Origin of the sequence: Serratia sp. JSRIV006, from assembly GCF_019968685.1 — a bacterium.
Taxonomy (GTDB): Bacteria; Pseudomonadota; Gammaproteobacteria; order Enterobacterales; family Enterobacteriaceae; genus Chania; species Chania fonticola_B.
In genome coordinates this window covers 3,677,307-3,734,399 of record NZ_CP074137.1, presented here as the reverse complement: position 1 = coordinate 3,734,399, position 57,093 = coordinate 3,677,307, and the positions used below count along the sequence as shown (strand labels likewise).

The window sequence follows — 57,093 nt, the reverse complement described above, 5'->3', positions numbered from 1 at the left end:
TGGCATTGTGCAGGTTATAGTTGACGCGGATATAGCCTTTATCAAGCTGTTGCCAGCCTGCTTCATCGCTGGTTAGCAGCAACGTATAGTCGTCGGCCTGCTGCGGGTTATCGGTCAGTAAAACATCATATTCCCGGCTGTTTTGGTGCTCCTCGGCCACGATGCAGTTGGCCCCATATCCCGCCAGTAGCTGAGTCACGATCTGGCGGATCTCGTCGGAGGTGATATCCAGCAGCGCCGTTACTCCATCGAGTAACTTCTCCGTCGCCTGTTCCTCTGTTTTCTCCTGCTCCATAGTGACGCGAATGGTATAGCGGGTACCGATATCGATTTTGCTGCGGATATCCAACTGGCCATTGAGTTTTTTGCACAGCTGATTACACAGGAAAAACGTCAGCCCAGAGCCGTGATCGAAGCGATCGACCAGCGTTTGGCTGAGGAACGGGTAGGTCAGATTGCTGATTTCCTCATTGGAAATGCCGGTGCCGGTGTCGTTGATATGAAATACCAGGTGTTCAGGGCGATCGACTTCCTGTTCCACCACCAGGGTGATCTTGCCGTAGGCGGTAGTGATGATGGCGTAGCGCAGCAGCAATGAAAGGATTTTGCGCAGTGCGCCAGCATCGCCAATGTACTGTTGGTTGACGTCCAGATTAACGTGATTGAACAGCGCCAGCCCTTTCTGGTTGATGGCTGGCAGCACGTCCAGCAGCAGTTCATCCAGCAGTACAGTGGGGTTGAAAGGTTGACGAACCGGCTGCCAATCCTGTGTCTCCAGCCGGGTGAGCAGGGTGATATTGTCGATCAGATCCAATACCGATGCCGAAGCCAGGTTGAGTTGTTTAAGCAATGTCTGTTGCTGTTCGGCGTCTGATGGTTGGCACAGGCTTGCGGCCAGTTCGTGCATTTGCCGCACCGGCTGATTCAGCTCGATCCCCAGGTTGTGTAGCATCAACTTACGGGCCTGAACGTTTTTATCGTATTCGCGGCGGGCCTGTTGCAGCCGTTTGTTCACCATCACCTCTTTATCCTGATCGTTGAGCAGGAACAGATAGGTTTCCGCCGTGCGTTGGCTGCGGAAGATGCGGATCTCATAGACTTCGTTGTTGACCGTCGCCTGGATCACGCCATGATGCTGCTCCGCCATATGGGCAATTTTGGACAGGCTGAGGTGTGGCATCAGGTGCTCAGCGATCTTGTTGCTGGTGATCACGCTGTTATCGGCAAAGTCATAGACCAGCAGCCCGCAAGGCAGACTGGCAACAATTTCCTGGTTGAGCGAGCGTTGGAGATCCAGCTCGGCGGCGATATTTTCGCTGGGGCGGATGTATTGCTGGCGGAGGAAATAAATGCCCACCATCGATAGCGTCAGCAACAGCAGATTGACCGCCAGTAGCCAGATGTTATTGCGCAGCAGGTCAATCGCCAGATTGAAAGCTGAAACGCGGTAAATCAGCTGCAGCGGCGAGTTGGGTAATGAAACACTGAACTCAACCCAACTGCCTTTCAGGGCGGCCTGGGCGTTGATTGCCGTTTCGGTTGGCACCATGCTGTCGTCGATCTCTGCATTATCGGGCAGCAGCAGGAAGTTGGAGCGGGCCATATTAAGCGGGATGATATCGTTAATCGGCAGGTCGAAGGCGATCACCGTGGCCAAATGCCCCGGCTGGTTAAAGGTGGTGCGGATAGAAAACGAGTAGGCGTTCTGGAAGCGCTGTTTACGCAGGCCGGAAAAACTCTCGCGTTCGTCCAGCATATTGGCCTGTTGCAGCATTTCGGTGCGGCGGTCTGACACCGACGTAGTCAGGTAGTTTTCTTTCAATCGCGAAGTCAGGTCTTTCAGCGATTGGGTCGTCACCAGGCTCAGGCTGTTATCTTGCCCGTTGAGAAAATACATCGCATAGTTTTCGGTCTCGGTTCCCCAGCGGTTATCCAGGAAGTCAGAGATATTGGCAACCGTAGCCAGCGTGGCGTTGTCATGGTTGCCAAAAATGACCGCATCGGTTTTGCTGCGTCGCTTCTCAACATAATATACATCCGGACGCAGTCGGGTTTCCTGCAGGTTGGTCTCAACAGCAAGCGACGCGGTATTACCAAATTTGTCGTAGATTTGCTCGGTCAGAGAGCGGTAGCTGTCGATACGTTTTTGCAGCATGTTGGCGATGGTGTTGACGGCATGTTTTTTCTCCGTCAGATAGGCGTTGGTATAATTATAGCTGTACAACCCAATGGCCATGGCCAGCAGCACGACAAACAGCCAGAAGCTGCGGGTGATGTAGCGGGAGTTGATGGTCAGTTGTCTATCTTGCAACATGGCTACGCATTCCTGAAATTAGCGAGTGACCGCTTTGGCGCTGGCAGTGACGATTAGCAGCAACGCAGCGACACAGGCCAGGGCAAACGTCAGGCTGGAGACCTGGGCGATTAGCCCGATCACTGCCGGGCCGGCCAGAATACCGGCATAGCCCACCGTGGTGACCGAAGCGATGGCCAGGTTGGCAGGCATGACGCGTTGGTTCCCCGCTGCGCTAAACAGAATAGGGACCACATTGGATGCCCCGACGCCAACCAGCATAAAACCAATCAAAGAGGCTATGGCGCTGTCTATCGTAATCGCCAACGCCAGGCCGATGGCCGCACACAAGCTACCCAGCAACAGTACCTGATATCTGCCCATGGCATTCACTACGCGATCGCCATTCAGCCTGCCGATCGTCATGGCAATGGAGAACAAAGCGTAACCCAAGCCAGCCTGGTTATGATCCATCCCGCGCATGGTGGTCAGGTACAGCGCGCTCCAGTCGAGCATTGAGCCTTCCGCCAGGAACATGATGAAGCACAGTAGGCCAATGAACATCACCCAGCCTCGTGGCAGAACGAACATCGGGCCTTCTTTATCTCCGCCGCTTTCACGCAGCAGGTTTTTACTGGCAATCAGCAGCAGAGCCAGAATGGCGACGACGGCGATCAGAGTGGCTTGTAGCGGACCGAGCCCCAACCATAATAGGGCGCTGACTCCACCCGCACCGGCTATCCCGCCAATGCTGAAGAAACCGTGAAAGCCGGACATCATGGCTCGATTGCTGGCGCGTTCGACCACCACGGCCTGAATGTTCATGGCCACGTCAATCATACCAATCGCTGCACCGAACAGCAGTAAGGCTAATGCCATCCCCAAGGTGGAGTCCATCAGCACCAGCAGCGGCAAATCGATGCATAGGGCGATACCCGCCAGCAGGATCACGCGGCGACAGCCAAATTTGCCGGTCAAAAGCCCAGTCAACGGCATTGCCATGATCGAGCCAACTCCGATGCATAGCAGCAGCAGGCCTAATGAGCCGTCATCTATATTGATACGCGTTTTGGCAAAAGGCACCAGCGGTGCCCAGGTGGCCATTGCCAGTCCGGCGATAAAAAAGGCCAGGCGGGTGGCATTCTGCTCGGGCACACCGGGCTTAATTTGTTCGTTGCAAGTGACTGTCATGTCGGTATCGGGATCGGCTCTGGATAGTGGCTTAAATGAACCCCTGTTTTTATCACAATCTGTGATCGGGGTCGAAAGGATTCGCGTTAACCGTGTAACCCATCAGGGGGGCAGGAGCGGTGTAAGATCACTCGTGGATGAGGGAGAAATAGTTTCTCAAGGTAACAAATCTATTATCTAGGGAATTGAAGCAGGATTCATTGCTATTTTGTATGTGATTGTTGTCTATTTAAACGATGAGCGGCGACAAATTATTCGTTGGTTAATTAATTGGCGGTCTTTTAGGGGTGTTTTAGCTATTAGTGCGGTAATTGATCATGTTTATGATATCTCTCTGTGATTAAATTTGTGCATAAAATGCTTTATTGGCACGATTTTATCGCTGATTTTTGGGTATAAAAAAACCGGCCAGAGGCCGGTTGTAACTACAAAAATTATCATACGGATAATGAAGGTAATAATGAAAATAATGATGATAGCGGGATGATTATAGCGTCAGGCATGGCAACGATTTTTGGCACAACGTGCTTATTGCTGGATACTTTTGTACTGTTATCTTTATTTTTATAAAGTTTTGTATATGTAATTGATTTATATGCGTTATTTTATTTTTTATCTTTCAGTGCTTTATTTGTCTTGTCGGTAATGTTTTGTGAAAGTTCGCCAGTATTTACATTTTGAAACCTTTAAATATAGGTATGAAACACCATCGGATACTTGGTATCATTTTCTTTCTGGATTAATATAGCCCTTGTTACCAGAATGGTGATTCACAGTCGCGCTAATAATGCTCAGAAGAGCAGTGGCCGTAGCTCGACATAATTAAGAGGATAATAACGATGAAACTTCGAGTACTCTCCCTGGTCGTCCCAGCTCTGTTGATGGCAGGCACAGCAGGTGCAGCAGAAATCTACAACAAAGACGGCAATAAACTGGATTTGTTCGGTAAAATCGATGGTCTTCACTATTTTTCCGACAACGATAAAACCGACGGCGATCAGTCTTACATGCGTTTTGGCCTGCGTGGCGAAACTCAGATCAACGATCAACTGACCGGTTATGGTGAGTGGGAATATCAGGTTCAGTTGAACAAAACTGAAGACGAAAATGACTCCTTCACCCGTGTGGGCTTCGCTGGTCTGAAATTCGGCGATTACGGCTCATTGGATTACGGCCGTAACTACGGTGTGATGTATGACATCGGCGCATGGACCGACGTGTTGCCTGAGTTTGGTGGCGATACCTATGGCGCGGACAACTTCCTGTTCCAACGCACCAGCGGTGTTGTGACTTATCGTAACAACAACTTCTTCGGCCTGGTTGATGGCCTGAACTTTGCTCTGCAGTATCAGGGTAAAAACGGCAACGGTGAAGAAAGCAACAATGGCCGTGATGTCCTGAACCAGAACGGTGACGGCTACGGTATGTCCGTATCCTACGATCTGGGCTATGGCATCAGTGCTGCCGGTGCGTTCTTCAACTCTGATCGTACCAACGATCAGAACGGTGGCCCTAACGGCACCTCTTCCATTCTGGGTCGTGGTGACAAAGCCGAAGGCTATAGCGGCGGTCTGAAATACGACGCCAACAACGTCTATCTGGCAGCGATGTATACCCAGTCTTACAATGCTACCCGTTTCGGCAACAGCAATAGCTCTCTGTACGGTTACGCGAACAAGGCACAGAACTTTGAAGTGGTTGCACAGTACCAGTTCGACTTCGGCCTGCGTCCTTCCGTGGCGTACCTGCAGTCTAAAGGCAAGGACATTGGCGGCGGTTACGGCGACCAGGATCTGCTGAAATATGTTGATGTGGGTGCGACCTACTACTTCAACAAAAACATGTCCACCTACGTTGACTACAAAATCAACCTGCTGGACGACAACACATTTACCGACAAAGCCGGTATCAATACCGACAACGTGGTTGCTGTAGGCCTGGTTTACCAGTTCTAAGCAATACTGTGAATGTGACCACGCGGCCTTCGGGCCGCGTTTTTTTTGCCCATTAGCCAGCCGCACAGATTGATCTTCACGCGGCACTGATTGCTATTCTGTTGAGTCTGTAACTGCCTACCCTGTTTGTAAATTGATAAATCAGGAGGTTGGTATGGAACTTAAGATTGAGCGTGTGATTGAGACGGTGCTGTATGTTAACGATATCGAACGTGCCGCAGCCTTCTATCAGCAGGTGTTGCAACTGCCAGCGATGGTCGCGAATGATCGTTTCCGGGCCTATAACATCTCCGATCAAAGCGTGTTGCTGCTGTTTGTTGCCGGAGATTCGCTGAACGGTGCTCAGTATCCGGGAGGCTATATTCCCCCTCATGACGGCAGCGGCCCACAACATCTTGGTTTGGCCGTGAGCAAGGCCCAGTTACCCCTGTGGGAGCAGCAGTTGGCCGAACACGGTGTTGAGATAGAAGGGCGTATGCGTTGGGAGCAGGGCGCGGAGAGCATTTATTTCCGCGATCCGGATGGCCACCTGTTGGAACTGGTGACGCCGGGTATCTGGGCCAACTATTAACAGCGGCAACGCATTATTGGCATAAAAGCCTTTTAGCTTCTACACTTACATAACAATAAGCATGCTAAGGAGATAAGCTATGACAATGAAACTGGTTTTGGCCGGATGTACTGCGGCGCTATTTACCGTACTGACTGGGTGTACCACTTACGACAGGGCCGCGAGCTATGTGAACGAGCCTGTGGTAAGCGATGTAAAAGTCGGGATGACTAAACAGCAAGTGCGCGCAATTGCCGGGCCACCATCAACCTCAGCCAGCCTGATCCATGCGCAGGGTACCTGTGATACTTATGCCGTGGCACCACGGGACGGCAAAGCACAGACCTATTTTGTCAGCTTCAACGACACGGGCCACGTGATGAACAAGGGGTATCAGAGTTGTTCAGAGTACGATACCCAACCTAAATAACTGCCTGCTTATTGTCCGAAAAGAGCCTCGCTGATGCGGGGCTCTGGTTTTTTTAAGCGCAATTGGTCTGAAATTTAAGCTAACGAGCGTTTTGACGCATTTTTTTACGTCAAAACGATAGACATTTCATAACGGTACCGTTAATATCTGCGCCCATTGGAAGGATGGCCGAGTGGTTTAAGGCAACGGTCTTGAAAACCGTCGAGTGTAACAGCTCCCAGAGTTCGAATCTCTGTCCTTCCGCCAAATACAGACCCCAAGCTCGTAAGAGCTTGGGGTTTTTCGTTTTCAGATGGCCTTCAGGTCTTTACTTTCCAGGCGCTTGCACCACTTCGCCAGGTGATTTTCCGCGTGTTCACATTGCCATCAGGATCTCGGTAAAATCGTTAGTGATAGACGATGTCATGGGCTCGTCACGTTTAATAATATAAAAGCATGCGCTGATATTGATATCTTCAGCAGATTTTTTCTTGAGGTTCAGCTGTGGGCTGTAATGCTCCACAACACGATCGCTTAATAGCGCGAGATAACCCTGTTGTTTCACTAGACACCAGGTGGCGAGGAAAGAGTCAGTTTCCACGACATTACCCTGCTGCGTGCACGGGAAAGAGGAGTCTTGCATTGCTAAACGGCCTGCAGTACAGGAATGTGGAACTACCCACTTTGTTTCTTCCAGCGGCAGCTCATCAGAGGAGTGATTGTTCCCTTGATAAAGCGAAAACGTCTCACATTTGAAGTCCTGCGTTACCAGATCGACACTGTTAATCCCCTCGCTGAGGTTGCAGACCACCAGATCCAATTCGTTATTTCTCAACTTGGCAATCAACTCTTCGGAGCAATCCTCAATCACGATAATGCGGGTGTGTGGATAACGCTGATTAAAGATCTCAAGTGCCTCGGGGAGATAGCATAGCAGTGGGTAGGTGCTCATGCCTAAGCGCAAGAATTTCTCTCCGGTTTCTTTCAGTCCACGGAATTCATAAATGGTATTTCTTAACTCATTGGTGATAGCGTCAATGCGTTGAAAAAATGCTTCACCTACCGGAGTGAGCCGGACACCGCGGTTGCTGCGTTCCAAAAGACGCGAGCCAATATTTTCTTCAAGTTCTTTAATAATACGGCTGAGTGTCGGTTGTGAAATAGCCAGCTTTTTTGATGTTTCATGTAAGCTACCGCAGTAAATAATTTCTTTAAAAGTAGTCAGATGAGATAATTTCGGCATACTTTTCATAATCAGTCTCTTCATTCATATTTGAATTGGCGGTGTATAAGGGGGCTGTATGACGTTTTTAACCAGAGCCACAAATTCTGCTGTAATAGGCCTGCTTCATCATGCTATCGCCAAGTAAAGTATTGACGGTTTTATCAAGTACCGTAGTAGTGACAGAGGCGGGCATGAGAGTTGCGGTGATTTCTACGTCATCATCGCCAAAAGGCTCAATATCCAGGTGCGAGATAAAGCAGTTTTCGGCTTGCATCACCTGTTTGAATTTGGCTAACGCTTCGCGTTGCTCGTGTTCAAATGCAATCACGCAGATCTGGTAGGTGGATTCACCGTTAACATCGCTGAAGGGTTGTTTGTTGACCATATTGACGATCGGGCGCAGCAGTGTATTGGCAGCCAGTACGTATAACGTAGCGGCCAGAGCATCTCCATATAATGCACAACCCGCGCAGGTACCGACGGCTGCCGATCCCCACAGCGTAGCCGCTGTGTTCAGACCGCGGATATTCATTCCTTCTTTCATGATTGCCCCGGCTCCGAGAAAACCGACGCCAGAAACCACATAAGAAATCACTCTTACCGCCCCCCCACTGCCATCAATGGTCATGGCCAGATGGACAAAGATAGCTGCGCTGGTGGCAACAAGTGTATTGGTGCGTAACCCGGCAGTGCGTTGCCGGAACTGTCTTTCATAGCCAATAATTGCGCCAAGTAAAGATGCTGTTGATAGCGTTATTAATGTTTGAATAAAATGCATGATAAAAACCAACATGTTATCTGCTTATCATGAAACACCGATAAAAAGGTAGTCCTTGATAAACAGGTAGTTAAAATGGCAGACTTTTCATCTGCCAGTCAGCGATTAAAAATTGATATTCTGCCTGGCAGACGCGGAGCAGTGGCGTTTATACAGGCCGGGCTTTAATAGACCGAAGTAGCAATTTGCTGGCTTAGCTCAGCGCTGATTTCTTCGATCAGGCTTTGCATTGAGCGTTTGTTCCGCTCCTCACGCCGTAGGGTGATTTCATAATTTCCAGTAACGGTACCGGGGTCTGAACCTAGCAAAATAATCCGATCTGACATCATTACGGCTTCTGTTATGCTGTGGGTTACTAAAATCATGGAGCGAGTTTTTATTTGCCGCGTCGACCAGATCTGCATTAGGTCGTTACGTAGATTTTCTCCGGTATAAATATCCAGGGAAGAGAAAGGTTCATCCAGTAACAGCAACGCAGGTTCGACGACGAGCGCACGGGCAAACCCCACCCGTTGGCGCATACCACCGGAAAGTTCTCGTGGGAAAGCATTGCGGTATTTTTCCAGACCAATCAGGTTCAGCATTTTTATCACCTGTTTGTCGATGGTGTCTTGGGAATAATGCTGTGCCTGCAATCCAAAGGCGATATTTTGATAAACGGTTAACCAAGGGAAAATAGCAAAGTTCTGGAAAACCATGTTGATTTGTGGGTTAGGGCCTGTGACTTTGTCCTCACCGAGCATGACATCCCCAAAATCAGGAGATATCAAACCTGAGATGATCCGCAGTAGGGTGGATTTGCCCGAGCCGGATTTCCCTAATACGCTGATCACTTCATTGTCATAGACGTTGAGGTCGATATCACTAAGGACCAAATGTGATTTTTGGGTCGTAGGTTGGAAGCTCTTACTCACGTTGCTGACAGTAAGTAATATTTTTTTCTTGGCCATCATATTTCCTTGGTTATCTTTTAAAAAATAAATAGGTGAATAGGATATGCCGCTGAGTTTTGCACAGAAACATCCAGACGTGAAAATATACACTAGAGAATGCCAGCGGTCTTATTGGTCTGATTAATAAGTTGAATTCTGGTTATTGAGAGATGCTGTCAGCTTAGGATCGCCTAGTATAAGGCGCTGAAGGAGGTGAGAATAAAGTGCAGCTGTAACGTGATGACGTCACATACGAATACTTTTCAGGACGCAGTAAAATGACTATTGCGCCTAAGCCTCCAGCAGGCTCAACAAACCAATGAATAACGAACCGTCGGTGTCCATAATTTTATCCTGTATCAAATCGGAGTCTCATAGTACCCACAAGGGTCAGGAAGCTCAATAACTGAGTGATGTTTTATAACTGCAAAATGTAATTTAATATTAATGGATATCGCAAGGGATGTTTAAACTAAACACAGCATCAACGAGATTGGAGTTTAAATGAGTGGTTGACTATAAATCCCGGAGCATTGGAAGTGAAACTAAAACGTTAAATGAAGGTAATGCAGTCAACGTGGTGATTGTTATCTTTGGCGTCGCTATGAAAAATACCCTAATTTCAGAGGGAAATGCCTATTGGCAATGTGGAATGGGGAAAGAAACGGCTAATATGATTGTATTCACTGTTTTTAACTTTCATTCATATGTCTTGCTTGCTAGCTTTACCCATTCAAAAATGCTAAAAAGCCCAATGAGGTCAAACCTCATCAGGCTGGGTTTCAGCGCTTAACTTCTCAGAACTGGTACATAATCCCTGTTTCAACGACATCATCAGAACCTAAACCGGCTGCATTGTGTTTATCCAGCAGGTTCAGTTTGTACTCTACATAGGCTGACATATTGGCATTGAAGCTATAACCCAGCGCCATATCTATATACTTGACCAGATCGGTATCACCGATGCCAGGCAGGTCACGCCCACGTGACTGCAAATAGGCAAGAGAAGGGGTGATGCCAGAATCAAAGTGATACTGCGCCACGGCTTCGACGGCATCTGCCTTTGGTGCAAAGCCGGTGTAGTTGCCACCCTCTACGTAGGTCATGTTCTGAGTGCGGGTATAGTTTGCTGCCAGATAGAGGTTATCCCGATCGTACTTCAGGCCCAGAGTCCAGGCTCTGGCACGATCGCCATTGGCCAGACCAAAACTACGCTGTGCCTGTGTACGATCCGAATTGGCGTAGGCACCGCCAGCGCTCAGTCCCCAACCCATGTCGTAGGTCGTGGAGAAGGAATATCCGTCGCCGTTTTGTGTCTGCAGGTCTTGCGTGTGATGGGCATCGTCGCCCCGATTCTTTCCCTGATATTGCATGCCAATATTCAGGCCATCAATAATCCCCCCCAAACCCTGATTATGATAGGTCAACATACCGTTGCCCCGACTGGTCATAAAGTTATCGGCAGCTTCATAACTGTCATTACCAAACTCGGGTAATACATCGGTCCAGCTTCCCACGTCATAGAGTAAACCGTAGTTGCGCCCATAGCTGATGCTGCCAAACGGGCCGAATTTCACCCCGGCAAAACCCAACCGCGTGTAGTTACCACTTTGCTCGCCGCTTTCCGCTCCGTTCAGCCCAATCTGATATTCCCATTGGCCGTATCCAATGATGTCATCATTAATTTGTGTTTCGCCTTTAAAGCCAAAGCGAGTGTAGGATTGATCGCCGCTGCTGCCAGCATTATTACTGAAATAATGAACACCATTAATCTGCCCATATAAATCCAATTTATTTCCGTCTTTATTTGCGATTTCTGCAGCTAACGTGGTGCTGGCTACTGGCAATAGTAACCCCAATACAGCCAAGTGCATTATTTTTTTTCATTTCAATAACCTGATGTTAATAAATACGTTGAAAGCTATGATGCTTTTTGTGATATCGCAATTCTCTTATACAAACGATCGCTGGTTTCATCAATAATGGCTGCCATATTCTGTCTGCCTCGTGATTCTCTTGGCCTGTCGATAACGATCTCATCGGTGATTTGCCGTTTATTGGCATCCATAATGACGACTCGGTCGGACATCATGACCGCTTCCTCTATGTCATGGCTCACCATGATGATGGCGCTGATATTATTTTTTTTGTTCGTCCAGATATTCATTAAATCCATCCGCAGTTTCTGTGCGGTAAAGATATCAAGAGAAGAAAAGGGCTCATCCAACAGCAAAACTTTGGGCTCCACGGCTAATGCTCGGGCAAAACCTACGCGCTGGCGCATACCACCGGAAAGTTGACGGGGCCAGGCTTTCTCATACCCATTCAGGCCAACCAGCGTGAGTAATGCTTTCAGCTTTTTGTCGATCAATTGCGGTGGCAAGTCTTGTGCGATCAGGCCAAAGGCGATGTTGTCATACACCGTGAGCCACGGATAAAGAGCATAAGACTGGAATACCATACTGATATCGGCATTGGGTCCTTCGATAGGTTTTCCTGCCAGCGATACCGTGCCGGTATCAGGGAAAATCAGGCCGGCAAATATGCGCATCAACGTTGATTTGCCAGAACCTGACTGCCCAAGGATCGTAACGAACTCCCCCTTGTGAACATTCAGATCCACGTCGCGCAGTACTTCCTTGGGGAGCTTGTTTTCTCCAATGAAGGCTTTGTTTACCTGCTTGGCGCTGAGTACCACTTCTTGAATAGTCATTTAATTTCCCTGCATTAATCATATTTGAATTTGGTTTCTGCAACGCGATACAGTGGCTGCCAGATAAAGATTACGCATAACGCCACCAGTGAGCACATGGCAGCACAGCCCAGCGCGGATTCCGGATTTTTACCGGCATCGGTCACGACTGAAATAAAAGCGCCCAGCCCGGTAGTACTGATCGTGGTAGTTCCCCATTGAATGACTTCTGCTGCAATGGCGCTATTCCAGGCACCGCCTGCTGCAGAAATAATGCCGGTAACGATGTAGGGGAAAATCGCGGGCAGCATATAGTAACGCCACCATTTGAAACTCCGTAAACCGAAGGTTTCGCTGACTTCGGTGATATGTGATGGGATTGCCGTGACGCCGGCAATGACGTTAAACAACACATACCACTGCGTGCCGAGCATGATCATTGGAATCGCCCACCAGCCAAGATCCTGATGATAAACAGCGATAAAAGCGGCGATCAGAGGATAGAAAATATTGGGTGGGATAGCAGCCAGGATTTGAATGATCGGCTGGAAGAATTTCACCAGGCGTGGATTCATCCCTATCCAGACGCCGAGTGGGGTGAAAATCACGATACTGAGCACCATTGCAGCCACTACACGCGCAGTAGTCAGCAGCATCCATTCAGGCATCATGGCGAAGTATTGCTTTGGGAAATACTCCCACAGTTGATAACCAAACCAGGCACAGGCCATGACCACCGCGAGATACCAAGTGCTACGCCACAGCCAGTTGGCTTTTGCGGTGATGCGAAACAGCTTGTGCAAACCAAGGCCGTACCAGATCTGCGGCAGCTTAAATAGCCATACATCAGCCAGCATGCGTAGGGCCGCTGACAACATTGATCCTAGATGGGAATAGCTCAGGCAGTTATAAAACCATGAGCTGCCTTCAGTTTTATTGGCGCTAACATCTTCGTATTTGAAACGGGAGGTATAGCGAACCAACGGGCGGAAAACCAATTGGTCAAGCACGATAATATTGGCCGCTAATGTGATCACGGCAAACAGAATAGCGTGCAGGTTTTGCTGCGCCAGCGCTTCGGCAATATAGGAACCTACACCAGGCAACGCCACCGATTTATCGTTGACCGGGATCGCCTCCGACGCCACCAGAGCGAACCATGCTGCCGATTGTGACACCATGGCATTCCACAATAATCCGGGTACGGAATAGATAAACTCTAACCGCCAGAAACGTTGCCATGGATTGTAGTTGAAACTGCGTGCGGCTTCATCCAGTTCACTTGGAACGATGCGCAGCGTCTGGTACAACGTTAGCATCATGTTCCATGCCTGGCCGGTAAATACCGCAAAGATAGCGGTACACTCCAGCCCCATCACACTGTGTGGGTACAGGCCAAGAAAATACACCGTGGTGAAGGTTAAAAAGCCCACCAAGGGTACTGACTCCATAAAGTTGACGAAAGGTAATATCACCCTGCGTAACGGCACGTAGCGTGCCGCTAAGACGGCAAAGACAATGGAGAATAACAATGACCAAATCATGCCGATGGCAAACCGCATTGTCGTTCTTAGTGAGTAATAGAAAAGATTCCAGGTATCCAGACTAATGGCACCCACGTTGTGTTCATCGAACGAACCGTGCATGTCCCCCCAGGCACGGATAAGAAAGACGATGACCAATGATGCTATTACAAAAACAATAAGGTCATTTAGATAGTACTTTCTAGAAATAGATGTACTTCTGCTTTTTTGCATAATGCCAATCCCATAAATTTCTCAAAAAACCGGCGGGAACGTCAACTTGATAAAGCCGAGCGCCTCCGTTTTAAACGAACATATATAGCTTGAGATAAATTAATTTGCTGATTGTTACGCTGATGGTGAACGATGAATACTACAGGAACAGGCATGACAAGCCGGTATTATCAGATGCCAAGGCACATAGGCAGTGCCAGGACGTTGCTGATAAGCCGTTGATTGATTGTCTACATTCTGTTTATTTCAGAATGTAGCATGAACTACATTACTGAAATTTATCCAGTAGTACTAAGCTAAAACTAAAACTTCCATCGTCCATAAGGCCCCCGTGGTGAGAATAAAGCGGTGAGATAGTAATGCTTGAACATAATGAATAGCAAGTAGATGTGATGGTTTTCATTATTGTATGTGTAACAGGATGAAAATAGATTTTTTAAAAGATATATCCATAAATTAAAATGATGAGGGAGATATTGTTAGATAGACAAGGACATCAAAAAATTGAAGCCTATATAGCTAGGATGAATGTTTCTTAACGTGGCAAAATATAACTTTTTTACTTGAGTTACGCGTATTATTGATGATCCCGAGCTTCCAGGAAGTTCGGGGGAGGAGGGAGAACACCAACTCACCTTGTCATCCCCACATACCTTCCAAGATCTCAATGGTTCTTGGTTCCAACGGAACACGGTGCTTGTTGCGCGCAGTGCTCTACTTGTGTGGCGACGAGGTAAAATGCAAAGCACTGAAAATGAATCTGCAAGCGGGATCGCAATAAGGAAAACTTTTCTCTCTAGCCAGTGACAGTGCTGGGGGATTTGTTAAAATAGACCCACTTAATCAAGATAAGATTATTATTATCATGCAGTTAACTAAGATTTTTCGTCTTGTCCCTGTGTTGCTTTTGCTGGTAACGGCGGGTTGTCAGCAACCCCGTTCTTCTCTGCAAAAGGAGCCTGTTGCCCTTAATGAACAGGTAGAACAGCTGGCTTCAGTGATTGCCAGTACCAAGTATTTGAAATATAAGTGTAATCGTAGTGATTTACCCAGCGATGCGGTCATTGACAAGGTTGCCTACAAAGTCGCCAAACAACGAGGCTGGAATAGCGCTGGCTACGGGGCTTTGCCGCAGCATAGCGAGGAAATTTATCAAAGCCTGATGAGAGACAACACGCCGGAACAAACCAAGTGCAGCAGCTTTAACAGCCTGTTGGCACCTTTTACCGACGAACTGCGTGCAGAAAAAAGCAGTTAGTGACACCAACTTGGTGTCCTGTGCCCAGTGTACGGGCTAGTGGTAAGCTTTATTCTGACTCTTCAGCGGTGCTTTCGCTATCCACCTTGCCGCCCGGCCAATCCTCTAATGCGTCAAGTGTGAATACCTCGCCATTGAAGTTAAAGATGGTCACGTCCTGTTGTATTTGCTCAATCGTAAGGTTGGGGGCAGGGCTGTCTCCTTCCTGATAACGCTGACCGTTCAGCGTGATGCTGCGTTTGTCATCTTCCGATGCGTAAACGTGCGCGCTGTATCTTAAAGGGGCTAATTCATCACTGGCTAAGGAGGGGGGGACTTTATTATCTGATCCCACTTGTTGCGCTGGTTTATTTTCATCATGCGCAGTTTCTCTATCAGCGTTGGTGACCGTATGCCTGGGCATCTCCATTTTTACCACGGCAGAGGGGGCAACTTGAGTCAACGCGGGGGCGGCGAAAGCTTCGTTGTTACGCCAGTGCTGTCCGGAAAACCAGCCTATCGCTATTAACAGCAATGCATACACTGGCAGCAGATAGCGGGGAATAAACAGCCCCTTGGCGGGGTGAACGCTGGCTTCTAGCTCTACTTTCGATTTATTGTCCACATCCCTGAACCTTTAATAAACGCTGATTTCTACAGCCAGAGGTTGTTTATTGGCGTGTCGCCAACGCTTGAGCAAAGCCAAAGTATCAAGGGTATATCCTGCCCGAAAACTCGGGTCAATAGCATTGTACTTTTATTCGGGAGTGATGTGACTCAGTGGGTGTAACCTCTCGTTTCGGGCCACCTGATGGTGACCCGAAACGGACCGTTTTATTTACTGCTTACAGGCAAACCTGCGCCCTGGGCAGAGACTTGTTGTTTGACCAACAAGGCTACCGACCAGGCGGGAACTGTAACGCTGCCCTCTGCGGTAATATTGACACCGGAGGCGAGTGAGCGGTCTCCCAGGTTTTGTTGGATTGCGCTCAGGGTGAGATTTTCACCGGTAAAGTCATTAAGCGTTCTGGCTTCCGGCGCTGCGTTGATGATAACGACTAACGCATCGGCTTGGGGATCAAGATCGTTTCCGGCCTGAACTCCGTCATCAATGGTCATTACCAGTAAGCCCAGTTGCTGTTCTGCGCCCGTGTTACGGAAATCGACACGTTTCATCACTTCGTGGCCGCTACCCAAGGCAATCAGAGGCGAGGATTGGCGCAGTTGCGTGAGTTCCTGATAGAACGAGTTCATCTGCGCGATCTCTGTTTGGCCAGGTGTGGCAACAGCATCTTTTACGCTGGCGATCAGCGAATAGTTGTCACCGTCATCGCTGATGCGTGGCATACCAACGTTGAAGTTGTTGTCTTGATAGCTGTAATCCACACGGTTGAACCAGTCCCCGGCATCATATGAGTCACGGGTAAATGACTTGGAACGCAACAGTTCAGAGCCTTGTTGATCGAATGCCAGCCCTTGGCCCAACAACGTAGTGGCCAGTGACACCGCCTGCATGCGTACGCGAGTGGTGAGATCGGCTTCACGTGCGGCTTTGTAGCTGATCATATCCCATAAGGTTTGGTTGTCGTGTTTGGAAACATAGTTGACCACTTCGGTCGGATCGTTGGCATAACCCCCAATCGCCCCGTTATAGTCAATTTCGCTGCCTTTTTTGACAGAGCCGTCTTTATCGATCAACAGGAATTCAGCCAGGTTGCCGGCCATGCCCAGACGGGTCAGATCGGCCAGATGGCGCACGGTATCCTCGTTTTGCTGGGTTAACTCGTTAACCAATACTCCGGCACCGTTACCCACCCCCTGGTTTTGACGCAAGGCATCACCAGAGTCAAACGGGCCGCCTCCACGAACAGCATCACGCAGACGATCGGAGAAGGTGCCAATGCCGGTGCCTTTTAACGTGATCTGCGAAGCGATTTCGAAGCGATCGTCCTGACCTGAATTCCAACCTTCACCAAAGAAATAAACGTTGGGGTTCACCGATTTTACTTTCTCCCGGGCCGCCAGGATTTGTGCTTTCGGATGATAGCCCATCAGGTCAAAGCGGAATCCGTCAATCTTGTAGTCTCGGCTCCAGACCACCAGAGAGTCTTCAATCAGTTTGGCAAACATCCGGTGTTCGGGGGCCGAGTCGGAACAGCAGGTGGCCGACTCTACACTGCCCGTAGTTTCATTCAAACGTTGATAATACCAGGGCACGATTTTATCCAGCACCGAGGTGCGATCCGTTGGGCCAGCCGCATTGGTGTGGTTATAAACCACGTCCATGATGATGTTCATACCCAGTTGCTGTTTGATGGTCTGCACCATGGTACGAAACTCTTTGATGCGGGCAGTGCCTTCGGGATTGGTAGAGTAAGACCCTTCAGGCACCGTGTAATGGAACGGATCATAACCCCAGTTGTAGGAGTCAGTCTGGGCCACATAGCCATTCAATTCCTGCACCTGCGGATTGTCCTGGCTGTCATTCTGTTTCAGTTCTTCTAGTACATCACCGATGGTGGTTGAACTCCCACAGTAGCCAGCAAAACGGCTTTGCCTAACGGCGCTGTTCAGTTCACAAAGCCGACTGAATGGATGGGTGAGATCCGCCACTTTGTCGCTGAACTCATTGACGGTTGCCAGATCAAACACCGGTAGCAATTCAATGTGGGTTACGCCCGCATGCCCAAGCTGTCTGAGATGCTGCACCATATTGCTGTCACTGGCAGTCAACGCCAGATATTTACCCCGTACCTGTTCAGGAACGGTCTGATCCCAGGCGGAAAGATCGCGGATATGCGACTCATGGATGACCATCTTGGCAATATCAGCCTGGCTGGTCTGTGGGTGTGGCATTGTCAGGCCGTCCCAGCCTTCTGGTTTCAACGCGCTGTCATTGAGATCCACGACCTGGCTGTATTCGGAGTTCGTGGAGAGGCTATGGGAGTAAGGGTCGGTGACCTCATACTGCTCCACTTTGCGCGATTGCGGATGATAAACGGTCAGGGCGTAACGATAAAAAGCGTCTTTAAGGTCATGACTTCCTTGATATGACCAGGCACCGGAATCGTTATCTCTGGTCATCGGATGGCTACCAATGACTTTTTTATCCGCACTGTAGATCACCAGTTCTGCCTGCTGGGCCGTGGGTGCCCAGACACGGAAAGTGACGCCAGAATCAGTCAGCAGAGCACCATATTCCAGGCCTTCCGCTGCGGCTGAGAAGCGATCATCGAGAACGCCAGCGGTCTGTACCTGGGTGGCTGAAATAAGGATGCCGTCCTGATTGGCGGCCAGGGCGACGGTCTCGCCGCTAAGCAGTTCGTCTACTTTTGCATTGTCCGGCAATTTGAAGGCGGCATAACCCGCAAGGTGAGGGAAGCGTGAACCCAGTTCCTGGTTGATGCTGGTCGGTGTCAGCGAAAGATAGCGATCGGTAAACTTCCCTTCGCTGTTGGCGGCCACTTTGCCATTGTGGTTGTAGTACAGACGTACGATAGGTTTCCCTTCCCCGGCAGGCCACAGCAGGGTGTGTTTATCTACCCAATGGGCTTCAGCCAGAGCCACCCCGAAGGCCGCGCGGAAAGCTTCGGCACGGGTATCATAAAGCGTACTGCTGCCTGCAAGCGCAGAAACGGTCCTGTCCGGAAAATCACTGAACGATAAACGCATATCCGCATCAATCAGCTTATTGGTGCCATCACGCAGAATGAAGTTGATACACCCAGTGGTTTTGCTCAGAGGTAGCACCCAATACGGGCCATAACTGTCGCTGCCTGTCGGTGTTGTACTGGTGTCATTCCAGTCCCCAGAGGGCTTATCCAGGGCGTCACAGGTGTCGTTATTCCACAAAAACAGGTTCTTGGTACTGTAATCAGCGGCGGAGCCGCTGGTGATACCAGCAATATCGACCAGATGAATGACCGCCTGGTTTTCACCTGCCATGACGGCTTCGCCAGGCATGGCTATGTCAGGCAGACGTGCAATCGGCTCTTGGTTGTTGGTATCGGGGCTAACGTCTGAAGAATTATTATTATCACAGCCGCTCAATATGACGAGCGAGCCGAAAAGTAGGGCATTACAGGTATTTTTCAGCATTCTAAATTCCCTATCAGGCTTGCATTATAGAAAGTAAAAAATCGTATCAATGTGTAAAGCAGTGGTATTAGATATTGCATGATAAGGAGGAGCATCCTCCTGCTTTAGGAGGAGGAGGGGCGTAGGTGGAAGGAGGACGCGAAGTTTAGAGTAGGGAGATTAAACGGGTTAAACCGCTTTTATGCTAGCGAGATTAAGAAATAAATAGCTATAAAAACAGAAAGATAAATTATTTCGATAAGCAAAAATAATGATTTATTATTGAGGGGAGTATGTATAAAGTAACCCTTTCTGAGAGGATGTATTCAGAAACGTAAGGGCTGATGGAGGTACTGAGTTGTAAGGTTTCAGTCATAACCTTACATATTCTCCAACGACAATGCCCCAACGATATGCCCACCGATTGACTGATATCGGTGAACTTCTGGCTGGCGTAAACAGAGAAGCAGGCAAAGGAAGGCAAGATGCGATTTTCTGTATTGTTATCGGTATGCAGAGAGGCTACTTTCAGGCTGTTCACGCCGCGATGGGCTTTATGCGTGCTGTCACTGTTGATTTGCAATCAACTCGCCTTGCTCACCTGGCACGGGCTCCTGCCCCCTGAAATATCCCCCGTACGCTTATCCAAAGCAGATTTCGCACCAGTAACAACTGGCGTTGGAGGTGAGTCTGAACGTTACCGCTTCACCCTCTTTGGTACTTCGCTATCCTCATCTTCCGCCGCTGAGCATGCGGTCTCTGACCAAACCCTGCGTAACGCACCGCCTTCTTCTCTCAAGCTAAACCTGACCGGCATTGTCGCCAGCCCCAGTCCAGAGCGTTCCATCGCCATTATCGCCAAAGATAGCAAACAGTTCAGCCTTGGCGTGGGGGAGAAGGTGCCTGGTTATGACGCCCGAATTGCGTCAATTTTTGCCGATCGTATCGTGATCGCCTATCAGGGGAATTATGAATCGTTGTTGCTGTTCAGCGAGCAACCCGAGGCCGCTAAAAGTGACAAAAAAACCTCAGCGTCGCAGCTCAAGGCACAGCTGCAAAAGCAGCCGCAAAGCATTCTCAATTACCTGAATATCTCACCGGTGATGGTGGATGACAAACTCATCGGCTATCGACTCAATCCGGGCAAACAAGGCGAGTTATTCCGCAAGGTCGGGCTGCAGGAAAACGATCTTGCCATAGCGCTAAATGGCCTGGATCTGCGCGATGCACAGCAGGCGCAACAGGCATTGAAACAGCTTTCAGAACTCAGTGAACTGAATCTTACCGTTGAGCGTGGCGGTCAGTTACAGGATATCTATTTGGCTCTTGGAGATGACTAATTGTTGAATACAAAAATAATCAGGAGCTTACGCATTGTGCTACTGGCAGTGATGCTGCTTGGTACTCGGCAGGGCTGGAGTGCCGAGTTTTCTGCCAGCTTCAAGGGCACGGATATTCAGGAGTTTATTAATACGGTCAGCAAGAACCTGAATAAAACGGTGATTATCGATCCTGCCGTGCGCGGCACTATCACCGTACGCAGTTATGACATGCTCAATGAGGAGCAGTATTACCAGTTCTTCCTCAGCGTGCTGGACGTTTATGGCTTTGCCGTGGTCGATATGCGTAACGGCGTGTTGAAAGTGGTGCGCTCCAAGGATGCGAAAACCGCTGCGGTGCCGGTAGCCAGCGATGCTCAGCCGGGCGAGGGTGATGAAGTGGTGACACGTGTCGTGCCGGTCAATAACGTGGCGGCACGCGATCTTGCCCCGTTACTCCGTCAATTGAACGATAACGCCGGGGCTGGCAGTGTTGTGCATTATGAGCCTTCCAACGTGTTGCTGATGACCGGGCGTGCAGCGGTCATCAAACGCTTGATGGCGATTGTTGAACGCGTTGACAAGGTCGGTGACCGTAGTGTGGTCACGGTACCGTTGGCTTACGCGTCAGCTGCTGAAGTCGTCAAACTGGTCACCGAATTAACCAAGGATGCCAGCAAATCAGCGATGCCAAGCCTGATGGTAGCCAATCTTGTTGCGGATGAACGAACCAACTCGGTCCTGGTGAGCGGAGAACCCAACTCCCGCCAGCGGATCATCGCCATGATCAAGCAGCTGGATCGTGAGCAGGCCGTGCAAGGCAATACCAAAGTGATTTACCTGAAGTATGCCAAAGCCACCGATCTGGTTGAGGTGTTGACTGGCGTCAGTACCAGTATTCAAAGTGAGCAACAGAATGCCAAGCCGGCGGAAGCACTGCGTAAAGACATCACCATCAAAGCCCATGAGCAAACCAATTCACTGATACTGACGGCGGCTCCGGATGTCATGCGAGATCTGGAGAAGGTGATAGCTCAGTTGGATATTCGCCGTGCACAGGTATTGGTAGAGGCGATTATCGCAGAGGTACAAGATGCCGATGGTTTGAACCTGGGGATCCAGTGGGCCAACAAGAATGCTGGAGTGACGCAGTTCACCAATACCGGTTTGCCTATCACTACGGCGATTGCCGGAGCCAATCAATACAATCAGGACGGGACGGTGAATAGTACCCTGGCCAGCGCTCTCAGCAGTTTTAACGGTATTGCTGCCGGTTTTTATCAGGGCAATTGGGCAATGCTGCTGACCGCGCTTTCCAGCAGTAGCAAGAATGACATTCTGGCGACACCGAGCATTGTCACGCTTGACAACATGGAGGCGACATTCAATGTCGGCCAGGAAGTTCCTGTCCTCTCCGGCTCGCAAACGACGTCGGGCGATAATATCTTCAACACGGTAGAGCGTAAAACCGTCGGCATTAAGCTGAAGGTCAAACCGCAGATCAACGAAGGGGACTCCGTGCTGCTGGAGATCGAGCAGGAGGTTTCCAGTGTGGCTGATGCGGCGTCCAGCAGCAGTGCTAATCTGGGGGCGACCTTTAATACCCGCACGGTCAATAACGCGGTGCTGGTAGGCAGCGGTGAAACCGTGGTGGTGGGTGGCTTGCTGGATAAAACCGTCCGCGACAGCAGCGACAAGGTTCCGGTGCTGGGGGATATCCCGGTGCTGGGCTATCTGTTCCGCTCCAACAGCAAACAGGTTTCCAAGCGCAACCTGATGCTGTTCATCCGCCCGTCGATCATCCGGGATCGTGACCAGTATCGCCAGGCCTCCTCAGAAAAGTATCAGGCTTTTAATCAGGAACAAGACCATCAGCGTGGCAAACAAGGGAGCGAAGCCACGCTGAATAACGAAGTATTGAAGTTGCCACCCGATCAAAACGGTGCCACTTTCCGCCAGGTTAATGCCGCGATCAGCGCATTCTATTCAACGGGGGGACGATGAACACCCTCCCCGAGGACCTGAGTGAATTACGCCCGCAGTTGCCATTTGCCTATGCGCGCGAGCAACGCATTTTGCTTTTGCGGGATCATGCTGGGTGCCGAGTGCTCCGTCTGGCGGAAACCACCGCCACAGCATTGCTTGAGGTGCGTAGGGTGGCCGGGTGTGGGCTGACTATCAGCACGGTGTCGGGTGAAGAGTTTGAGAAACAACTGGTGATCAGCTACCAGCGCGATTCGCAAGAGGCGCGACGCATGATGACCGATATCGGCAATGAAATGGATTTTTATACCCTGGCAGAAGAGCTACCCGACAGCGACGACTTGCTGGATGCCGATGATGATGCCCCTATTATCCGCCTGATCAATGCGATGCTGACGGAAGCCATCAAGGATAAAGCCTCGGATATCCATATCGAAACCTATGAACGCCATTTGCAGATCCGTTTCCGGGTCGATGGCGTGTTGCGTGAAATTCTGCGCCCTCAGCGGCGGTTGGCCTCTTTATTGATATCGCGCATCAAGGTCATGGCACGGCTGGATATTGCCGAGAAGCGGATCCCCCAGGATGGGCGCATGGCACTGCGAATCGGCGGCCGAGCCATTGATGTGCGGGTTTCGACCTTACCGTCTAATTATGGTGAACGAATTGTTCTGCGTTTACTGGATAAAAACAGCGTCAGTCTGGATCTCGCCGCGCTTGGTATGTCTTCACATAATCGGCGGCAGATCGATGAACTGATCCAGCGGCCACACGGCATTATTCTCGTCACCGGACCTACAGGTTCGGGTAAGAGCACCACCCTCTATGCAGCATTGAGCCGCCTCAATGCCAGCGAACGCAATATCATGACGGTCGAAGACCCGATCGAGTATGAACTCGAGGGTATCGGCCAGACGCAGGTAAACCCCAAGGTAGATATGACATTTGCTCGCGGTCTGCGAGCCATTCTGCGTCAGGATCCTGATGTAGTGCTGGTTGGGGAAATCCGCGACAGCGAAACCGCTCAGATTGCGGTTCAGGCATCACTGACTGGGCACCTGGTACTCTCCACGCTGCACACCAACAGCGCGCTGGGGGCCTTATCGCGGCTGCAGGATATGGGCATCGAGCCTTTTTTGCTTTCCACCTCATTACTGGCCGTGCTGGCGCAGCGACTGGTTCGCACACTCTGCCCCGATTGTCGTCAAACTTACGCCGCCGATCCGGCCTTGGCCGATCAAATGGGGATTTTACCCGGAACCCCATTATGGCAGGCGAAAGGATGCTCGCAGTGTAATTTTACCGGTTACCGTGGGCGTACGGGTATCCATGAGCTGCTGCTGATTGATGACCGAGTGCGTACGGCGATCCATCAGGGAGAGAGTGAATTCGCGATTGCTCGTCAATTACGTCATGAGTACAAGACATTGCGCCAAGGGGGATTGGAAAAAGTGTTGGCGGGTGAGACCAGTTGGGAAGAGGTGATCCGCGTGACCGAAAGCCAGTCTCAGGAAGAGGGATGACATGGCCCTATTTCATTATCAGGCGCTAGACGAGCGCGGCAAAAAACGACGGGGAGTGCAGGAAGCGGATTCAGCCCGCCATGCCCGTCAACTTTTACGGGAACAGGGGTTGGTCCCTGTAAGCCTGGACGAAGGGCAGGATGAACGCCAGCAGGCCCAAAACGGGCGGCGTCTTTCATGGGGGCGGGGGATTAGCAGTGCCGATCTGGCGTTGTTGACTCGTCAGCTTGCGACCTTGGTCGCCGCCTCCTTACCCTTGGAGGAGGCGCTGGATGCCGTGGCAAAACAGAGTGAAAAACCCCGCCAGCGCAGCCTGATGGCCGCAGTGCGCACCAAAGTACTGGAGGGGCATTCCTTGGCTGAAGCCATGAGCGCTTATCCCACCAGTTTTGAGCGGTTGTACTGCGCGATGGTGGCGGCGGGTGAAGCTTCTGGTCATCTGGATCTGGTTCTGAACCGGTTGGCGGATTACACCGAGCAGCGCCAGCAAATGCGAGCTCGTATCCTGCAGGCGATGATCTACCCCTGCGTGCTGACGGTGGTCGCCATCAGTGTGATCGCCATTTTACTTTCCGCCGTCGTGCCCAAGGTGGTGGAACAGTTCATTCACATGAAGCAGGCACTTCCGCTATCAACGCGTGTGCTGATGGGGATGAGTGACGGAGTTCGAGCCTTTGGCCCTTGGGTGCTGCTGTTGCTGTTATTGGCGCCGATGCTGATGCGTCTGTGGCTGCGCCAAGAAGCGCGGCGCATTGCTTTCCATCGGCAGTTGCTGCGCCTCCCGGTGATCGGACGCATCGCACGAGGGCTCAATACTGCCCGTTACGCCAGAACGCTAAGCATTCTCAATGCCAGCGCGGTGCCATTGCTGCAAGCGATGCGCATCAGCGGAGAGGTTTTAACCAATGAATATGCGCGCCGCCAGCTGTCACTGGCAACGGAATCTGTGCGCGAGGGGGTGAGCCTGCATCGGGCTCTGGAAATCACTGCGCTGTTTCCCCCGATGATGCGGCACATGATCGCCAGCGGTGAACGCAGTGGGGAACTGGACAGCATGCTGGAACGTGCGGCAGACAACCAGGATCGGGAGTTTACTGCCCAAATGCAGTTGGCATTGGGGCTTTTTGAGCCCTTGTTGGTGGTGAGTATGGCGGGCGTGGTGCTGTTTATCGTTTTGGCGATCCTGCAGCCAATCCTGCAATTAAATACCTTGATGAGTATGTAAATTCAATCTGCAAATAACGGAGAGAAAAATGCGGCAACAGCGTCAGCGAGGTTTTACCCTGCTGGAAATTATGGTGGTGATTGTGATCCTGGGCATCCTGGCGAGTCTGGTAGTGCCTAACCTGATGGGAAATAAAGAGAAGGCGGACCATCAGAAGGTCGTCAGCGATATTGTCGCGCTGGAGAGCGCATTGGATATGTACAAGCTGGATAACAGTCGATATCCCACCACCGAACAAGGGTTGCAGGCACTGGTGACCAAGCCCTCGGCACAACCGGAACCGCGCAATTATCCCCAAGGTGGCTATATTCGCCGTTTGCCACAGGATCCATGGGGGGCAGACTATCAGTTGCTTAGCCCAGGCCAACACGGTCAGTTAGACGTTTTCTCTTATGGCCCCGATGGCATACCGGACACCGAGGATGATATCGGTAACTGGACGATTGGGAAGAAGTAGTGCGCCAACGCGGCTTTACGTTGTTGGAAATGATGCTGGTTGTGCTGCTGATCGGGAGTGCAGCCAGTTTGGTGATCATGTCATTTCCGGCCATGCAACAAAATAACCCGCAGCTACAGCTGAAACGTTTTCAGGCTCAGTTGGCGTTTGCCATGGATGCCGCGGTGCAAAATGACCAGTTGCTGGGGATCCGGGTTCGACCTGACGGCTGGCAATTCCAAATGCTACAGCGTCAGGCCGCTGAAAAACGCGGGGCGGTATCTGGCTCGGATAGTTGGCAAGGTTACGTCTGGCAGAATTGGCAACCCCGTCAGGCGGCGTTAGGGAGCCAAATGCCTGATGATATTCGTCTTAAGCTGCATTTCCCCGATCGGCAGGAGTGGCCGCGTGCTGCGGAATCGGCACCGGAACCCGATATTCTGCTGTTACCTGGCGGGGAGATTACGCCGTTTGAGCTGGTGTTCAGTGAGGCCGGTAGCCAGCCATTGGTATGGCTGCGGGTCGACGACGTGGGCGCGATCGAATCGTCAGTAAACGGAGCAGCACAGTGAACGCCCAAAGAGGGATGACGTTGCTGGAAGTGCTGGTGGCACTGATCGTTTTCGCCTTGGCGGGGTTAGCCGTGTTGCAAACCACGGCACAGCAGGCTGGCAGTATTGGCCGTATGGAGGAAAAAATACTGGCAAGTTGGTTGGCGGATAATCAACAGGCCAGGTTACATCTTGATAAAACCTGGCCGGAAAAGCGCTGGGTCGGCACCACGGTGACCTATGCTGGCGAGGAATGGTCTGTACGCTGGCAGGGGGTTGATACCGAACTGGGTCAATTACGGGCACTGGATGTTGAGGTACGGCGTCATAAAGAAGACGCTGCGCCAGTGGTTTCTTTACGCAGCTACGTGGTGCGGGAATGAATGGTCGTAGCCAGCGGGGCTTCACGTTGCTTGAGATGCTGTTGGCATTGGCAATTTTTGCTGCGTTGAGCATCAGCGCCTTCCAGGTGTTGCAGGGGGTGATGCGCAATGATGAGATTTCGCAGCGCAAGGCGCAGCGGTTGGCCGAACTTCAACGTGCCTTTATGCAGTTGGAAGGGGATTTCGGTCAGATCATCCCTCGCCATCACAGAGGGAATGAACGCGTATTTTCCGCGGCGCGCTATCAATTACAAAGTGAGGACTGGGGCGTCTCTTTCATGCGCAACGGTTGGCAAAACCCGATGGGAATGTTGCCCCGCGCCGAGTTACAACCGGTGGGATATCGTCTGCGCCATCAGCAGTTAGAGCGGTTGAGCTATGCCCATGCGGATCCGCTCGTTGGGGAAGCGCCGGTGGTCAAGGTCTTGCTCAATGAGGTCAGTGTCTTTCGTCTGCGCTTTTTTTCCGAGGGGACGTGGCGGGAGAGTTGGGACAACGCGTCGGTTTTGCCGCAGGGGATTGAAGTGACATTAGTGGTTGCTGGCGTGGGTGAATTGACCCGTCTGTTTTTGATCACGGCGGTGGGGCAAGAATGAGGGCGCGGCAAAAGGGTGTTGCCCTGCTGGTGGTGTTGCTGATCCTGGCGCTGATGGTGACGATTGCAGCGACCATTGCCGAGCGAAACGGGCGTACCTATCTGCGCACAGCGGCTCATTTGGATCGCCAGCAGGCAAAATGGTATGCCCGCTCGGCAGAAACACTGGCGGTAAAAATTTTGCAACGAGACGCGCTGGACTCACCGAATAAAACGCATTTGGCGCAAAACTGGGCGCAAGAACAGCGCCGTTTCCCCGTTGAAGGCGGGGAGGTGTTTGGGCAGATTGTTGATGGCCAGGCCTGCTTTAATCTCAATGCCATTAACCAAGGGGCAGCCAGTGAGGGGATGCAGCCGACATTGCCTTATCCTAGCCAGGTTTTTAGACAGCTTTTAATCAACCTGGGGGAAGAGCCCCTGCGTGCGACGCAGATAGCCGCGGCACTGCGCGACTGGGTAGACAGTGATAGCGAACCAGTCAGTGATGGGGCTGAAGATGAGGTCTATATGGCCCAGGCGGTGGCTTACTTGCCAGCCAATCAACCCATGCAGGATGTCAGCGAGTTGCGCACCGTCTCAGGGGTTGATGCCAGCCTTTATCGGCGTCTTTTGCCTTACGTTTGCGCGCTGCCAACCCAGACGCTGTTGGTAAACGTTAATACCCTGAGTGAGTCTCAAGGGCCATTACTGGCGGCGCTATTTCTCAAGGAGCTTGATACAGCCATGGCGACTCGATTGTTACAACAGCGTCCACGTGAAGGGTGGAGCAGTACGACGGCATTTTTGGCACAGGTTGCCCTGAAGGACATCGACACCTCAACGGTCAGATCGCTGTTGACGATAAAGAGTGAGCTGTTTTTAGCCAGTTTCACCGTGCTGATGGGGGAGACTCACTATAGCCAGCGCAGCCTGTTGCGCAAAGCCGGTAACAGTTTCCAGGTAGTACAGCGGCAATATGGATTAAGCATGATGGTGGAGCCTTGATGCCTAACAGAAAGCCCCGTGAGCAAGCCAGGTTGATACTGCGCTTACCCAGCGATGAAACGCAGCCAGTGCTGTGGTATTTCGCTTCAGCAGACGGTCATCAGCAAGGTAGTTTGGCTATGGGGGAGAACGATGACCAATTGGTGAGCCTGCTTGCCAGATACCCTGCCTGGGTATTGGTTCCTGCGAGCGAGTTGGTTTTCCATCGTGTGACGCTGCCTCGTCGTGCCAGGCGTCAGAGTCTGCAAGTACTGCCGTTTATGCTGGAGGAGCAACTGGCAACGGAGGTTGAACGGCTGCATTTTGCCATTTTGCAGCAAAGTGGTGATGTATGTGACGTTGCGGTAGTTGATAAAAGCCTGATGCATCAGTGGGTAGCCCGTTGTGAACGTCTGGGGGGGCAGGTGCAGGCAATGTTGCCAGATGTGCTGGCGTTACCCTTGGCCGCCGACGGTTGGAGTGCGGTCAGTCTCAATGATCAATGGTTGTTTCGCCGGGAAAAGCATGCCGGCATGATTGTTGAATCCTCCTGGTTATCGGAGTTTTTGGCCGTGTGGGCACCGCCGGTCATTGAAAGCTACTCCGCGCCACCAGCATCAACCGCTAGCCCTCCGGAATGGCGTGTTCAACCACCGAGGGATTTACTGCAACTGGTGGCAGAAGGTGTGCACGAGAGCGGAGCCGATCTGCGCCAGGGCGAATTCACCCGCTCTAGCCCCTGGCGTACACGATTACGCCCCTGGCGAACCGTGATGATGGCATTAACGGTGTATTTACTGCTGTTGTGTGTGAGCGCCGGGCTGTCTCATTACCGGCTTTGGCAACAGGCTGACCATTGGCGGCAGGAAAGTGTGCGGGTCTACCAACAGCTGTTTCCGGCTGATAAAAAGGTGGTTAATCCGCGCGTGCAGATGCAGCAGCACTTGCAACAATTACAACCCATCGAGCAAGCCGGTGTGGTCGCACAGATGCGCCAATTGCAACAGCTGATGGCGGAGAACTCGGCAATCCGGTTTCAGGCGCTGTCTTATGACGCTGGCCGTAAAGAGCTGAAAGTCGATATACAGGCGGCCTCTTTTCAGGCGTTGGAACAGTTTCAGGTTGCTGCCGGGCAGCGTTATCAGCTGCAACCTGGTGAAATCAAGCAGAATCCAACTGGGGTAGAGGGCCGACTGACTCTGGGGATAAAGGATGAATGAACTCAAGCACCGCTGGCTACAGCTCAGCCTTCGGGAACGGGGATTGGTATTGGGCTGTGGTGTATTGGTTATCGTCAGCTTGTGCTACTACGCACTGTGGTTGCCCTGGCAACAACAGGCTAGCCAATGGCAGCGTACTATCGCTCGTGAACAAAACACGGTGGAATGGATGTTGCAACAGGCTCCGCGCTTGCGCCAGCAAGGGGCACAACCCATACAGGAGGCTTCTCTAAGCTTGTCGGCCAGGGTGGCACAGAGCGCTACCGCTCAAAACATGAACATTACCCGCATGCAGCCTCAGGGAGAGCGGCTGGCGGTCACGCTGGAACCTGGCGATTTTAATGCCCTGATGCTTTGGCTCACACAGTTGGAAAAACGTTATAGCGTTCGCATTGTGGCGCTTGAGGTAGCGATGCGTCCCGATAAACCCGGATGGGTGATGGTAAACAAACTGATGCTGGAGCGCAGCGATGGGCGCTAAAGCCAAAAAGGCCGTGCTTTTGTTGGCCTGTTATCTCCTATTGTTGGGAGGCCATGCGCCAGCACGGGTATTACAAGCTTTTATACCCGCAGATATGAAGGTCGGTGGCTTTTCGGGTTCCCTGTGGCAGGGCAGTTTACACCAGTTAAGCTGGCGTAACATTATGCTGGCCAAGCTGAACTGGCAGTTCACTTTTTCCTCTTGGATGCCAGCCTTGGAGATTGAGCTACGAGATCCGCAAGGCTTGCAGGGAGCCGGTATCCTGCGTGGTTGGCAGGATCTTCAACTGCATGAATGGCAACTCTCTGTTCCTGCAGATGTCGTGCGGCAACAGTTGTCGTTGCCTCTGCCGATCACCGCCCAGGGAGAGCTGCGACTGCGGTTGCAACAAGGAGAGTTCAGTTCCGCGGGTTGCCGGAGTCTTGGCGGTGGTGTTGTCAACTGGCAGCACGCACAGCTTGCGACCCCGTTGGGGGCGTTGGAGCTGGCCAACGTGCAAGGACAATTGAGCTGTGATGGAAAAGGGGCTCTGGTGTTGGTGTTGAAACAAGACTCCTCTCATCTGAGCCTGACGGGGCGTGGCACCGTCGGATTTGACGGGCGCTATCAGTTCAACGGTCAGGTGCGCCGAGGGCCGGTGTTACCGGAGACGATGAGGCCACTGATAAATCAGTTAGGCAGGGCCAACGATCAGGGGCAGATACCCTGGCAGGTTCAGGGGCGGTTGCTTTAAACGGCGCTAGGCTGTCTTAAAAGGGTTGGGTAGGTACTTGGCTGACTGCAGGGAGGTTTTTTGAGTTTATTATTGGATTTTACCGTTGCATTTCCCCTCCTCTGGCTGTGTGTCGCGGGGATATTGGGGGCCATAGTGGGTAGCTTTCTCAACGTGGTGATTTATCGATTACCGGTGATGCTGGAAAAGCAATGGCAGCGTGAGGCGCTCGTGCAACTGGCGCTGCCCTTACCTGAATCCACACCGCGTTTTGATCTGCTATTACCGCATTCCTGTTGCCCGCATTGCCAGCATCCTATTGCAGCCAGGGACAATATCCCCTTGCTGAGTTTTCTGTTGTTAAAGGGTAAGGCTCGTTGCTGTGGTGAGCGGATCCCAAGGCGCTACCCGCTGGTTGAAGTGGCAACGGCTATGATGTTTGTGCTGACTGCGCTTATATTCCCGCTAGGTTTCCCTTTGCTGGGCGCCTGGATATTGCTCTCCTTTTTGCTGACGCTGGCAGTTATTGACCATCACAGACAACTGTTGCCAGATGTGCTGACGTTGCCACTGCTGTGGATCGGACTTTTGTTCAATACTCAGGGGAATTTTGCCTCGTTGGAACAGGCGACGATTGGCGCAGTAGCGGGTTATGTCTGCCTATGGAGCGTGTTCTGGCTATTCAAGCTGGCAACCGGTAAAGAGGCTCTCGGCTATGGTGATTTTAAATTACTTGCGGCGTTAGGGGCCTGGTTAGGTTGGCAAGCGTTGCCACAGGTGATTTTGGTGGCGGCGGCCAGTGGGCTGCTGGTTACGCTGATACAGCGCGGGTTGGCGAAACAAGATCTTAATCAACCGTTAGCCTTTGGCCCCTGGCTCGCCGTGTCGGGCGCGGTCAATATGTTTATACCCTGGAGCTTTTAAGCGCCTATATCTTGATTGGAAACGCTAGCAAGCGCACCCAGTCTTGTTCCTGAAGTACGACTTTTGTTAGTCGGTTGACCAATGATCAAGAAATCACACGCGTGTTACTTACTGATACTAAAGGGAATGGTTATGCATAAGATTACGATGTTGGCGGTGTTGCTTACGGGAATGCTTAATGCTCAGGCGGCAACGGTTTATACCGGAGATAAAATTGAGGGTAATCCGGTTATCAGCAAGTTGGATGTAGACGATCTGGAGGCAGGAAAGGTTTATCGCTTCATGTTCCAGGGAACCAGCAATGGGATCGGTCAACATTGGTATGTTCCTGTTATGGTGGCCAAAGGTGCGCAGCCTGGTCCTAAGCTGGGTCTGCAAGCGGCGGTCCATGGTGATGAATTAAATGGTACCCGGGTGATACAGCAGGTGTTTGAAAAGCTGGATCCCGCAGAGTTGAAAGGCAGCGTGATCGGTGCCGTGGGTGCGAATCCTTCAGGCATGTTGGCCAATAACCGAAACTGGCAGTTGGCCAATGACGGCGGAGATATGGTCGATTTCAACCGGGTCTGGCCGGGTAAAGAAAAAGGTAACGCCGCCGAACAGCAGGCTTGGCTGCTATGGAATAATTTGTGGGCGGGCAATGCCACGCTGTTCGTTGATATGCACACGCAGAGCCGGGGGACCGAATATCCCTTGTTCATCTATGCGGATTATCGTAACCCGCAGGTGAAGCAAATGGCTGAACTGTTCCCGGCGGACCAGATTAAAGCCGATCCTGGTGAGAAAGGCTCCGTCGAAACCACTTTCGTTGAGAACAAGATCCCTGCCATTACACTCGAAATTGGCAAGCCCAAGCTCTATCAACCTGAACTTATCGCGCGCAGTTTGACTGGGGTGCGTAATCTGATGGTTCAACAAGGCATGACAGCCGGAACATTAGGGACAACGGCTAAAGAGCAAAAAACCTTTATCGGTAATGAAATGAGCTCGATCCGAGCTGAGGTTGGCGGATTTGCCGAGGTTTTGGTTAAGGTCGGCGATACGGTGGTCAAAGGGCAGAAGGTGGCGGTTCAGCGTAATGCATTTGGCGACATCATTCGGGAATATACTGCGACCCATGATGGCCGAGTGTTAGCTATCGGCAATGATCCGTTGCGCGAACCCCGGGCTTTGCTGGTTCGTATTCTGTTCAACAATCCTGAACCCCAGTGTGCTGATGGTTGCTAATTGACGTGAGGCATCTGTAAATGTCGGGATCACGGTTTCTCTGCTGCAACAAGCGGCCTGAAACCTAGCGGATCGATCCCGTTGGTGAGTTGATCATACATGGCATGAGCTTGCTTGCCCAGGCGAGTGCCAATCGGCTGGCAACGCCTGCCGATGGCGGTTTCCCGGTGATTAGAGTTGGTTATGCCCAGCGTTTGATAACAATCGAGGTGTTGATGCCACCAAAGGCAAAGTTATTGGTTTGCAGAAACTCGCAGTCGATATGACGGGCTTCTCCCATGATGTAATCGAGTGCGCCGCATTGTTCATCAGGGGTACGCAGATTTAGCGTTGGTGCGAACCAGCCTTCACGCATCATCTGCAGGCTCAACCAGGCCTCCAGTGCTCCACAAGCCCCCAAGGTATGGCCGAAGTAACTTTTCAACGACGAGATCGGCACGCTATCACCGTAGATCGCGGCGGTTGCCTGGCTTTCGGCAATATCTCCCCGATCGGTGGCGGTACCGTGGGCAGAAATATAGCCGATATCACTCGCTTGCAGACCGGCCATCCTCAACGACTGTTCCATGCAAATCTGCATGGTTTCACGTTGCGGCTGTGTGATGTGTGCCGCATCACAATTGGTGGCAAAGCTGACGATTTCCCCGTAGATGGTTGCGCCGCGTGCTTGCGCATGCTCCAGCTCTTCGAGGATCAGCGTACAAGCACCTTCCCCAATCACCAAACCATCGCGGTTCTGATCAAATGGGGAAGGGGTGGCATGCGGTTCATCATTACGTTGGCTGGTGGCAAATAACGTGTCGAACACGGCGGCCTCGGAAGGACACAGTTCTTCTGCCCCACCAGCAACCATCAGAGTCTGATAACCGTGGCGAATAGCCTCCCAGGCATAGCCAATGGCCTGGCTGCCTGATGTACAGGCGCTGGACGTCGGGATCACACGCCCGCGCAGGCCGAAGAATAACCCGGTATTGACCGCGGTAGTATGAGGCATCATCTGCACATAGGTAGTGCCCGTGATGTTATTGGTGTGCTTCTCGGTCAGCATGGTGGCGAATTCGCTCACCGGACCAGTACTGCCGGTGGATGAGCCATAAGCGATACCGGTCTGGCCGTTGGTTAGCACCGGGTTGCCAATAAGCCCAGCTTGCTCCAGAGCCAATTCCGTTGCGCGGGTCGACATGAGAGACACCCGGCCCATTGAGCGTATGCGCTTACGGGTATAGTGTTCTGGCAGCACGAAGTCATCGATTGGGGCGCCCAGCAGGGTGTGCAGGCCGTCATAGATTTGCCATTCAGGCATGTGGCGTACGGCGTTTTTATAGGCCAGCAATTTGGCGGATACCGCCTGCCAGTTTTCACCGAAGGCGGTAATACCGCCCATACCTGTAATAACTACCCGACGAATCATTGCATCCCTCCGTTGATAGAAATGACCTGACGAGTCACGTAACCGGCTATATCAGACATCAAATAGCTTGCAAGCCCGGCGACTTCCTCCGCCTGGCCCATCCGTTTCATCGGGATCATCGACATGGCCTCCTTTAACGCCACCTCTTCCATTTTGATCATGCCGGTATCGATCAGTCCTGGGGCAATGCAGTTGACGGTGATCTTGCGTTTTGCCAGTTCGATCGCCAATGCTTTGGTTGCGCCAATAATTCCTGCCTTGGCCGCACTGTAGTTCACCTGGCCCCGATTCCCCATAATGCCAGAAACGGAAGACAGTGTAAGGATGCGGCCACCTTGACGTTCGGCAATCATTGGCATGATGCAGGGCTGGATCACGTTGTAGAAACTGTCCAGATTGGTGTGGATAACCTCATCCCAATCATCATCGCTCAATGCAGGGAAGGCGGCGTCGCGAGCGATCCCGGCATTGCTGACGATGCCGTACCATGCCCCATTCTCTGTCAGATCTTGCTCGAGAACCTCCCGGCACTGCTGACGATTGCTAATGTCGAAACAGAGCAGGCGGCCTTGTCCTCCGGCAGCGGTAATTGCGGCCAGCGTTTGTTGTGCGCCAGCTTCATCTTGGTGATAGTGTATCCCAACGATGAAACCGTCAGCGGCTAACTGGCTGGCAATAGCGCGTCCGATACCTTTGCTGGCTCCGGTGATGAGAATTGAACGACTCATGCAGTAGATCCCTGATTAAAAAGCATTGTTGATTCTTCTGGTGTGGGTTGAAAGGTATTGACGCGGCCGGTGGCCAGCGTGTCACCTTGCGCGCCAATAACACAGTCAAAACTCCCGAAACGGTCATCATGTATCAGCAGCTTGATTTGGATGTCTAGCATTGCATCTGCTGGTAAGTAACCCGCAGCACAGACCAATTCCCTGGCTCCAAGCACCATACCGAGGGCGATCCGCTGTTCTCCTCGCTGATGACGATGCCAACCTGACCAAACGCCTATGGTTTGCGCCATCAATTCCAGTGCGTACCAACCAGGCAGTTCGCCTTGCGCATTGAGGAACGGTGCCAGCACGCTGTCGCTCCTGACCTCAACCCGGCAATGTGCACTGTCTTCCGTCACGCTGATAACCTCTGCCAACAGCAGCATTGGGGCGTCGTGTGGCAGATATTCCGCCGGTGATAAGTAATGGCTCATGCCATCCTCCCCAGCAGGATGCTGGCGTTATTACCGCCAAAGGCGAAAGAGTTAGACAGAATGACCGGCCGCATCAGCGGTTCAGCCGCATGCAGTAAACCACAGGGCGGTAATGTCGGATCCGCCGGAGAACGGCTGAAGTCCTGCGCTGGCAGTGGCAAGTCATAGAGCAGAATAAGTGCGCTGAGAGCGGCCTCGGTGATGCCCGCAGCCCCCAGGGTATGCCCGGTTAAATGTTTGGTAGAGCTGCAGGGCACACTTTCACCGAACAGATCGTGAACCACTTTGGATTCGATCTGATCGTTGAGCAAGGTGGCAGTTCCATGCAGATTGATGTAACCGACCTCTGCGGGGTTAAGCTCCGCGTCTTGCAATGCCTGCTCGATGGCTCGCAAGGCACCGGCACCCTGTGGATGTGGTGCCGAAATATGGTATGCATCGCTTGACTCACCCACACCCAGTAGTGCTATGGGGTGCGGCTCGCGGGTAAGTACCATCAGTGCCGCTCCTTCACCAATGGTGATACCACAGCGGTCGCGGCCAAACGGTTGGCAAAGCGTAGTGGAAAGAGACTCCAGGCTATTAAAACCGTTGATAGGCATGCGGCTTAAGGTATCGGCACCGCCAACAATCGCGATATCCGCCAGCCCGGCCTCAATAAGACGGCGCCCGCTGATGATCGCGCGGGCACTGGAAGAACACGCGGTGGAAAGAGTAAACGCAGGGCCATTCAGGCCTAACCAAGCGGCGAGGAAGCGTGACGGATCGCCCAGCTCTTGCTGTGGATATTGCCAGCTCGGGCTCTCTTCATGGTTAGTGATATGGCTAACATGTCGATCGCCTTCATCCAGCCCAGAGGTGCTGGTACCGAGCACTACGGCGATGCGGTCGGCACCAAAGCGAAGCAGCGCGTCATCTACCACGGTCTGAATTTGCGCCAGAGCGGCCAATAATAATTGGTTATTGCGGCTGCGATGTGCGGCAAAGTTGTCTGGAATAGTGGGTAATTCTCCGTCGACGCCGCCTAATACCGCGTCCTGTTGGTTCTGTAACCAATGCTCACGCTTGCGCATGCCGGGCGCTGTTCCTTGGGTCAGATTGGCTGCAATCTCTTCTGTCGATTGGCCCAAAGCGTTGATCATGCCGATAGCAGAAATGTAAATCATATCAGTCATCCAGATATTGAATGGTGATGTGGTATTTAAACGCGTGTTGCTCAATGCTGATAGGTTCACGACGATCTTTACGTTGCAGGTACGTGATCTCCGTTATCAGTTTGCCGCGCGCGTTGCGTAATTCTCGTTTGTCGCCCTTATCGATTAGCGTCCAGCCCTGCGGCAACCGATCTTGCCAGGCGGTAATCGGCCAGTGGCCGAGCATCACATCGGCCAAGACCTGACTGGCTGGCGGCAGTTGTGGCACCACGATCGACTGCTCGGTATGAATGCCTTTATCGTCATAGGTAACGAGAAATAAGCGGATACCTAACGAAGACAGCCCGGCCAAGGTGAGTGTATTGCTATCCGCATTTAGAATGACCAACAAAGACTGGGTTTTGCCGTTAAAGCTGCCGGTCAATAATTGCTGGGACTGGATATTTTCAGTGATACCAGGAGCCGGAAGCGTGACGCGTACGCCGGGTTCAAGCCAGGCTTGTGGGCGGGAGCCATCCTCATTATGCGATGAGTGACTACAGCCGGTAATCAATAGCACGGCCAACAGGGGAACCGCGCGCCAGAAGTCGCAATTTGTCATTTTTTTCTCTGCTTACGGTCAGGCATGGCGAGTGGGGAGAGCAAGAAAGCGGTAAAGATCCCACTGACCAGTACAATCCCAAAACTGCTGATAGCTTGAGTGCTGCTAAAGACCAGCATGCCCAGGGTTAACAACGTTGTCATCATTGCCAGCGCGATCGCCAACAACGATGTCAGTGGTGTGCCACGTGGATTGCTGAAGAACAGCGTATAGTTAATGCCGATCCCCAGCACCAGTACCAGCGCCAGTAGCGAAAACAGGTTCACGGCATGTCCGCTAAAGGATAGGGTGGCCAGTCCGATGCTCAGCGACAGCAGCGAAGGCACCAAACTGATTAATCCCTTACGCCACCCGAGACGGAACACCGCACTGCAAGCGATCACCGCCAGTGCTACCAGCAGTAAGCCGGTAAGTATGGTGCGATAGAGGGCGAATAATTCGTTGAATGTATCCTTGCGATCTACCCACACTACACCCGGTTGTTTTTCCGCCAGTGAGCTCAGAGCCGTGCTGTCGTTAACGCCTTCTACAGGTACCAGCACACCGCTTTTGCCATTGGGCAACGTCAACCACATTAAGCGCCAACCTTCGCTGGCTGGACTGTTGAACCAATCCTCCAACGTTGCGGGTGCGGTTTGCAGATCGGGCGTGACGTCCGTTAACCCTGTATTTTGCAATGCACGGATGACCGTAGGAGCGGCGCCCAGCAACAGGGCGAGATCCTGTTTCTGGCGTGCGAGTGAGTTTAACGGGATTGTGCGGAAAGCGCTGATAATCCCAGTCTGGCGGGCCTGTTCCAGTGCCGGCGTGAAGTCTTCAAGCCGCTCCAGGGTTTGCTGAGGAGTGTTGCCGTAGACCACAAACCATTTTTGATCGACGCTTTGCCCAGTGAGCTGCGTAATGGCTTTTTCCTGCGCCAGGATATCCTGCGGCAGCGCCTGCAACTGGGCAATATCATCATCGACGCGTAATGTCGCTATCCCCGCAAGAGAAACCAACACCAATACGACAGGTAGCCCCAGCGACAGTTTGCGGTTATGCCTCCAGGCCGCAAGCCAGCGCAGCAGGGAGATCGCGGCAGGAATAGGGCGTACCGGTAAGTTGCGACATAGCCACGGATGCCAAAAGATCACCGTAAGGCATGATGCGCTCAGGCCCACAGCGGCAAACACCGCCATTTGTCGTATCCCAGGGAAGGGAGCGAGCATCATGATCAAATAGGCCGCGACGGTAGTCAGCAACGCCAATAACAGGGCATTGCGCACTTTGAGCAGACTCTGCCATGGCGATATCTCGTTACCGTGCACCATGCGTTCGGTGAGGTAGTAAAGCGTATAGTCGGCAGAGATCCCAATGATGCTCATGCTCATCACCAGCGTCATCAGATGGAGCTCACCGAAGAGCAACAACGTAGCTGCTGTTCCTGCTAGTGCACCGATGCCAACGGAAATCAGGCACAGCATCAGCGGGCGCAGCGAGCGGAAAACCACCACGATCAGCAGTATTACGCCCAGTATGGTGGCGACCCCCAGCGTAGATATGTCCTGTTTTGCCTGTTGGCTGGCATAATCACTGTAAAACAGCGTCCCACGTGAGAGGAGCTTGGCCTGGGGATAGCGTGATGTGAGTTGATCCTCCAGCGCGGCGAGGGTAGTGACGACGCGGTGGGTTTGTTGCATATCAAATGACGATCCCGTCAATTCGCCATGCAGAAAATACCAGTAGTTCCCCAGTTCATCTTGAGTAACCAACCAGCCGTCCATCAGCCGTAAACGCTGGCTGTTCTGGGCCAGAGCCAGCTGTGAGCCTCGCATCAACATTAGCGGATCGTTGCGTAGCTCTTTGCCGCTGACGCCAGAGAATGCTGAATAGAGCTGAGAGAGGACCCACTGTGCCTGGGCTTCGCCACCGTTTTGCAGGCGCTCACGCGTTGCGTTGTCGATCAGACCATTACGATGCTGCCAGAAAAAGTCGCCCCAGGCTTGCTGGTCTGCGGCACCCATAGGGCCTTTCACCGTCTCTGCTATCCCGGACTTTTGCAATTGGGTAAGCCAATATTGCGCTACCTGCGGGTCTGCCTGTTTTCCGGGGCTGACCAGCCAGACCAACTGCTTGTCCAGGCGCTGCATAAAACCGTCGTTCAGCGCGGGGGGAATGGCACCCAATGCCTGCTTGGGCAACATCGCCAACACGCTGCTATTGATCCGGGCCTGTGGCAATAGGGCTAGCAGCATGCCAACTAATATCAGGCATGCGATTCCCCAAAGCAGCGCGAGGCGCTTGGCATTAGTAGGCGGCAAAACGTTGTCGCTCTTCATCGGTCAAAGCTGCGGGTTGCAGCCGGTGTTGAGAAAAGGTGATTTCAGTCACATCGCCCTGTTTATCGTTTAAATGGATGGTTTCCAGATAGGTTTGTCCACTCAGCACTATAGTGGCAAAAATTCGGTCCAGAGGGGTAGTCAGTGGGGTTAAGGATAGCGTCCAGCGACCCTCACCTTGCTCCTGGAAATCAATGCGGAAGTTTTTCTCCAGCACCTGACGATCGGCCTGGAATAGCGCGCGCAGCAGATGATTGAACTGAAACATCTGCGGGTTGTTTTGTGCGGTAATAACCTGCGGTTGCTGGTTATTGATGATTTGCACCATCCGTGAGTCGTTGAGCATCAACGTCATGGCAAAGGGGGTTTGCTGTTGCCACAGCAAACCCTGATCGCGGGCGATCACCATGTCGCCTTGAGAACGCAGTGGCTGTGGCAGATCTTTAATGGTTCGAGCCTGGGCAAAATGGGCTCGCACTACCGGTTGTTCGGTAAAACGCTGCTGTAATTCATTCAGCGTGATGGCATTGACCCATGGACTGATCAGCAGGAATAGCAGAGGCCAGGCTTTCATGGCTGCACCCCCAGACGTTCGAACAGTATGTCTGGGCAGACAAAGCACATCTCACGGCTTTTTTCCTCTACCGCTACCTGGATGGTGTAACCGGTTGTGGTGCGTTTGCCGCTGTCGGCGTCAAAAATCTGGTAGGCAATGCGCAGGCGATTTTCGTATTCTTCCAACGTGGCACGAACGCGGATACGTTGTTCAAAGGTCAGCGTATCGCGGTATTTCACACGGGTATCCACCACTGGCCAAACATATCCCGACTCTTTCATCTGCCGATAGCCGTAGTTGAATTGGTTCAGCAGGGCTTCGCGGGCAATTTCAAAGTAACGGAAATAATTGCCGTGCCACACGACTCCCATCATATCAATATCATGAAAGGGAACGGTCAGTTCTATCTCGCTGGTGAAACAGGGATCGTTTAGCACCCTTTGCTCCTGTCTGTGGTGTTGGCCTGTTGGTCAGGCAGTTGCCAAAAATTGAAAAAGTTGAACCAATCGAGCGGTGCCTGCAACGCGTAGTGTTCAAGACGCTCAGCATAATGATCCACCACCTGTTGCAAGGCGGCTTGACGATCGGCCCGCGGTAACAGCAGAGGGTCGGCAAACGGCTCACAGTGCAAATGCAGTTTTCCCTGCTGGCGCAGGGCATAGATCAGCAACACCGGGCAACGCAATATCGAAGCCAGAATAAACGGCCCTTGAGGGAATGGGGCAGGATGGCCCATAAAGCGGCTCCAGATAACCCGGCAGCTATCTCCTCGCTGCGGTTTTACCGCGATGCGATCGCCAACGATCGCCACCCATTCGCCACGATCCAGTTTGTCTTTGAGCAATATGGCGGTATCCGGGCCGATGTCGGTCACAGGCAACAGGTTGAGCCCTGCCTGGGGTGCTATCTCTGCCATAATCTGTTTGAAACGCTGGGCGTTGTCGTTGAACACCAGCGCATTGATGGTTTTACTCACCTGTAATTGTGCCAACGCCCGGCAAGCTTCGATATCTCCCAAATGGGAGGCCAGCAGCAATTTGCCTTGTGGGGAGCCAATATCCAGCGTGGCTTCGGCATTGGGGGCGAAGACAACATCCTGCCCTAGCCGCATTTCCCCACGCCAACTGGCGATTTTATCCAGCATGGCATCTGCAAAACGTAAAAAATGGTGATAGCTGTTGAGATGCGCAGGAATGGGGAGCGAACGTGAAGTCAACTCGTTGCGTACCCGCTTCAGCCAGGCTTGTGAAGCCTGACGGGCCTGATGTGCGCCAAGCCAGTAAACCGCCACCACCGGATAGAGCAGTGGAGCAATGGCCTTTCTACCCAGTAAGCGCCAGATAGCAAGCATGATGCGCATTCCCCACAACCCCTTGATTTCTTTCTGACGTGCCCAGTGTGGGTTGCATCGACGAAAAAGCAGGGTAGGGATGCGCGGCAACATGCCGAAGAAAAGGCGGGTATGCATCAGTGAAATGCGCACGTTATCCTTCAAGGCATCAAAGTGTGACAACCCATCCTGGGGGTAGGTGACGTGCGTCGGCACAAAGTAACTGGTGTTCCCCTGCCAGTAGAGGCGAACCATGACTTCCGTATCGAAGTCCATGCGTTTGCCTAGCGCCGTTTTATGCGCCAACTCCAAGGTGGGGGTAATGGGGTAAACCCGGAAGCCGCACATGCTGTCTTTGAGCTGTAGAGAGAGCGTCTCAATCCAGACCCAGACGTGAGTTACCCAGCGGCCATAGCGCCGCGACGCTGGTATGGAGTCGTCGTAAACCGGTTGTCCGGAAATTAAATCCTGGGGATGGATCTGTGCCAGGGTAATCAGCTTGGGAATATCTTCAATGGCATGTTGGCCGTCCGCATCGACTTGTACCGCATGGCTAAATCCTCTGCGTTGAGCCTCTTCCAATCCGCGAATCACCGCCGTGCCTTTTCCTGAATTGTGTGCAAGGCGTACTAAGGTGACATCCGCGTGAATGGTGGCCAGGCGCTCAAGTTCCTGCTGGGTGGCCTGGTCGCTGCCATCGTCCACCACCAGACAGGCTAAGCCAAAGGGTTGCAGGCGCGCGAGCACACTTGCCATCATGGCTCCGTGGTTATAACAGGGGATCACCACACAAGGGTTAAACGTGGCACTATTCAGCGACATAATCGGATCTTCCCGCTGCTGGCTGTGCTACGTGCCTCACCATCATGACGTTGATAGCGGAAAACCATGATTTGCCGTTCTTCCTGCCAGTCAAGCGTCAGCGTGACGATGTTATCCGGCAATAAGGGCTGTTGGAATTTGACACTTTGAATACTGTGAAAGCGAAAATCGGGTACCAGCAGTGAGGTGGCATAGTGCATCACCCAGTCTAGTTGTGTCACGCCGGGTAGCAGAGGTTGCACTGCGAAGTGGCCTTTAAACCAGAATGAAGCCGCATCCAGCCGTAACACGATCTCGGCCTGCTGCTGCGTCTGATGGCGAGCCATCTCATGGGGTCTCATGAAACAATTCCTGTAATTGCGCATAGACGCGCTTGTTCATGCTGTTGACGGGCATCTCGTCGACGATACGCCAGTAACGAGGGATAGTGACAGGTTCCAGCCACGGGCGCAGCGCACGACGCCATGATATTTCCAGTGCTTTGCCGCCCATTTGTTGCCACTGCTGCCGAGCATGGTCTTCAAGCACCAGCAATGCGCCAATGCCTTGGCGCCCTCCGCGTGTTACCGGTAGCGCTGCGGCTTCGCGTATGCCTTCGAGTTCCAGCAGCCGTTGCTCGATCTCGCAAAGTGAAATGCGTTTCTCTTCAATTTTAACCACCCGGTCGCGGCGACCTGTTATCTGGAAGCGTCCGCTATCGTCAAATTGCAAAATATCGTCGAGGAGCAGGCCGTGCCTATCGCTGATAAGCGGAGAGATAGCGCGGATCTCGTCGGCGTCAACCACGATACGCACGCCAGGGAAGGGCTGCCAGGTTACATCAGGCTGCTGATGGTGACGCCAGGCGAGGATCCCGGTCTCGGTACTACCGTAGATTTCGTCTGGCCAGACCCCTAACCAACTGGCGGTCTGAGCCACGTCTTCCCAAGGCAATACTCCCCCTGCGGAGATGACCATATTCACTGGCGGTGGCGTGAGCTGGTGGTCTAGGCGTTTTAGAAAAGCCGGGCTGCTGATAAAGGCGTATTGGTGGTGATTAGCCAGAGTTGCCAACTGCTCGGTGTAATGAAGCATTGCTGCATGCAGCGGTAATCCTAGCGCCATGGGTAAAAAGATGCGGAAGGTGAGGCCGTAAAGGTGCAACGGAGGTACCGAGGCCACAATATGGCAGCCGGTGAGCCTGTCGGCAAAACGTTCAGCCAGTAAGGAGGCTTCGCGATCGAGGCTGGCAATGGGCTTTATGATGCGGCGTGGTTGCCCTGTCGAGCCGGAGGTAAATAGTTCGATATGGCTGGCCGGATCGAGAGTGGGTAGCGGTGGCTGGTTCTCGCTACTTTGATCGGTTGATTGGACCTGGATCAGCGTACCGCTCCAGGTCAGTGCCTGGTCGGTCAGTATGCCGTTAAACAGCGCCCGTTGTTCTTCCAGCAGTGAAACACGGCTATGTCCGGGAACCACGGGGGTTTTGCCCGCATGCAATATTGCCAATAGTCCGACGATAAACAGATAGCTGTTTTCAAAACACAGCGCCCAGCGGTCGCCTTCATATTGTTGCAGGATGCTCACCAGTGCTGCTACGTCATGGCGCAACTGCCCCAGCGTCCAGATATGCTCATCAAGCCAGGCAATCGGGGTTTCATCGGCACGCGAATGACTTAGCCACTGGGCCAGAGGGAGTATCTGATTCATGCCTTGTCTCGCAATATCCGCCTGCGACGCACCAGCCATTCGCCAGCCATCAGCGCTCCCATCAACAGATAGGCAATCATGCCGTTCCACAGCGTCCATAACCGAATATCACCGAGCAGAACGGTAAAAAGTGCCATCGAACCGTTCAGAATGAAAAAAACACACCATATCTGGGTGACCTTGCGGGTATAACGCACGCCTGACGGGGGGAGCTCCGGATCCTGCAAACGGGCAAGGCGCTCCACCATTGGCATCGAACTCCACAGTGAACTACCAAATACGCCGAGCATGACCAGATTGACTACCACTGGGTAAAATAGCAGCAGCTGATGCGTTTTTAGCACATAGCTCATTAGGCATAATGTGAGACCCGCGAGTGCCACGGCTTGCAGTACATAGCGCATAGGGCCGCGCTGACTTTTGACCTGATAGAGGCGAAAGGCCAGCAACAAGGCGATGATCGGCAGCAGCCAGTGAAGGCTGTTGCGTGTCAGGCCAAACCAGACAAGAAATGGCCAAGCCAGTAGCGCCAGTAGAGCCACCAGTTGTATCCCTTTCAGGGACCGAGCGCCGGGCATAAACGGTTATGCTTCTTGCAATAGCTGTTCTACCGCATCGACGACATCTTGCACGGTACGAACCTGCTTAAAGGTTTCCGGCTTGATTTTCTTCCCGGTCTTCTTCTGCAGGTGCACGATCATGTCGACGGCATCGATACTGTCTAACTCAAGCTCTTCATACAAGCGGGCCTCAGGTTTGATGTCCTGTGGATCGATATCGAACAGTTTGGTCAGCAGCGCGGACACTTCCTGATATATGGTTTGTTGTTCTGTCATAGCGGGCTCTTCTCAGGCACGTTGAGCTTGGATAAAGGATGCCAGTGTTGCCACTGAGTAGAAATGTTGACGCATCTCTTCATTTTCGGCGGAAAGCGCGACACCATACTGGTTTTTAACCATCAGCCCTAACTCTAAAGCATCGATGGAGTCCAGCCCCAATCCTTCACCAAACAGCGCCGCATTGGTGTCGATATCGTCCGCAGACAGTTCATCCAAATTCAGTGTATTTATTATGAGATTTTTAATTTCAAGGTGGAGCGCTTGCATCATTAATTCCTGACAAAGGTATAAGGCCTGGTGATAACTGATGCAAAAGATGCCGGTTTAGCTGCCTTGCGGCTAATGCTGGCTGTTGCGATTCTGCATCAAAAAAATGTTCTATCTGTACCCGTTCACGCACTTCTACCTGGAACAGGGGTTTCCTGGGCGGAACGTCATACCATCTGCTCTGTTTATCAAGCAGATGTTCGCTACAATGGATCACTGCTATGCGCACGTCACGGCGGCATCGTACGGCAATATTGGCGGCACCGCGCTGCAGTGTCATATTTTCACCAGGGCGTGTGCGTGTTCCCTCTGGAAAAATAAGTAGGGTGTCGCCCTGTGCCAGGCGTTGCTGACAGGCTGGAAGCAGCGTGTCCGCCTGGCTATTGACCAGATAATCCGCAGCCCGGATCACTCCGCTCACAAAGGGGTTATGTAGCAGAGCGCTTTTTACCAGGCAGTCTGTCTCGGGCATCACGGATGCCAAAAGCACGTAATCAATCAGTGTCGGATGGTTAGCGACCACCAAACAACCGCGCTCCTGGCGTAATATATCAATCCCCTTGATGCGATAATCCAACACACCCAACGTTTTTGCTATCGATAAGAACAGCCGGAAACTGGCGGCAATGCTGCGCCGGGCTACCTGGCGGCGCTTGGCAATATTGCGCTGGAGTACCAGCAGCAGATTAAACCAGACAAGCGATAGCAGCAGGCCGCCGACGCCAAACAGCACAAAGCAAAAGCCGGTCATCATCAGACGCCAAGCCCAGTTTAAACGTGCGAATAGGCCGCTCATGTACGGCTCCAATACCACTTCAGTCTTTCACCCGCAATGGCGAACGTTGGTTCTTCGGCCAGGTAGTGTTGTAAAAACTGTAAGCTTTGCGGTAGTAGGGGCTCTTCCCCTGTGCCTTCCGGCTTGCTCTCGCACCGTAAGGTATTACCTCGTTCAAACACCAGCGCCACCGCATAGGCCCAGGTCGGCATCTGCTCTGGCAGGTAGGTGTGGTAAAACTCGGGCAGCAAGCCATCAAAATCGACCATTAATATTCTCTGGTAACCCGCTTGGAGTAAACACACTACCTCACATAACGCTTGCTGAAAGGTGTCTAGGCCAGCAGAAAGTGAAGATGATACCAGAGGATTTTGCGCCGTGATGGTCAAGTGACCCACGGCTGAGTTATGTACCGACATGGTGAAATCAGTTGGGGAAACCGCTTGCTGGGTGGCTATGGCCTGCAAAATGCGGTAATTACGCTCCAACTCACCGTGACGGCTGGTATAGAGTACTGCATCCACCGGTTGACGACGTAGCATGGCCAAACCGCATTCCACGGCCAGCCTACTGCCTGAACTCAGGCGGCGTGCTGTCATCATGGGAAGTTCGGTCAGCTTCGATTGTGGCGCTGAGGGTATGATCCCACGAGGCTCCTGCGACCATTGACGCCACTGCGATGCGTCGCTTAGTTCGGGGGCCATGGCCTGCCAATCAACGATGTTCAATGCAAAATTCATCAACGTGCTTCCGCGGTTACTCGGTTTGGACTGTGTCATCTCCAAGGTAGCATGAGCGCTGCCCTATCATTATTGCTTTCGGCATACTAACAAGGTATGACCAATACCGAGGTTATCGAGACGTTTTTCTACTCGGAAACCTGCCGTTTCGAGGAAACTGTAAAATTTACCGGCGCTGTAAAAGCGACTGTTGCCGTTAGCCATGCAGGTAAAATAGAGTGAGGAGGCGTTGAGGCTGAACGAAGCCGCTTCAAATTTTTGTGCATCCCAGAACAACTCCATAATGCATAGCTGAGCGTCAGGCTTCATCACCCGTTTGATTTTTTTCAGAATAGTAATAATTTGTTCCGGTGAAAAACAGTCAAGAAATTGGCTCATCCACCAGATATCTGCGCCACTGGGCAATGGTGCATCGCTTAGCATATCTACCGCATGGAAATCTATGCGATGAGATAACCCGGCTTTTTCGACATTCTCACGCGCCAGGCTAATTTGCTGCGGCAGATCCAGTAAGGTAATGCTGACGTTATCATCGTACTGGCAACAACGTAGCGCCCATTTTCCAGTATTGCCGCCCACATCATAAAGCGTTGTTGGTTTATTGTTAAATATATGGGGTAGTGCGGCATTAAATGCGGCATCTGAATAGTAGTGATCAAAAGCAAACCAGCTTTCACGTGCAGCCTTGGGCAATTGCGATAAGGCAGGGTAGATGGTCGGCCATTCACCAAACACTTTTAAACCAGCGGGTTTCTCTTCCTTAAGCGCATGTTCTAAAGAATACAGCCCCTGATAACAAACATCTTGAGTGAAATCCATATTCACACGGGTCATGGCATCGTGGAGTAGGAAGTGCCCCACTTTGGCAATGAAGTAATAGCCGTTTTGATGAGTCACAATACGGCCACTTAACCCCATATCCAACAGCACACTAACGGCATATTCATTAACGCTGCTATTGGCAGCGATGTCCTCAAGGAGGGCGCCGTGTTTTCCTTGTTCATCCAGATAGGCTAATACACCCGTATTGCGCAGACAAAGGGCGGTTTGAAACAGCATTGGAGCAAAGGCAATCCGTTGCGCCTCAGTGATAGCATCAAGTGCACTGAGAGTGTCCTGTTGATACATTTGTTGTACAGCCTCTTTAACCGGATACAAAATAGTGACGCCAGCTTGTATCCGGCGCTAATCTAATCAATATTGGAAATTACAGCGCGGCACCAGCCGACAAATTCAACTGGATATCTTTATCTAGGTTGTGTATCCAGCGGTTGTAGCTTTTATGAATTTTCCCACCCGAGGCTAGCAGGTTGAGGCTACTGGCGTAGTCGATGGAATAATTCGTTGCGGAATAGGTGATGCGGATTTCAGCAACATGGTCGCGAGCCTGGAGGCGGCCATTAATGACGCCAGGACCAGCCTGCGTCATAACCCATTCACGTTGCACACCTGCTTTCAGGATTGCAGTTCTGACTTGCGCTTCGGTATGACCAGTGCTGACCGTGCTGTTGATTTGTTGTATTGGGGCAGTACGCACACAACCGGTCAGAGTGGCGATGACGGCAAGAGCAGCACACCATTTAACGATGCTTTTCATAAAACAATTTCCTTTTGTTAGCGGGTTACAACCTGGGGGAAACTGAGCGGTTTAATTTTTTAATTAACGCCCACTGTTTTTAACCGTGAAATTTATCAACGCATAATACTGATATCAATTAAATTGCACAAGATGGATTGCGGGAAATTGCTTAGGAAAGGTCTAACTTTAAGCCTGCTTTTCCTAGAGGATTAAACCAAAATTTTCAGCATTAATGCCTATAGGTAGTGGTTCGTTTGGCGTTTTTTTTTGTTAGGAAAAAACCAGGATAGCATAGGAATATGCTTATTTTATGAGGCGTGTCTCCCCTTATCCGATAATGGTACTCCAGCAGTGCTAGTAGGCGGCTAGACCACTCCTTCATTGCTTGCACTAAATGAAGAGGCCATCATTTGATGGCCTCAGACTGATGACGAACCCCATTATTTTGATGGGGTTCGTTTGTTTTTAGCGACCGTAGGTCGCGATCGCGATATTTTCACACCACACTGCTTTTTGCTTTTTCTGAGTGCCTCTATGGGGCTCCTGTCCTTCCATAAGCCCTTTCAGCCACTTATAAACAGCATAAAGAAGCGCCAGCAGCGCCATCTTCTTCATATTTTGCGCTGTCGCCGCAAGCAGACACTGCATCTGCACTTTCGACAGACCGCGGAACCGCGCATATCGATGCCCATGGTGCTGTTTCGCATCCGCGAAGCTTCTTTCAACCGTTTCTTTGCGCCGCGCATACACCTTCTTGCCCCATTTCGTCAGTCGCAACCTGTTCGCTTCCTCTTTCGCCCCTTCCCATACGTGCCGCGTTATCGTTTTCTGTGCTTTGCTGTTCTGCGTGCATTGCCCTCTCTGCTCGCACCGCTGGCACACTGCCGGCTCTGAACGATAATGCCGATAGCCGTTGCGGTCCGTTGTGCCGTATATCAGGAGTTCCTCCGCCGGACACACATACACATCACGCGCCTCGTCATACCTGAAGTGCTTTTTCTGGAAGTCATTCAGCCCTTTGTATGGCCTGCGATAACCCGGTACCAACGCGATACTCATCTCCTGCGTCAGATGGCACACCGCCGAGGTAAAATAACCCGCATCCACACCCACGGCGACCGTATCAAGGTTGAACCGCTCCACCTGCCGTGCCAGCCTGCCAATGAACGGCTGGCTATCGTGCACATTGCCCGGCGTGACATGGGTATCCATGATGATGCCGTGCTTGCCGTCCACCGAGCGGTGGTCCAGATAGAAGAAGCCCTTTGGCTTGTTGTCCCGGTGCATAAAGCCGCTTTCTGGGTCGGTGATGCTGACTTTGGTGTTTTTAACGGCGTCGTTTTTGGTTGTTTTTCTTGCGGCGGGCAGCGGCTTTTTTTCGCGTTTCTTCCTGTCGGCCTCCACGGCATCATTCAACTGTGTGAAGTATTCACTGACGCCTTCAGGGCGCAGTTCATTCACGGCCTTGCGCGGGTTGGCATCGGCTTTCAGGTGGGTGCTGTCGGTGTAGAGCACACGTCCGTTTGCCATCCCCTGACCCAGAGCCTGTAACACGATATGGTCAAAAATCTGCTGGAAGACATCGCTGTTGTTGAAGCGACGAATGCGGTTCTGGCTCAGGGTTGAGGCGTCGGGGACCTTCTCGGTCAGCCCCATACGCAGGAACCAGCGGTAAGCGACATTGACCTGGATTTCCTTGACCAGACGGCGCTCTGAGGGGACACCGAAGAGGTAGCCCAACAGCATCATTTTAATCAGGCGAACGGGGTCGATTGCGGGTCTGCCATTATCGGGGCAATAAAGGTGAGCAACGGCATCGCGGATAAATTCAAAATCAATGGCGGCATCGATTTTACGGACCAGATGGTCTTCGGGAACCAGTTCATCAAGGGTAATGGTTTCAAACTGGTACTGATGGGGAGAAGGTTCTTTGAGCATGGCAGTCAGTCCGTTTTTTGCACTGACCTTATTAGATCAAAGTCCTGGCCTCACGGCCAGGACTTTGTCAGCAGTCTCAGGCCATCATTTGATGGCCTCATAGAGAGTTTAAAGCGGAGCCGAACGCAAATGTTTTCTGCTACCTAACAGTGCCCAGCCGCTCAGCAGTGCCATCATCATCAGATAATAGCTGGGTGCCAGGCTGGTCCCGGTCGCGGTGATCAGCAGGGTGCAGATCAGCGGCGCAAAGCCACCAAATACCGTCACCGCCACGTTGTAACTGATCGCCATACCGCTGGCCCGTGTCGCCATCGGGAACAAATCGGCCATCACCGAAGGCACCGTCGAGAAGTAAATGGACTTCAGCAAGGCCAGCCAGCCAACCATTAACATCAGCATCATCGGCGAAGTGTGGTTCACCACCAGCAGGAATGCCGGATAAATAGTCAGCAGCAGCAGGATCAGTGAACCCCACATCAACGGCAGGCGGCCGACTTTTTCCGCCCATAATCCCATTATCGGGGTGACTACCGTTAAAATCACACCGGCTAACAGGGTTGCACTAAAGGCGGCGGAACCGGACAGATTCAGGTTTTTGGTTGCGTAGGTGGGCACATAATTCAGCATGTAGTTGATGGCGGTGGAAATCACCATCAGCCCGATGGCCAGCAACAGCAGGTTTTTTTGATTACCGACCAGCATCTTTAACGGTGCTTCGGGTTTCTTCTGCTGTACAAAGCTGGCCGGCTCATGCACATGGCGGCGGATATACAGCCCCACCGGGCCGATCAGTAGCCCAAAAGCAAAGGGAATACGCCAGCCCCAGTCCTGGATTTGGCTTTCTGTCAGCCAGTGGGTCATACCTAACCCGAAGGCGGAAGCCATCAGCGTGCTGGCGCCTTGCGTGGCAAACTGCCAACTGGCGATAAACGCCTTGCGCTCCGGGAAGTGTTCGACCAGAAAGGCGGTTGAGCTGCCAAACTCCCCACCGGCGGAAAAACCCTGAATCAATCGGGCAATCAGGATCATCAGCGGAGCCGCCAGCCCAATGGTGGCGTAAGAGGGCATAAAGGTGATGATCGCACCGCCAAGCAGCATCAGGCTGATGGACATCAACAGTGCCTTCTTGCGACCAACCCGATCGGCGTAGGCTCCGAGCACCACAGCACCCAGTGGGCGGATTAAGAATGAGACACCGAAGCTGCCGAAAGTCAGCAACAATGAAACGGCCGGATCCTCCGTAGGGAAAAAGGCATGGGCGATATAGCTGGCGAAAAAGCCATAAACCGCGATATCGAACCATTCCAACGCGTTGCCGATGCAGGTGGCAAACAGCGTTTTATACAAATTGGGCTTGGCCGCTACGCTATCCTGTTGGGCTATCGCGCTCATGAAGACTCTCCTGCCCGGCGTTGTGCCAGGATCGTGCTGCCATTTTCGCCCAACTCCCAGAACAGGCGAGTCATGATCTGCAATCCTTCACGAGCAATGGATTTCAACATATGCTCATTGACCCCGTGTTGACCACAGGCCGGATAGGAGTGGGGGATCCACAGCGTGGGCAGTCCCAACGTATCCGCAAACACGTCATTAGGCAGCGAACCGCCCAGATTGGGCAGCAATGCGGGCTTTTTGCCGCTGGTTTGTTGCAGGATCTCAAGTGCCCAGGGAACGAGTGGATCTTGGGGATTGAGCCGGGTGGCCGGTGAACCATGCAGCCATTCCACCTCCACATTGCCAAAGCCGTGTAATTGCAGATGCTGTTGGATATGGTTAACCAGATTTTGCCAGTCGGTACCGACCACGAAGCGCAGTTGGCATACCGCCGTTGCGCTGCCGGGGATGGCGTTCATTGGCCGAGCCGGGTTGCCCGTTTGATAGGCCAGTACTTCAAGCGTGTTCCAACCATACAGGCGCTCGCTAGGGGTCAGGCCAGCTTCACCCCAGTTCTCATCGATCGCCGGATCGCCAGCTTGGCCGCCAACGCTGAGATCGCGCAAAATAGCGCGCAGGTTGTCATCCAGAGGGGCGGGTTTCAGCGCTGCAACCTGTAACTGCCCATGTTGATTAACCAGAGAAGCGATGGCATTAGCCAGTTGGGTTCCAGGATTGCTGAGTAATCCCCCCCAGTTGCCAGAGTGATAGGCGTTATCCCTGGCGTGAATGCTGAGGCGGAAATTGATACAGCCGCGTGAGCCTAGGAACAATGTGGGCTGTGTGGCGTTCAGCCGTGGGCCATCGGAGGCGATAAACAGATCGGCTTGCAGCAATTCGCGTTGCCGCTGGCAAATGGCCGCGAGCCCAGGGGAACTGATCTCTTCGCCCATTTCGAAAATCAGCTTGCAGTTGAACCCTAGTTTGCCCCCGCGTGCGTGGAAAACCTGCTCCAGCGCCGCCAGGTTAATACTGTGCTGGCCTTTGTTATCCGCGCTGCCACGGCCGTACCAACGATCGCCTTCTTCACTCAATTCCCAAGGCGAAAGACCTGTGCGCCAGTTCTCGTCATCGCCGAAAACCACATCGCCGTGGCCATAGCTCAGCAGGGTAGGTAAGGAAGGATCTTCAATGCGTACGGCGATCAGAAACGGGCGGTTGGCTGCTTCCGGGTTATCAAACAGTTGTAACTCGAAACCCAATGCCCGTAACGGCGGCATGATTTCCTGTTCGAGGTAGAGCAAAATGCCGGCATCGTCGTCATGCCGCTGGCTTTCGGTGGCCAGCGCGATGCGCCGCGCCAATATGCGGCGGAATTCGCCACTGTCAAAATACGCTGTCGCCAAAGCGACGGCCTGTTCACCCGTCATGGTTATTTTCCCCGTTGTGTTTGCGTTGTGTTGTTTTACTTGTTGTGTTTGTTATCTAAGCTAAAATCGGGGTTTGCCACAATTATCCATTTAACAAACAAGCTTTGCTTTAAAGGCAACGGTGGGTTGCTCGTTGGCAAGCTTTGCACCATGGAGAGGGACGGCATGTTGAGTAGCGAGGTTCGCTTTTTTCTGGTGGTCGCCAACTGTGGTTCGCTCAGTGCGGCCAGTGAACAGCTGTTTGTGGCGGTCTCGGCGATCAGCAGGCAGATCCAGCGCCTGGAAGTGCAGGTTGGCACGCCATTGTTCGAACGCCACGCGCGGGGGATGGTGCTGACCGAGGCCGGGCAGATTTTTGAAAATCATATTCGTAAAAGCCTGTTGAATATTGAACAGGCGGTAGCAGAAATCAAAGGGTTGAAAGCCGAACGCCGTACTGCGCTACGCGTGGCCTGTAGTAATGGAGTGGCTTTTATGCTGATGCCACAACTGATGGCGCGTTTTCGTGCAGAATACCCGGCTGTCAGCTTCGTACTGACGGTGGCAGACACTAAAACGTTGGCGCGGTTGGTACGTAATGGCGAGTGTGACATGGTGCTGCAGTTTAGTTTGCACCCAGAGCGGGGTGTTGAGGTAGCGGCTTCGTGGCCTGCACCGGTCTTGTTGTTGATGAGGAAGGAGCACCCATTAGCCGGCAGACAGGTGGTTTTGGCAGATCTCTGCCAGTATCCGGTGTGTCTGCCAGAGCCGGGCTCCACAATACGTCAGCTGTTTGATATCGCTTGCCAGATGAATGGCACCTTCATTGAACCAGTGCTAACCTGTGATAACTTCTCCACGCTGTACTATTTTTTACAGGGCTCCCCGTTGGCGGTGACCATCTGTAGCCAGTTTACTGCGATGCCGTTGTTGCAGCCGCAAGGATTGATCCTGAAACCTTTTGCTGTCGAGCAGCAAAGCCCGCGGACCTTGCAGCTGCAATTACCTCTGGGGCGGCAGCGGAGCACGGCGTTGGAGCTGTTTGTGGACTATATTAATCAGACATTAAGCCGTGAAGAACGGGCTATCGGTGAGAAATTCGGCATATAAGCCGTTTTTTAATCAACAAGATAAATAATCTGTTGATTACGCTTGATTGTTCCAGTCTGGCTGTATTATATTGCGCCCCACGGAAACAGCACGACTTCCGACAGATTTCGCCGGCTTAGCTCAGTAGGTAGAGCAACTGACTTGTAATCAGTAGGTCACCAGTTCGATTCCGGTAGCCGGCACCATATAAGAAACCCCAGCAGAAATGCTGGGGTTTTTTGTTTGGGCATCCATGGTGCGGCGCAGTCAATGACCGCGCCCTTAGGCCCTTTAAATATCGGTGGCCAGCCATTGATCAGACTCTTCAAACATCTCTTCCAGCATACGGTTTAACTTCTCGCGGTCACTTTTGCTGGCGTCTGAGTTAAGGCCGTTGGCCTGCATGGGTTTTACCTTCACTTCTGCATCCGGGAAGATGCGATGTACCCGTTTTGTCAGCTCGGCCTTGATGATTTCATCGGCACCGGGGATCCCTGCGACATTACGCTTATCAAACACCAATTCAACGAACATAGCCCAACCCTAAATTTACTGTTTATGTATACAGTTATTTTGACCGAAGGGACGGGGTGAGTGCAAGAGGGGGAGGGGAAAATTTTATCGTGGCCTATGCTAGGGGATGTGATCTCTATTGTCATTACACACTAATTGTCAAGGTATGAATCGTTGGTTTTTATGATGCATATTGATCTTTGCGCGTCCGTTTGAATGCACCCATCATAATTGAGTGCAAAGATGAGCTGTTGTGCAATACTTCTTGTTATATGTCATATGGTTATTATTTAAGCTGTCATATTAAAACTTTTTCAAAACGGAATTAATACCATGAAAAAAACATTACTCTTTTTAGGTGTGCTGTCGGTTGGCACCATCGGTGTGGTGACGTCGGCAGTTGCCCAAGATGCTGATAACAAAAATGCACTAAAGCCAGCGATTAATTTGGCAGAGTTGTTTGCTGAGAAGTCTACTATATGGTCGACTTATCCTGAAAATGATGCCTATGTTTTTGATCGCTCAGAGGAAAGCTATACTGTCGTCGCTAAACGAGCGGATGGTGTTGTTGCACTGGTCAATAAACAGGAGAGCTATACGACCCCTGGGAAAATGGTATTAATGGGGACCTACTTTAACTGCAATAAAATGACTGATGCGACTTTTTATGTTGAAGATGTCAGTGTAGACGACGTAGCCAAGCAGCTTGCTGACCCGGCTATTGATGATCCAGAGAGAGTGCGTGGTTTTGATGCGAGTATGCCCGTTCACGATCTTTATCTGGTCGCTTGCCCGCAGAGCTGAAACTCGTTGGCTTATTAATCGGTGGTGGTCTCTGATTAGGGATGTGCTTGTGAACAGTCACGCTATCCATTGAGAGACACAATCTGGCGAACGACCCGAGATGACCCATTGGTATGGCCTGTTGCTAGTCAGTAGCTTATTTAATCAAAAAACCTCGCTTCGGCGGGGTTTTGTCATTTTTATTAACATTTTTTGCGTGAGCGTAAGAAACCGCTCTAATCTTCTGAATTCTTTTGCTAGTTTATTATTCTTTGCTGTGGATATTCCATAAGGAACAAAGCGTGAAGAGGGTTTGGATAGGATTTCAAATTGGCTTGCCGACATTGCTGCTAGTAATTGTCACATCGTTATTGTCGGGGTGTGTGAAAACAGATTCTGTGGCTAAAACCAGGCCATCCGGAAACAGTGTTGATGATCTTTTTACTCCCCTCAACGGCGGCATTCCTAATGCATCTGGGATGGGGGTTGAAAAGTATGCCGAGCAGGTTCGATACGCTATTCAACGCAATTTTTACGATGCCAATTCATACGCTGGTAAACAATGCAATTTAAGAATCATGTTAGCTCCGGATGGTATGCTTCTGGATGTCCAGGCTGTAGATGGTGATCCTGCACTTTGTCGTGCAGCTATTAAGGCAACAGCAAATACCACCTTCCCCAAACCTCCATCACAAGTTGTTTATAGTGTTTTTAAAAATGCTGTATTGGAATTCAGGCCCTGGACGACTGAATGATAAAACCATCGGCCATTTAGCTCAGTTGGTTAGAGCGGCATAAATACTTCAGACAAGCCCGCCCAGTGCGGGTTTTCGGTTATCAGGAAAACGAAAAATGATGAACTGTCCTTTATGCGGTCATACGGCGCACACCCGATCTAACCTGCGCCGATCGAAGAAACCAAGGAGTGATAGCAGAGCCGGGAGAAATTTCGGTCACACATCGATTGCTAATGTATTGTAGCCATTTAGGTAACATAAAGGAGATAACGGAATGCGGCCAGAGATTAGCAAAGAGGAAGTTACACTGTTTCTCTATGATTTCAATATGCTTTTAGAGGAAGGTATCGACAAAGCAGATGTTTTCAACGTATTACGCATCTTGGAGCTTAGGCGGCAAACGGCGAAGATTGAGTATATAAAGCGCTCTTTAGCCACTTCAAACAGCAAGGGCCATGGCGGCAGTTGAAATCCCCAAAGCCACCACAACATAATCCATGCTGCCCCGTACCGGCTCCGTAATGTTCGCGATAGGGTTGGAACATAGGGAGGGGCAGCGCCTTTCCTAGTCAGGATAACGTTGAGCATGCGCGGTTAAACTCGGAAGGTTAAAAAACACTGTTAAAACATAGAATAAGCAGACTTGGTAAAAGAGGCTCACTACTGTATAGACGTATTGAGCTGAATCACTCATTTCGCCGGAGATTTTACCATCGTTTTACCATTGCCAAATTCCAGACATAAAAAAACCAACCCTAAGCGGTTGGTTTTTTTATAAATAATTGGTCGGCATGAGAGGATTCGAACCTCCGACCCCCGACACCCCATGACGGTGCGCTACCAGGCTGCGCTACATGCCGACGCAGAACCCTATACTACCGTTTTCAGATGTAAATTCAAGCAGCTACCTCACCGATTGCTCTAGATTTAAGCAGTTAGTTGGCGATAAAGCGTTTTACATCCGTCAGCACCTGTAACAGCAGGGCTAGCTGGGGCTTCTCGTCTTTAATCTCGTTATCGTCTTGATCGTAGGCACGGTAGTTGCCATTACCATCCAATGTCAGCGTCTGCGTTGGCGTGGTGATCACCAACTGGGTGCCGTCGCCTGTGGCGAGCCAATTGTTTTTACGCTGTGCGGCAAACAGGTCTTCGCCCTGCGAATAGTCGTTAGCCGGTGTTTTCACATGCAGCAGACGTTGCATCAGCGTGCGCATCACATCGTTATGATTGGTCAGCTTATTGATGGTTTGTGCCGGGGTGCCTGGCCAGTGAATGACCAACGGAACCTGCAACTGGCTGCGATTAAAGCTGCTACCTGCTCCCCAGTTGC

At 51.8% G+C, this 57,093-nt stretch carries 55 protein-coding genes, 3 tRNA genes and 1 pseudogene (2 of these 59 running past the window's edge); 25 read left to right on the top strand and 34 right to left on the bottom strand.

Annotated elements, in window-relative coordinates:
- Together rcsD and KGP16_RS17330 are read right to left on the bottom strand one after the other, a co-directional pair.
- Positions 1-2,311: the 5' portion of a phosphotransferase RcsD gene (rcsD, locus tag KGP16_RS17335; protein WP_223501546.1), read on the bottom strand. Its footprint begins 392 nt before the window's first position; only the first 2,311 of its 2,703 coding nucleotides appear in the window; it begins with the start codon at positions 2,309-2,311; the stop codon falls past the left edge of the window.
- Between the two features lie 21 nt (positions 2,312-2,332).
- Positions 2,333-3,484 (bottom strand): MFS transporter, encoded by a 1,152-nt coding sequence (locus KGP16_RS17330; protein WP_037375510.1) that lies wholly within the window; start codon positions 3,482-3,484, stop codon positions 2,333-2,335.
- A gap of 839 nt (positions 3,485-4,323) precedes the next feature.
- Between KGP16_RS17330 and ompC the strand changes: the two genes are divergently transcribed.
- From ompC to KGP16_RS17310, 4 genes are all read left to right on the top strand, one after another.
- A complete protein-coding gene (gene ompC, locus KGP16_RS17325; protein ID WP_209522573.1) occupies positions 4,324-5,439 on the top strand; it encodes a porin OmpC in 1,116 nt (371 codons plus the stop codon).
- Between the two features lie 154 nt (positions 5,440-5,593).
- Positions 5,594-6,010 carry a VOC family protein gene (locus KGP16_RS17320; RefSeq protein ID WP_021805953.1) on the top strand — a complete coding sequence of 139 codons (417 nt, stop codon included), beginning with the start codon at positions 5,594-5,596 and terminating at the stop codon, positions 6,008-6,010.
- A 79-nt stretch (positions 6,011-6,089) separates the two neighbouring features.
- Positions 6,090-6,419 (top strand): osmotically-inducible lipoprotein OsmE, encoded by a 330-nt coding sequence (gene osmE, locus KGP16_RS17315; protein WP_021805952.1) that lies wholly within the window; start codon positions 6,090-6,092, stop codon positions 6,417-6,419.
- A gap of 158 nt (positions 6,420-6,577) precedes the next feature.
- Positions 6,578-6,665, top strand: a tRNA-Ser gene (locus KGP16_RS17310).
- Between the two features lie 109 nt (positions 6,666-6,774).
- Here KGP16_RS17310 and KGP16_RS17305 read toward each other — a convergent pair.
- From KGP16_RS17305 to KGP16_RS17295, 3 genes are all read right to left on the bottom strand, one after another.
- Positions 6,775-7,650, bottom strand: coding sequence for a LysR family transcriptional regulator (locus KGP16_RS17305; protein WP_059201263.1), 876 nt, complete (start codon positions 7,648-7,650; stop codon positions 6,775-6,777).
- A gap of 58 nt (positions 7,651-7,708) precedes the next feature.
- A complete protein-coding gene (locus KGP16_RS17300) occupies positions 7,709-8,416 on the bottom strand; it encodes an MgtC/SapB family protein (protein WP_021805950.1) in 708 nt (235 codons plus the stop codon).
- Positions 8,417-8,565: 149 nt separating this feature from the next.
- A complete protein-coding gene (locus KGP16_RS17295; protein ID WP_037375509.1) occupies positions 8,566-9,354 on the bottom strand; it encodes an ABC transporter ATP-binding protein in 789 nt (262 codons plus the stop codon).
- Positions 9,355-9,841: 487 nt separating this feature from the next.
- On the opposite strand from KGP16_RS17295, the gene KGP16_RS17290 reads away from it, so the two are divergent.
- Positions 9,842-10,126 carry a hypothetical protein gene (locus KGP16_RS17290; RefSeq protein WP_223500048.1) on the top strand — a complete coding sequence of 95 codons (285 nt, stop codon included), beginning with the start codon at positions 9,842-9,844 and terminating at the stop codon, positions 10,124-10,126.
- 4 nt (positions 10,127-10,130) lie between these two features.
- On the opposite strand, the gene KGP16_RS17285 is transcribed toward KGP16_RS17290, so the two are convergent.
- From KGP16_RS17285 to KGP16_RS17275, 3 genes are read right to left on the bottom strand one after another with little or no spacing between them, the layout of a single operon-like run.
- Positions 10,131-11,207: a porin gene (locus KGP16_RS17285; RefSeq protein WP_223500047.1), complete on the bottom strand. Its 1,077-nt coding sequence runs from the start codon at positions 11,205-11,207 to the stop codon at positions 10,131-10,133.
- A 47-nt stretch (positions 11,208-11,254) separates the two neighbouring features.
- Positions 11,255-12,046: an ABC transporter ATP-binding protein gene (locus tag KGP16_RS17280; protein ID WP_059201261.1), complete on the bottom strand. Its 792-nt coding sequence runs from the start codon at positions 12,044-12,046 to the stop codon at positions 11,255-11,257.
- Between the two features lie 14 nt (positions 12,047-12,060).
- The gene (locus tag KGP16_RS17275; RefSeq protein WP_223498107.1) at positions 12,061-13,671 is read right to left on the bottom strand and encodes an ABC transporter permease subunit; all 1,611 of its coding nucleotides are present in this window, start codon (positions 13,669-13,671) and stop codon (positions 12,061-12,063) included.
- A 976-nt stretch (positions 13,672-14,647) separates the two neighbouring features.
- On the opposite strand from KGP16_RS17275, the gene gspS reads away from it, so the two are divergent.
- Entirely contained in the window at positions 14,648-15,040 is a 393-nt protein-coding gene (gspS, locus tag KGP16_RS17270; protein ID WP_223500046.1) for a type II secretion system pilot lipoprotein GspS, read from the top strand.
- 49 nt (positions 15,041-15,089) lie between these two features.
- On the opposite strand, the gene gspB is transcribed toward gspS, so the two are convergent.
- Together gspB and pulA are read right to left on the bottom strand one after the other, a co-directional pair.
- The gene (gene gspB / locus KGP16_RS17265) at positions 15,090-15,644 is read right to left on the bottom strand and encodes a type II secretion system assembly factor GspB (protein WP_223500045.1); all 555 of its coding nucleotides are present in this window, start codon (positions 15,642-15,644) and stop codon (positions 15,090-15,092) included.
- Between the two features lie 209 nt (positions 15,645-15,853).
- The gene (pulA, locus tag KGP16_RS17260; protein WP_223500044.1) at positions 15,854-19,117 is read right to left on the bottom strand and encodes a pullulanase-type alpha-1,6-glucosidase; all 3,264 of its coding nucleotides are present in this window, start codon (positions 19,115-19,117) and stop codon (positions 15,854-15,856) included.
- Between the two features lie 464 nt (positions 19,118-19,581).
- Between pulA and gspC the strand changes: the two genes are divergently transcribed.
- The 14 genes from gspC to KGP16_RS17190 all read left to right on the top strand — a co-directional run bounded on the left by gspC (position 19,582) and on the right by KGP16_RS17190 (position 32,638).
- On the top strand, positions 19,582-20,436 hold the full coding sequence (gene gspC / locus KGP16_RS17255) for a type II secretion system protein GspC (protein WP_223500043.1): 855 nt from the start codon (positions 19,582-19,584) through the stop codon (positions 20,434-20,436).
- Between the two features lie 18 nt (positions 20,437-20,454).
- A complete protein-coding gene (gspD, locus tag KGP16_RS17250) occupies positions 20,455-22,419 on the top strand; it encodes a type II secretion system secretin GspD (protein WP_037375612.1) in 1,965 nt (654 codons plus the stop codon).
- Complete coding sequence (gene gspE, locus KGP16_RS17245) at positions 22,416-23,921, top strand: type II secretion system ATPase GspE (protein ID WP_021805940.1); 1,506 nt, start codon at positions 22,416-22,418, stop codon at positions 23,919-23,921. The genes gspD and gspE overlap by 4 nt, the downstream gene beginning before the upstream one ends.
- Before the next feature lies 1 nt (position 23,922).
- The gene (gene gspF, locus KGP16_RS17240) at positions 23,923-25,146 is read left to right on the top strand and encodes a type II secretion system inner membrane protein GspF (RefSeq protein ID WP_223500041.1); all 1,224 of its coding nucleotides are present in this window, start codon (positions 23,923-23,925) and stop codon (positions 25,144-25,146) included.
- Between the two features lie 28 nt (positions 25,147-25,174).
- Positions 25,175-25,603 carry a type II secretion system major pseudopilin GspG gene (gspG, locus tag KGP16_RS17235; RefSeq protein ID WP_021805938.1) on the top strand — a complete coding sequence of 143 codons (429 nt, stop codon included), beginning with the start codon at positions 25,175-25,177 and terminating at the stop codon, positions 25,601-25,603.
- Positions 25,603-26,154 carry a type II secretion system minor pseudopilin GspH gene (gene gspH, locus KGP16_RS17230; RefSeq protein WP_071681053.1) on the top strand — a complete coding sequence of 184 codons (552 nt, stop codon included), beginning with the start codon at positions 25,603-25,605 and terminating at the stop codon, positions 26,152-26,154. Before gspG ends, gspH begins: the two co-directional genes overlap by 1 nt.
- Positions 26,151-26,516 (top strand): type II secretion system minor pseudopilin GspI, encoded by a 366-nt coding sequence (gspI, locus tag KGP16_RS17225; protein WP_115158175.1) that lies wholly within the window; start codon positions 26,151-26,153, stop codon positions 26,514-26,516. Before gspH ends, gspI begins: the two co-directional genes overlap by 4 nt.
- Positions 26,513-27,112: a type II secretion system minor pseudopilin GspJ gene (gene gspJ, locus KGP16_RS17220; RefSeq protein ID WP_209522560.1), complete on the top strand. Its 600-nt coding sequence runs from the start codon at positions 26,513-26,515 to the stop codon at positions 27,110-27,112. The genes gspI and gspJ overlap by 4 nt, the downstream gene beginning before the upstream one ends.
- The gene (gene gspK / locus KGP16_RS17215; protein WP_179247784.1) at positions 27,109-28,095 is read left to right on the top strand and encodes a type II secretion system minor pseudopilin GspK; all 987 of its coding nucleotides are present in this window, start codon (positions 27,109-27,111) and stop codon (positions 28,093-28,095) included. The genes gspJ and gspK overlap by 4 nt, the downstream gene beginning before the upstream one ends.
- Entirely contained in the window at positions 28,095-29,294 is a 1,200-nt protein-coding gene (gspL, locus tag KGP16_RS17210) for a type II secretion system protein GspL (RefSeq protein ID WP_223500040.1), read from the top strand. The genes gspK and gspL overlap by 1 nt, the downstream gene beginning before the upstream one ends.
- Positions 29,287-29,775 (top strand): type II secretion system protein GspM, encoded by a 489-nt coding sequence (gspM, locus tag KGP16_RS17205; RefSeq protein ID WP_223500039.1) that lies wholly within the window; start codon positions 29,287-29,289, stop codon positions 29,773-29,775. The genes gspL and gspM overlap by 8 nt, the downstream gene beginning before the upstream one ends.
- Positions 29,765-30,508 carry a type II secretion system protein N gene (locus KGP16_RS17200; protein ID WP_115158171.1) on the top strand — a complete coding sequence of 248 codons (744 nt, stop codon included), beginning with the start codon at positions 29,765-29,767 and terminating at the stop codon, positions 30,506-30,508. Before gspM ends, KGP16_RS17200 begins: the two co-directional genes overlap by 11 nt.
- A gap of 60 nt (positions 30,509-30,568) precedes the next feature.
- Positions 30,569-31,411, top strand: a complete 843-nt coding sequence (locus tag KGP16_RS17195) for an A24 family peptidase (protein ID WP_223500038.1) — start codon at positions 30,569-30,571, stop codon at positions 31,409-31,411.
- Positions 31,412-31,543: 132 nt separating this feature from the next.
- Positions 31,544-32,638, top strand: coding sequence for a succinylglutamate desuccinylase/aspartoacylase family protein (locus KGP16_RS17190; protein ID WP_051363707.1), 1,095 nt, complete (start codon positions 31,544-31,546; stop codon positions 32,636-32,638).
- A 181-nt stretch (positions 32,639-32,819) separates the two neighbouring features.
- Here the strand turns inward: KGP16_RS17190 and KGP16_RS17185 are convergent, their stop codons facing one another.
- The 21 genes from KGP16_RS17185 to KGP16_RS17085 all read right to left on the bottom strand — a co-directional run bounded on the left by KGP16_RS17185 (position 32,820) and on the right by KGP16_RS17085 (position 52,662).
- Positions 32,820-34,049 carry a beta-ketoacyl-ACP synthase gene (locus tag KGP16_RS17185; protein WP_059201250.1) on the bottom strand — a complete coding sequence of 410 codons (1,230 nt, stop codon included), beginning with the start codon at positions 34,047-34,049 and terminating at the stop codon, positions 32,820-32,822.
- Positions 34,046-34,777 (bottom strand): 3-ketoacyl-ACP reductase FabG2, encoded by a 732-nt coding sequence (locus KGP16_RS17180; protein ID WP_059201249.1) that lies wholly within the window; start codon positions 34,775-34,777, stop codon positions 34,046-34,048. The genes KGP16_RS17185 and KGP16_RS17180 overlap by 4 nt, the downstream gene beginning before the upstream one ends.
- Positions 34,774-35,250 (bottom strand): hypothetical protein, encoded by a 477-nt coding sequence (locus KGP16_RS17175; protein ID WP_059201248.1) that lies wholly within the window; start codon positions 35,248-35,250, stop codon positions 34,774-34,776. Before KGP16_RS17175 ends, KGP16_RS17180 begins: the two co-directional genes overlap by 4 nt.
- Positions 35,247-36,416 carry a beta-ketoacyl-[acyl-carrier-protein] synthase family protein gene (locus tag KGP16_RS17170; RefSeq protein WP_059201247.1) on the bottom strand — a complete coding sequence of 390 codons (1,170 nt, stop codon included), beginning with the start codon at positions 36,414-36,416 and terminating at the stop codon, positions 35,247-35,249. Before KGP16_RS17170 ends, KGP16_RS17175 begins: the two co-directional genes overlap by 4 nt.
- A 1-nt stretch (position 36,417) precedes the next feature.
- Positions 36,418-37,005 carry a DUF3261 domain-containing protein gene (locus KGP16_RS17165; RefSeq protein ID WP_059201246.1) on the bottom strand — a complete coding sequence of 196 codons (588 nt, stop codon included), beginning with the start codon at positions 37,003-37,005 and terminating at the stop codon, positions 36,418-36,420.
- Positions 37,002-39,323, bottom strand: coding sequence for an MMPL family transporter (locus KGP16_RS17160; RefSeq protein WP_223500037.1), 2,322 nt, complete (start codon positions 39,321-39,323; stop codon positions 37,002-37,004). Before KGP16_RS17160 ends, KGP16_RS17165 begins: the two co-directional genes overlap by 4 nt.
- Positions 39,292-39,897 carry an outer membrane lipoprotein carrier protein LolA gene (locus KGP16_RS17155; protein ID WP_059201244.1) on the bottom strand — a complete coding sequence of 202 codons (606 nt, stop codon included), beginning with the start codon at positions 39,895-39,897 and terminating at the stop codon, positions 39,292-39,294. Before KGP16_RS17155 ends, KGP16_RS17160 begins: the two co-directional genes overlap by 32 nt.
- Positions 39,894-40,316: a thioesterase family protein gene (locus tag KGP16_RS17150; RefSeq protein WP_059201243.1), complete on the bottom strand. Its 423-nt coding sequence runs from the start codon at positions 40,314-40,316 to the stop codon at positions 39,894-39,896. The genes KGP16_RS17155 and KGP16_RS17150 overlap by 4 nt, the downstream gene beginning before the upstream one ends.
- A complete protein-coding gene (locus KGP16_RS17145) occupies positions 40,310-42,031 on the bottom strand; it encodes a glycosyltransferase (protein ID WP_059201242.1) in 1,722 nt (573 codons plus the stop codon). The genes KGP16_RS17150 and KGP16_RS17145 overlap by 7 nt, the downstream gene beginning before the upstream one ends.
- Entirely contained in the window at positions 42,022-42,372 is a 351-nt protein-coding gene (locus tag KGP16_RS17140) for a hydroxymyristoyl-ACP dehydratase (protein ID WP_059201241.1), read from the bottom strand. The genes KGP16_RS17145 and KGP16_RS17140 overlap by 10 nt, the downstream gene beginning before the upstream one ends.
- On the bottom strand, positions 42,359-43,720 hold the full coding sequence (locus tag KGP16_RS17135) for an AMP-binding protein (RefSeq protein WP_094981949.1): 1,362 nt from the start codon (positions 43,718-43,720) through the stop codon (positions 42,359-42,361). Before KGP16_RS17135 ends, KGP16_RS17140 begins: the two co-directional genes overlap by 14 nt.
- Positions 43,717-44,298, bottom strand: a complete 582-nt coding sequence (locus tag KGP16_RS17130) for a hypothetical protein (protein WP_059201239.1) — start codon at positions 44,296-44,298, stop codon at positions 43,717-43,719. The genes KGP16_RS17135 and KGP16_RS17130 overlap by 4 nt, the downstream gene beginning before the upstream one ends.
- Before the next feature lie 6 nt (positions 44,299-44,304).
- Positions 44,305-44,556 (bottom strand): acyl carrier protein, encoded by a 252-nt coding sequence (locus KGP16_RS17125; protein ID WP_059201238.1) that lies wholly within the window; start codon positions 44,554-44,556, stop codon positions 44,305-44,307.
- A gap of 12 nt (positions 44,557-44,568) precedes the next feature.
- Positions 44,569-44,826, bottom strand: coding sequence for a phosphopantetheine-binding protein (locus KGP16_RS17120; RefSeq protein ID WP_059201237.1), 258 nt, complete (start codon positions 44,824-44,826; stop codon positions 44,569-44,571).
- A complete protein-coding gene (locus KGP16_RS17115) occupies positions 44,807-45,622 on the bottom strand; it encodes a 1-acyl-sn-glycerol-3-phosphate acyltransferase (RefSeq protein WP_094981948.1) in 816 nt (271 codons plus the stop codon). Before KGP16_RS17115 ends, KGP16_RS17120 begins: the two co-directional genes overlap by 20 nt.
- A complete protein-coding gene (locus KGP16_RS17110) occupies positions 45,619-46,341 on the bottom strand; it encodes a beta-ketoacyl synthase chain length factor (protein ID WP_223500036.1) in 723 nt (240 codons plus the stop codon). Before KGP16_RS17110 ends, KGP16_RS17115 begins: the two co-directional genes overlap by 4 nt.
- A 69-nt stretch (positions 46,342-46,410) precedes the next feature.
- On the bottom strand, positions 46,411-47,469 hold the full coding sequence (locus tag KGP16_RS17105) for a methyltransferase (protein ID WP_059201235.1): 1,059 nt from the start codon (positions 47,467-47,469) through the stop codon (positions 46,411-46,413).
- Positions 47,470-47,548: 79 nt separating this feature from the next.
- Positions 47,549-47,938 carry a hypothetical protein gene (locus KGP16_RS17100; RefSeq protein WP_059201234.1) on the bottom strand — a complete coding sequence of 130 codons (390 nt, stop codon included), beginning with the start codon at positions 47,936-47,938 and terminating at the stop codon, positions 47,549-47,551.
- A gap of 447 nt (positions 47,939-48,385) precedes the next feature.
- Positions 48,386-49,858 carry an IS1182 family transposase gene (locus KGP16_RS17095; RefSeq protein WP_223500023.1) on the bottom strand — a complete coding sequence of 491 codons (1,473 nt, stop codon included), beginning with the start codon at positions 49,856-49,858 and terminating at the stop codon, positions 48,386-48,388.
- A 108-nt stretch (positions 49,859-49,966) separates the two neighbouring features.
- Positions 49,967-51,250 carry an MFS transporter gene (locus KGP16_RS17090; protein ID WP_059201233.1) on the bottom strand — a complete coding sequence of 428 codons (1,284 nt, stop codon included), beginning with the start codon at positions 51,248-51,250 and terminating at the stop codon, positions 49,967-49,969.
- Entirely contained in the window at positions 51,247-52,662 is a 1,416-nt protein-coding gene (locus tag KGP16_RS17085; RefSeq protein WP_223500035.1) for a M20 family metallopeptidase, read from the bottom strand. Before KGP16_RS17085 ends, KGP16_RS17090 begins: the two co-directional genes overlap by 4 nt.
- Before the next feature lie 165 nt (positions 52,663-52,827).
- Between KGP16_RS17085 and KGP16_RS17080 the strand changes: the two genes are divergently transcribed.
- Positions 52,828-53,751, top strand: coding sequence for a LysR family transcriptional regulator (locus KGP16_RS17080; protein ID WP_179247793.1), 924 nt, complete (start codon positions 52,828-52,830; stop codon positions 53,749-53,751).
- A 109-nt stretch (positions 53,752-53,860) separates the two neighbouring features.
- Positions 53,861-53,936, top strand: a tRNA-Thr gene (locus KGP16_RS17075).
- 85 nt (positions 53,937-54,021) lie between these two features.
- Here the strand turns inward: KGP16_RS17075 and KGP16_RS17070 are convergent.
- Positions 54,022-54,264, bottom strand: a complete 243-nt coding sequence (locus tag KGP16_RS17070) for a DinI family protein (protein WP_021178442.1) — start codon at positions 54,262-54,264, stop codon at positions 54,022-54,024.
- A 312-nt stretch (positions 54,265-54,576) separates the two neighbouring features.
- Here KGP16_RS17070 and KGP16_RS17065 point away from each other — a divergent pair, with 312 nt between their 5' ends.
- From KGP16_RS17065 to KGP16_RS17055, 3 genes and pseudogenes are all read left to right on the top strand, one after another.
- The gene (locus KGP16_RS17065; RefSeq protein ID WP_094981945.1) at positions 54,577-55,047 is read left to right on the top strand and encodes a hypothetical protein; all 471 of its coding nucleotides are present in this window, start codon (positions 54,577-54,579) and stop codon (positions 55,045-55,047) included.
- A 446-nt stretch (positions 55,048-55,493) separates the two neighbouring features.
- Positions 55,494-55,781: pseudogene (tolA, locus tag KGP16_RS27695) on the top strand (cell envelope integrity protein TolA); the annotation flags it as partial.
- A gap of 256 nt (positions 55,782-56,037) precedes the next feature.
- Entirely contained in the window at positions 56,038-56,232 is a 195-nt protein-coding gene (locus tag KGP16_RS17055; protein ID WP_166732973.1) for a hypothetical protein, read from the top strand.
- Between the two features lie 314 nt (positions 56,233-56,546).
- On the opposite strand, the gene KGP16_RS17050 is transcribed toward KGP16_RS17055, so the two are convergent.
- A tRNA-Pro gene (locus tag KGP16_RS17050) sits at positions 56,547-56,623 on the bottom strand.
- A gap of 75 nt (positions 56,624-56,698) precedes the next feature.
- Positions 56,699-57,093: the final stretch of an LPS biosynthesis-modulating metalloenzyme YejM gene (gene yejM / locus KGP16_RS17045; RefSeq protein ID WP_094981900.1), read on the bottom strand. Its footprint extends 1,390 nt past the window's final position; the window shows 395 of its 1,785 coding nt (coding positions 1,391-1,785); its start codon lies off the right edge, out of view; the stop codon is at positions 56,699-56,701.

What these genes read in the sequence shown, in the direction of transcription:
- KGP16_RS17165 (WP_059201246.1), bottom strand. Translation starts at nt 37,005, where the DNA reads ATGACAAATTGCGACTTCTGGCGCGCGGTTCCCCTGTTGGCCGTGCTA.
- KGP16_RS17185 (WP_059201250.1), bottom strand. Translation starts at nt 34,049, where the DNA reads ATGATTCGTCGGGTAGTTATTACAGGTATGGGCGGTATTACCGCCTTC.
- KGP16_RS17155 (WP_059201244.1), bottom strand. Translation starts at nt 39,897, where the DNA reads ATGAAAGCCTGGCCTCTGCTATTCCTGCTGATCAGTCCATGGGTCAAT.
- KGP16_RS17330 (WP_037375510.1), bottom strand. Translation starts at nt 3,484, where the DNA reads ATGACAGTCACTTGCAACGAACAAATTAAGCCCGGTGTGCCCGAGCAG.
- KGP16_RS17320 (WP_021805953.1), top strand. Translation starts at nt 5,594, where the DNA reads ATGGAACTTAAGATTGAGCGTGTGATTGAGACGGTGCTGTATGTTAAC.
- gspC (WP_223500043.1), top strand. Translation starts at nt 19,582, where the DNA reads ATGCGATTTTCTGTATTGTTATCGGTATGCAGAGAGGCTACTTTCAGG.
- KGP16_RS17140 (WP_059201241.1), bottom strand. Translation starts at nt 42,372, where the DNA reads ATGAGACCCCATGAGATGGCTCGCCATCAGACGCAGCAGCAGGCCGAG.
- KGP16_RS17285 (WP_223500047.1), bottom strand. Translation starts at nt 11,207, where the DNA reads ATGCACTTGGCTGTATTGGGGTTACTATTGCCAGTAGCCAGCACCACG.
- pulA (WP_223500044.1), bottom strand. Translation starts at nt 19,117, where the DNA reads ATGCTGAAAAATACCTGTAATGCCCTACTTTTCGGCTCGCTCGTCATA.
- gspM (WP_223500039.1), top strand. Translation starts at nt 29,287, where the DNA reads ATGAATGAACTCAAGCACCGCTGGCTACAGCTCAGCCTTCGGGAACGG.
- KGP16_RS17295 (WP_037375509.1), bottom strand. Translation starts at nt 9,354, where the DNA reads ATGATGGCCAAGAAAAAAATATTACTTACTGTCAGCAACGTGAGTAAG.
- KGP16_RS17065 (WP_094981945.1), top strand. Translation starts at nt 54,577, where the DNA reads ATGAAAAAAACATTACTCTTTTTAGGTGTGCTGTCGGTTGGCACCATC.
- KGP16_RS17160 (WP_223500037.1), bottom strand. Translation starts at nt 39,323, where the DNA reads ATGAAGAGCGACAACGTTTTGCCGCCTACTAATGCCAAGCGCCTCGCG.
- KGP16_RS17105 (WP_059201235.1), bottom strand. Translation starts at nt 47,469, where the DNA reads ATGTATCAACAGGACACTCTCAGTGCACTTGATGCTATCACTGAGGCG.
- KGP16_RS17280 (WP_059201261.1), bottom strand. Translation starts at nt 12,046, where the DNA reads ATGACTATTCAAGAAGTGGTACTCAGCGCCAAGCAGGTAAACAAAGCC.
- KGP16_RS17115 (WP_094981948.1), bottom strand. Translation starts at nt 45,622, where the DNA reads ATGAGCGGCCTATTCGCACGTTTAAACTGGGCTTGGCGTCTGATGATG.
- KGP16_RS17055 (WP_166732973.1), top strand. Translation starts at nt 56,038, where the DNA reads ATGCGGCCAGAGATTAGCAAAGAGGAAGTTACACTGTTTCTCTATGAT.
- gspE (WP_021805940.1), top strand. Translation starts at nt 22,416, where the DNA reads ATGAACACCCTCCCCGAGGACCTGAGTGAATTACGCCCGCAGTTGCCA.
- gspS (WP_223500046.1), top strand. Translation starts at nt 14,648, where the DNA reads ATGCAGTTAACTAAGATTTTTCGTCTTGTCCCTGTGTTGCTTTTGCTG.
- KGP16_RS17080 (WP_179247793.1), top strand. Translation starts at nt 52,828, where the DNA reads ATGTTGAGTAGCGAGGTTCGCTTTTTTCTGGTGGTCGCCAACTGTGGT.
- KGP16_RS17125 (WP_059201238.1), bottom strand. Translation starts at nt 44,556, where the DNA reads ATGACAGAACAACAAACCATATATCAGGAAGTGTCCGCGCTGCTGACC.
- KGP16_RS17170 (WP_059201247.1), bottom strand. Translation starts at nt 36,416, where the DNA reads ATGATTTACATTTCTGCTATCGGCATGATCAACGCTTTGGGCCAATCG.
- KGP16_RS17300 (WP_021805950.1), bottom strand. Translation starts at nt 8,416, where the DNA reads ATGTTGGTTTTTATCATGCATTTTATTCAAACATTAATAACGCTATCA.
- gspL (WP_223500040.1), top strand. Translation starts at nt 28,095, where the DNA reads ATGCCTAACAGAAAGCCCCGTGAGCAAGCCAGGTTGATACTGCGCTTA.
- ompC (WP_209522573.1), top strand. Translation starts at nt 4,324, where the DNA reads ATGAAACTTCGAGTACTCTCCCTGGTCGTCCCAGCTCTGTTGATGGCA.
- KGP16_RS17090 (WP_059201233.1), bottom strand. Translation starts at nt 51,250, where the DNA reads ATGAGCGCGATAGCCCAACAGGATAGCGTAGCGGCCAAGCCCAATTTG.
- KGP16_RS17305 (WP_059201263.1), bottom strand. Translation starts at nt 7,650, where the DNA reads ATGAAAAGTATGCCGAAATTATCTCATCTGACTACTTTTAAAGAAATT.
- KGP16_RS17275 (WP_223498107.1), bottom strand. Translation starts at nt 13,671, where the DNA reads ATGCACGGTTCGTTCGATGAACACAACGTGGGTGCCATTAGTCTGGAT.
- KGP16_RS17180 (WP_059201249.1), bottom strand. Translation starts at nt 34,777, where the DNA reads ATGAGTCGTTCAATTCTCATCACCGGAGCCAGCAAAGGTATCGGACGC.
- KGP16_RS17175 (WP_059201248.1), bottom strand. Translation starts at nt 35,250, where the DNA reads ATGAGCCATTACTTATCACCGGCGGAATATCTGCCACACGACGCCCCA.
- KGP16_RS17085 (WP_223500035.1), bottom strand. Translation starts at nt 52,662, where the DNA reads ATGACGGGTGAACAGGCCGTCGCTTTGGCGACAGCGTATTTTGACAGT.
- KGP16_RS17200 (WP_115158171.1), top strand. Translation starts at nt 29,765, where the DNA reads ATGGGCGCTAAAGCCAAAAAGGCCGTGCTTTTGTTGGCCTGTTATCTC.
- gspF (WP_223500041.1), top strand. Translation starts at nt 23,923, where the DNA reads ATGGCCCTATTTCATTATCAGGCGCTAGACGAGCGCGGCAAAAAACGA.
- KGP16_RS17070 (WP_021178442.1), bottom strand. Translation starts at nt 54,264, where the DNA reads ATGTTCGTTGAATTGGTGTTTGATAAGCGTAATGTCGCAGGGATCCCC.
- gspG (WP_021805938.1), top strand. Translation starts at nt 25,175, where the DNA reads ATGCGGCAACAGCGTCAGCGAGGTTTTACCCTGCTGGAAATTATGGTG.
- osmE (WP_021805952.1), top strand. Translation starts at nt 6,090, where the DNA reads ATGACAATGAAACTGGTTTTGGCCGGATGTACTGCGGCGCTATTTACC.
- gspJ (WP_209522560.1), top strand. Translation starts at nt 26,513, where the DNA reads ATGAATGGTCGTAGCCAGCGGGGCTTCACGTTGCTTGAGATGCTGTTG.
- KGP16_RS17190 (WP_051363707.1), top strand. Translation starts at nt 31,544, where the DNA reads ATGCATAAGATTACGATGTTGGCGGTGTTGCTTACGGGAATGCTTAAT.
- KGP16_RS17130 (WP_059201239.1), bottom strand. Translation starts at nt 44,298, where the DNA reads ATGCCCGGCGCTCGGTCCCTGAAAGGGATACAACTGGTGGCTCTACTG.
- KGP16_RS17100 (WP_059201234.1), bottom strand. Translation starts at nt 47,938, where the DNA reads ATGAAAAGCATCGTTAAATGGTGTGCTGCTCTTGCCGTCATCGCCACT.
- KGP16_RS17120 (WP_059201237.1), bottom strand. Translation starts at nt 44,826, where the DNA reads ATGCAAGCGCTCCACCTTGAAATTAAAAATCTCATAATAAATACACTG.
- gspK (WP_179247784.1), top strand. Translation starts at nt 27,109, where the DNA reads ATGAGGGCGCGGCAAAAGGGTGTTGCCCTGCTGGTGGTGTTGCTGATC.
- KGP16_RS17095 (WP_223500023.1), bottom strand. Translation starts at nt 49,858, where the DNA reads ATGCTCAAAGAACCTTCTCCCCATCAGTACCAGTTTGAAACCATTACC.
- KGP16_RS17145 (WP_059201242.1), bottom strand. Translation starts at nt 42,031, where the DNA reads ATGTCGCTGAATAGTGCCACGTTTAACCCTTGTGTGGTGATCCCCTGT.
- KGP16_RS17135 (WP_094981949.1), bottom strand. Translation starts at nt 43,720, where the DNA reads ATGAATCAGATACTCCCTCTGGCCCAGTGGCTAAGTCATTCGCGTGCC.
- KGP16_RS17110 (WP_223500036.1), bottom strand. Translation starts at nt 46,341, where the DNA reads ATGAATTTTGCATTGAACATCGTTGATTGGCAGGCCATGGCCCCCGAA.